This window comes from Neptuniibacter sp. 1_MG-2023 (assembly GCF_030547185.1).
Taxonomy (GTDB): domain Bacteria; phylum Pseudomonadota; class Gammaproteobacteria; order Pseudomonadales; family Balneatricaceae; genus Neptuniibacter.
Genome location: NZ_JAUOQR010000014.1, coordinates 1 through 57,671 on the forward strand (window position 1 = coordinate 1; position 57,671 = coordinate 57,671).

Annotated in this window: 54 protein-coding genes and 1 pseudogene; 27 read left to right on the top strand and 28 right to left on the bottom strand. The window is 43.2% G+C overall.

Features of this window, described 5'->3' with window-relative positions; all coding sequences use genetic code 11:
• A pseudogene (locus Q4492_RS13765) lies at positions 1-393 on the top strand (ribonuclease E/G); the annotation flags it as partial.
• 83 nt (positions 394-476) lie between these two features.
• Here the strand turns inward: Q4492_RS13765 and Q4492_RS13770 are convergent.
• The 4 genes from Q4492_RS13770 to zigA all read right to left on the bottom strand — a co-directional run bounded on the left by Q4492_RS13770 (position 477) and on the right by zigA (position 5,806).
• Positions 477-1,850 carry a dihydroorotase gene (locus Q4492_RS13770; protein WP_303419036.1) on the bottom strand — a complete coding sequence of 458 codons (1,374 nt, stop codon included), beginning with the start codon at positions 1,848-1,850 and terminating at the stop codon, positions 477-479.
• A complete protein-coding gene (gene thrS, locus Q4492_RS13775; protein WP_303419039.1) occupies positions 1,847-3,838 on the bottom strand; it encodes a threonine--tRNA ligase in 1,992 nt (663 codons plus the stop codon). The genes Q4492_RS13770 and thrS overlap by 4 nt, the downstream gene beginning before the upstream one ends.
• A 3-nt stretch (positions 3,839-3,841) precedes the next feature.
• Positions 3,842-4,402 carry a carbonate dehydratase gene (locus tag Q4492_RS13780; RefSeq protein ID WP_303419042.1) on the bottom strand — a complete coding sequence of 187 codons (561 nt, stop codon included), beginning with the start codon at positions 4,400-4,402 and terminating at the stop codon, positions 3,842-3,844.
• A 171-nt stretch (positions 4,403-4,573) separates the two neighbouring features.
• Positions 4,574-5,806 (bottom strand): zinc metallochaperone GTPase ZigA, encoded by a 1,233-nt coding sequence (gene zigA / locus Q4492_RS13785; RefSeq protein ID WP_303419045.1) that lies wholly within the window; start codon positions 5,804-5,806, stop codon positions 4,574-4,576.
• Positions 5,807-5,943: 137 nt separating this feature from the next.
• On the opposite strand from zigA, the gene Q4492_RS13790 reads away from it, so the two are divergent.
• Positions 5,944-6,339, top strand: coding sequence for a Fur family transcriptional regulator (locus Q4492_RS13790; protein ID WP_303419048.1), 396 nt, complete (start codon positions 5,944-5,946; stop codon positions 6,337-6,339).
• Positions 6,340-6,498: 159 nt separating this feature from the next.
• Here the strand turns inward: Q4492_RS13790 and Q4492_RS13795 are convergent, their stop codons facing one another.
• A complete protein-coding gene (locus tag Q4492_RS13795) occupies positions 6,499-6,657 on the bottom strand; it encodes a hypothetical protein (protein ID WP_197468029.1) in 159 nt (52 codons plus the stop codon).
• Between the two features lie 6 nt (positions 6,658-6,663).
• Positions 6,664-6,816, bottom strand: coding sequence for an oxidoreductase-like domain-containing protein (locus Q4492_RS13800; RefSeq protein ID WP_303419050.1), 153 nt, complete (start codon positions 6,814-6,816; stop codon positions 6,664-6,666).
• Positions 6,817-7,245: 429 nt separating this feature from the next.
• Here Q4492_RS13800 and Q4492_RS13805 point away from each other — a divergent pair, with 429 nt between their 5' ends.
• Positions 7,246-9,474, top strand: a complete 2,229-nt coding sequence (locus Q4492_RS13805) for an NADP-dependent isocitrate dehydrogenase (protein WP_303419053.1) — start codon at positions 7,246-7,248, stop codon at positions 9,472-9,474.
• Between the two features lie 109 nt (positions 9,475-9,583).
• Here the strand turns inward: Q4492_RS13805 and sthA are convergent, their stop codons facing one another.
• The 10 genes from sthA to Q4492_RS13855 form a co-directional block, all read right to left on the bottom strand.
• Positions 9,584-10,984, bottom strand: a complete 1,401-nt coding sequence (sthA, locus tag Q4492_RS13810; RefSeq protein ID WP_303419056.1) for a Si-specific NAD(P)(+) transhydrogenase — start codon at positions 10,982-10,984, stop codon at positions 9,584-9,586.
• A gap of 89 nt (positions 10,985-11,073) precedes the next feature.
• Complete coding sequence (gene nqrM / locus Q4492_RS13815) at positions 11,074-11,313, bottom strand: (Na+)-NQR maturation NqrM (protein ID WP_303419058.1); 240 nt, start codon at positions 11,311-11,313, stop codon at positions 11,074-11,076.
• 10 nt (positions 11,314-11,323) lie between these two features.
• Positions 11,324-12,361 carry an FAD:protein FMN transferase gene (locus Q4492_RS13820; RefSeq protein WP_303419060.1) on the bottom strand — a complete coding sequence of 346 codons (1,038 nt, stop codon included), beginning with the start codon at positions 12,359-12,361 and terminating at the stop codon, positions 11,324-11,326.
• A 7-nt stretch (positions 12,362-12,368) separates the two neighbouring features.
• Positions 12,369-13,595, bottom strand: coding sequence for an NADH:ubiquinone reductase (Na(+)-transporting) subunit F (gene nqrF / locus Q4492_RS13825; RefSeq protein WP_303419062.1), 1,227 nt, complete (start codon positions 13,593-13,595; stop codon positions 12,369-12,371).
• A gap of 33 nt (positions 13,596-13,628) precedes the next feature.
• On the bottom strand, positions 13,629-14,237 hold the full coding sequence (nqrE, locus tag Q4492_RS13830) for an NADH:ubiquinone reductase (Na(+)-transporting) subunit E (RefSeq protein ID WP_303419064.1): 609 nt from the start codon (positions 14,235-14,237) through the stop codon (positions 13,629-13,631).
• Complete coding sequence (locus Q4492_RS13835; protein WP_303419067.1) at positions 14,237-14,896, bottom strand: NADH:ubiquinone reductase (Na(+)-transporting) subunit D; 660 nt, start codon at positions 14,894-14,896, stop codon at positions 14,237-14,239. Before Q4492_RS13835 ends, nqrE begins: the two co-directional genes overlap by 1 nt.
• 3 nt (positions 14,897-14,899) lie before the next feature.
• Entirely contained in the window at positions 14,900-15,682 is a 783-nt protein-coding gene (locus Q4492_RS13840) for a Na(+)-translocating NADH-quinone reductase subunit C (RefSeq protein WP_303419070.1), read from the bottom strand.
• Positions 15,672-16,880, bottom strand: a complete 1,209-nt coding sequence (locus tag Q4492_RS13845; RefSeq protein ID WP_303419072.1) for an NADH:ubiquinone reductase (Na(+)-transporting) subunit B — start codon at positions 16,878-16,880, stop codon at positions 15,672-15,674. Before Q4492_RS13845 ends, Q4492_RS13840 begins: the two co-directional genes overlap by 11 nt.
• A gap of 2 nt (positions 16,881-16,882) precedes the next feature.
• Positions 16,883-18,217, bottom strand: coding sequence for a Na(+)-translocating NADH-quinone reductase subunit A (locus Q4492_RS13850; RefSeq protein ID WP_303419075.1), 1,335 nt, complete (start codon positions 18,215-18,217; stop codon positions 16,883-16,885).
• Positions 18,218-18,543: 326 nt separating this feature from the next.
• Positions 18,544-19,977: a glyceraldehyde-3-phosphate dehydrogenase gene (locus Q4492_RS13855; protein WP_303419077.1), complete on the bottom strand. Its 1,434-nt coding sequence runs from the start codon at positions 19,975-19,977 to the stop codon at positions 18,544-18,546.
• A 272-nt stretch (positions 19,978-20,249) separates the two neighbouring features.
• On the opposite strand from Q4492_RS13855, the gene mfd reads away from it, so the two are divergent.
• From mfd to Q4492_RS13870, 3 genes are all read left to right on the top strand, one after another.
• The gene (gene mfd, locus Q4492_RS13860) at positions 20,250-23,696 is read left to right on the top strand and encodes a transcription-repair coupling factor (RefSeq protein ID WP_303419080.1); all 3,447 of its coding nucleotides are present in this window, start codon (positions 20,250-20,252) and stop codon (positions 23,694-23,696) included.
• Positions 23,693-24,397: a CsiV family protein gene (locus Q4492_RS13865; RefSeq protein ID WP_303419083.1), complete on the top strand. Its 705-nt coding sequence runs from the start codon at positions 23,693-23,695 to the stop codon at positions 24,395-24,397. Before mfd ends, Q4492_RS13865 begins: the two co-directional genes overlap by 4 nt.
• A gap of 74 nt (positions 24,398-24,471) precedes the next feature.
• Positions 24,472-25,029: a hypoxanthine-guanine phosphoribosyltransferase gene (locus Q4492_RS13870; protein ID WP_303419086.1), complete on the top strand. Its 558-nt coding sequence runs from the start codon at positions 24,472-24,474 to the stop codon at positions 25,027-25,029.
• A gap of 68 nt (positions 25,030-25,097) precedes the next feature.
• Here Q4492_RS13870 and Q4492_RS13875 read toward each other — a convergent pair whose 3' ends face one another.
• The 5 genes from Q4492_RS13875 to sohB all read right to left on the bottom strand — a co-directional run bounded on the left by Q4492_RS13875 (position 25,098) and on the right by sohB (position 29,592).
• The gene (locus Q4492_RS13875; RefSeq protein WP_303419089.1) at positions 25,098-26,234 is read right to left on the bottom strand and encodes a mechanosensitive ion channel family protein; all 1,137 of its coding nucleotides are present in this window, start codon (positions 26,232-26,234) and stop codon (positions 25,098-25,100) included.
• Positions 26,231-27,238, bottom strand: coding sequence for a beta-N-acetylhexosaminidase (nagZ, locus tag Q4492_RS13880; protein WP_303419093.1), 1,008 nt, complete (start codon positions 27,236-27,238; stop codon positions 26,231-26,233). Before nagZ ends, Q4492_RS13875 begins: the two co-directional genes overlap by 4 nt.
• Before the next feature lie 18 nt (positions 27,239-27,256).
• The gene (locus Q4492_RS13885) at positions 27,257-27,736 is read right to left on the bottom strand and encodes a L,D-transpeptidase (protein WP_303419096.1); all 480 of its coding nucleotides are present in this window, start codon (positions 27,734-27,736) and stop codon (positions 27,257-27,259) included.
• Positions 27,737-27,740: 4 nt separating this feature from the next.
• Positions 27,741-28,400 (bottom strand): TetR/AcrR family transcriptional regulator, encoded by a 660-nt coding sequence (locus Q4492_RS13890; RefSeq protein WP_303419099.1) that lies wholly within the window; start codon positions 28,398-28,400, stop codon positions 27,741-27,743.
• A 130-nt stretch (positions 28,401-28,530) separates the two neighbouring features.
• The gene (sohB, locus tag Q4492_RS13895) at positions 28,531-29,592 is read right to left on the bottom strand and encodes a protease SohB (protein ID WP_303419102.1); all 1,062 of its coding nucleotides are present in this window, start codon (positions 29,590-29,592) and stop codon (positions 28,531-28,533) included.
• Between the two features lie 91 nt (positions 29,593-29,683).
• Here sohB and Q4492_RS13900 point away from each other — a divergent pair, with 91 nt between their 5' ends.
• Positions 29,684-30,019 (top strand): SCP2 sterol-binding domain-containing protein, encoded by a 336-nt coding sequence (locus tag Q4492_RS13900; protein ID WP_303419105.1) that lies wholly within the window; start codon positions 29,684-29,686, stop codon positions 30,017-30,019.
• Here the strand turns inward: Q4492_RS13900 and nudC are convergent.
• A complete protein-coding gene (gene nudC / locus Q4492_RS13905; RefSeq protein ID WP_303419107.1) occupies positions 29,993-30,814 on the bottom strand; it encodes an NAD(+) diphosphatase in 822 nt (273 codons plus the stop codon). The genes Q4492_RS13900 and nudC overlap by 27 nt on opposite strands.
• Before the next feature lie 230 nt (positions 30,815-31,044).
• Between nudC and nhaB the strand changes: the two genes are divergently transcribed.
• On the top strand, positions 31,045-32,550 hold the full coding sequence (gene nhaB, locus Q4492_RS13910) for a sodium/proton antiporter NhaB (RefSeq protein WP_303419110.1): 1,506 nt from the start codon (positions 31,045-31,047) through the stop codon (positions 32,548-32,550).
• An 88-nt stretch (positions 32,551-32,638) separates the two neighbouring features.
• On the opposite strand, the gene dnaQ is transcribed toward nhaB, so the two are convergent.
• From dnaQ to Q4492_RS13925, 3 genes are read right to left on the bottom strand one after another with little or no spacing between them, the layout of a single operon-like run.
• A complete protein-coding gene (gene dnaQ / locus Q4492_RS13915; RefSeq protein ID WP_303419112.1) occupies positions 32,639-33,352 on the bottom strand; it encodes a DNA polymerase III subunit epsilon in 714 nt (237 codons plus the stop codon).
• Positions 33,349-33,789, bottom strand: coding sequence for a ribonuclease HI (rnhA, locus tag Q4492_RS13920; protein WP_303419115.1), 441 nt, complete (start codon positions 33,787-33,789; stop codon positions 33,349-33,351). The genes dnaQ and rnhA overlap by 4 nt, the downstream gene beginning before the upstream one ends.
• On the bottom strand, positions 33,776-34,558 hold the full coding sequence (locus Q4492_RS13925; protein ID WP_303419118.1) for a class I SAM-dependent methyltransferase: 783 nt from the start codon (positions 34,556-34,558) through the stop codon (positions 33,776-33,778). Before Q4492_RS13925 ends, rnhA begins: the two co-directional genes overlap by 14 nt.
• Before the next feature lie 95 nt (positions 34,559-34,653).
• Between Q4492_RS13925 and gloB the strand changes: the two genes are divergently transcribed.
• The 8 genes from gloB (at position 34,654) to Q4492_RS13965 (ending at position 44,679) form a co-directional block, all read left to right on the top strand.
• Entirely contained in the window at positions 34,654-35,427 is a 774-nt protein-coding gene (gene gloB / locus Q4492_RS13930) for a hydroxyacylglutathione hydrolase (protein WP_303419121.1), read from the top strand.
• Positions 35,428-35,521: 94 nt separating this feature from the next.
• Positions 35,522-37,126: a LysM peptidoglycan-binding domain-containing protein gene (locus Q4492_RS13935; RefSeq protein WP_303419124.1), complete on the top strand. Its 1,605-nt coding sequence runs from the start codon at positions 35,522-35,524 to the stop codon at positions 37,124-37,126.
• A 28-nt stretch (positions 37,127-37,154) separates the two neighbouring features.
• The gene (locus Q4492_RS13940; RefSeq protein ID WP_303419126.1) at positions 37,155-37,406 is read left to right on the top strand and encodes a hypothetical protein; all 252 of its coding nucleotides are present in this window, start codon (positions 37,155-37,157) and stop codon (positions 37,404-37,406) included.
• A gap of 127 nt (positions 37,407-37,533) precedes the next feature.
• Positions 37,534-39,375 (top strand): extracellular solute-binding protein, encoded by a 1,842-nt coding sequence (locus Q4492_RS13945; RefSeq protein ID WP_303419128.1) that lies wholly within the window; start codon positions 37,534-37,536, stop codon positions 39,373-39,375.
• Positions 39,375-40,472 (top strand): microcin C ABC transporter permease YejB, encoded by a 1,098-nt coding sequence (locus Q4492_RS13950; protein WP_067865517.1) that lies wholly within the window; start codon positions 39,375-39,377, stop codon positions 40,470-40,472. Before Q4492_RS13945 ends, Q4492_RS13950 begins: the two co-directional genes overlap by 1 nt.
• 38 nt (positions 40,473-40,510) lie before the next feature.
• Positions 40,511-41,533, top strand: a complete 1,023-nt coding sequence (locus Q4492_RS13955; RefSeq protein ID WP_303419182.1) for an ABC transporter permease — start codon at positions 40,511-40,513, stop codon at positions 41,531-41,533.
• Positions 41,530-43,176 (top strand): ABC transporter ATP-binding protein, encoded by a 1,647-nt coding sequence (locus Q4492_RS13960; protein WP_303419133.1) that lies wholly within the window; start codon positions 41,530-41,532, stop codon positions 43,174-43,176. Before Q4492_RS13955 ends, Q4492_RS13960 begins: the two co-directional genes overlap by 4 nt.
• Before the next feature lie 198 nt (positions 43,177-43,374).
• On the top strand, positions 43,375-44,679 hold the full coding sequence (locus Q4492_RS13965) for an NAD(P)/FAD-dependent oxidoreductase (RefSeq protein ID WP_303419136.1): 1,305 nt from the start codon (positions 43,375-43,377) through the stop codon (positions 44,677-44,679).
• A gap of 59 nt (positions 44,680-44,738) precedes the next feature.
• On the opposite strand, the gene Q4492_RS13970 is transcribed toward Q4492_RS13965, so the two are convergent.
• Both Q4492_RS13970 and Q4492_RS13975 read right to left on the bottom strand, forming a co-directional pair.
• On the bottom strand, positions 44,739-45,125 hold the full coding sequence (locus tag Q4492_RS13970) for a hypothetical protein (RefSeq protein WP_303419139.1): 387 nt from the start codon (positions 45,123-45,125) through the stop codon (positions 44,739-44,741).
• Between the two features lie 95 nt (positions 45,126-45,220).
• The gene (locus Q4492_RS13975; RefSeq protein WP_303419142.1) at positions 45,221-45,586 is read right to left on the bottom strand and encodes a hemerythrin family protein; all 366 of its coding nucleotides are present in this window, start codon (positions 45,584-45,586) and stop codon (positions 45,221-45,223) included.
• A gap of 265 nt (positions 45,587-45,851) precedes the next feature.
• On the opposite strand from Q4492_RS13975, the gene Q4492_RS13980 reads away from it, so the two are divergent.
• From Q4492_RS13980 to Q4492_RS13990, 3 genes are all read left to right on the top strand, one after another.
• Complete coding sequence (locus Q4492_RS13980; protein ID WP_303419145.1) at positions 45,852-47,189, top strand: VWA domain-containing protein; 1,338 nt, start codon at positions 45,852-45,854, stop codon at positions 47,187-47,189.
• Positions 47,190-47,271: 82 nt separating this feature from the next.
• Complete coding sequence (locus Q4492_RS13985) at positions 47,272-49,080, top strand: sensor histidine kinase KdpD (RefSeq protein ID WP_303419148.1); 1,809 nt, start codon at positions 47,272-47,274, stop codon at positions 49,078-49,080.
• A complete protein-coding gene (locus Q4492_RS13990) occupies positions 49,077-49,772 on the top strand; it encodes a response regulator transcription factor (protein WP_303419150.1) in 696 nt (231 codons plus the stop codon). Before Q4492_RS13985 ends, Q4492_RS13990 begins: the two co-directional genes overlap by 4 nt.
• A gap of 40 nt (positions 49,773-49,812) precedes the next feature.
• Here the strand turns inward: Q4492_RS13990 and moaE are convergent, their stop codons facing one another.
• Entirely contained in the window at positions 49,813-50,271 is a 459-nt protein-coding gene (gene moaE / locus Q4492_RS13995) for a molybdopterin synthase catalytic subunit MoaE (RefSeq protein WP_303419153.1), read from the bottom strand.
• A gap of 169 nt (positions 50,272-50,440) precedes the next feature.
• Here moaE and Q4492_RS14000 point away from each other — a divergent pair, with 169 nt between their 5' ends.
• The 8 genes from Q4492_RS14000 (at position 50,441) to Q4492_RS14035 (ending at position 57,319) form a co-directional block, all read left to right on the top strand.
• Entirely contained in the window at positions 50,441-50,893 is a 453-nt protein-coding gene (locus Q4492_RS14000; protein WP_368389444.1) for an NUDIX hydrolase, read from the top strand.
• Between the two features lie 12 nt (positions 50,894-50,905).
• Complete coding sequence (mnmA, locus tag Q4492_RS14005; RefSeq protein ID WP_067865544.1) at positions 50,906-52,021, top strand: tRNA 2-thiouridine(34) synthase MnmA; 1,116 nt, start codon at positions 50,906-50,908, stop codon at positions 52,019-52,021.
• Between the two features lie 10 nt (positions 52,022-52,031).
• Complete coding sequence (locus Q4492_RS14010) at positions 52,032-52,727, top strand: lysogenization protein HflD (RefSeq protein ID WP_303419156.1); 696 nt, start codon at positions 52,032-52,034, stop codon at positions 52,725-52,727.
• Positions 52,728-52,857: 130 nt separating this feature from the next.
• Positions 52,858-54,222, top strand: coding sequence for an adenylosuccinate lyase (gene purB / locus Q4492_RS14015; protein ID WP_303419159.1), 1,365 nt, complete (start codon positions 52,858-52,860; stop codon positions 54,220-54,222).
• A gap of 76 nt (positions 54,223-54,298) precedes the next feature.
• Positions 54,299-55,135, top strand: a complete 837-nt coding sequence (locus Q4492_RS14020) for an alpha/beta fold hydrolase (protein ID WP_303419161.1) — start codon at positions 54,299-54,301, stop codon at positions 55,133-55,135.
• 11 nt (positions 55,136-55,146) lie between these two features.
• Positions 55,147-55,872, top strand: coding sequence for a tRNA (cytosine(32)/uridine(32)-2'-O)-methyltransferase TrmJ (trmJ, locus tag Q4492_RS14025; RefSeq protein WP_303419163.1), 726 nt, complete (start codon positions 55,147-55,149; stop codon positions 55,870-55,872).
• Between the two features lie 47 nt (positions 55,873-55,919).
• Positions 55,920-56,168, top strand: coding sequence for a hypothetical protein (locus Q4492_RS14030; protein ID WP_303419165.1), 249 nt, complete (start codon positions 55,920-55,922; stop codon positions 56,166-56,168).
• Positions 56,168-57,319, top strand: a complete 1,152-nt coding sequence (locus tag Q4492_RS14035) for a cupin domain-containing protein (RefSeq protein ID WP_303419167.1) — start codon at positions 56,168-56,170, stop codon at positions 57,317-57,319. The genes Q4492_RS14030 and Q4492_RS14035 overlap by 1 nt, the downstream gene beginning before the upstream one ends.
• Positions 57,320-57,671 lie beyond the last annotated feature (352 nt).

The following is a 57,671-nucleotide window of genomic DNA, read 5'->3' on the forward strand; positions in this document are numbered from 1 at the left end:
GAAGCATCAAGCGACGTTAGCGAAACAGTTGAAGCACCTAGCGAAGCCACTGAAGCATCAAGCGACGTTAGCGAAACTGCTGAAGCACCTAGCGAAGTCACTGAAGCATCAAGCGACGTTAGCGGAGCAACTGAAGCGCCTAGCGAAGCCACTGAAGCATCAAGCGACGTTAGCGAAACAGTTGAAGCACCTAGCGAAGCCACTGAAGCATCAAGCGACGTTAGCGAAACAGCTGAAGCGCCTAGCGAAGTCACTGAAGCACCTAGCGATGTTAGCGAAACGGCTGAAGCGCCTAGTAAAGAAGCGCCTCCTGTTCGTAAACGCAGAACACGCCGAGCACCTAATGACCCTCGCGAACTACGTAAGCGTCAAGAAAGTAATACTGATAGCTAGAAACGCTTAAAGTACAAATAAAAAGCGGGGCTTTTAAGCCCCGCTTTTTTTATCTATGGAATTACTTCGTTCTCTCTACCTGTTTAATCTATCACCTCAATAAACTCCATCGCCTTTCCTTGTGGCTCCCCGACCAACACCTCATCTCTTACGACGATCTGCCCCCTAACAACGGTATGAATAGGCCACCCCGTAATTTTTTTGCCATGATAAGGCGTCCAACCACTACGGCTCGCAATCCACTCATTATCAATAATACGTTGAGCGTTAAGATCAACTAAGGTTAAGTCAGCATCATAACCTAAAGCTATACGCCCCTTCCCCTCAATACCAAAAATACGTGCCGGGCCCGCGCTGGTTAAATCCACCAGCCGCTGAAGTGTTAATCGACCTTCATGCAGATGATTTAACATTAAAGGTAATAAAGTTTGCACCCCTGTCATCCCACTAGGGGATTGAGGATAAGGCCTTAACTTCTCCTCTAATGTATGAGGTGCATGATCACTGCCAATAACATCCACTGTGCCATTTTGAATACCTTCCCATAATGCCTCTTGATGCTCTAATTCGCGTACAGGAGGATTCATTTGCGCCAAACTTCCCAGCATTTCATAACAGTCAGGCGCAACCATAGATAGATGATGTGGGGTCACTTCCACTGTTACACGCCGCTTATGCCTCGCCAGAAATCGCATCTCATCGGCAGTTGATACATGGAGAACATGTAATCGACGCCCACTTTCTGCCGCCAACGCAACAATACGCCGAGTCGCTTTAAAAGCGCTTTCCACATTACGCCACTCATGGTGCTGACATACATCACCACTTTCTTCTACGATCGGTTTACGTGCCTTTAACAACGCCTCATCTTCTGCGTGTACCGCCATACGCCGATGACCGTGAGACAATATGTTACGCAGCACCGCGTCATCATCAGCTAGTAGGTCACCAAAAGAGCTACCCATAAACACTTTCACACCCGCACACCCAGGCAGATTTTCTAGCCTATCTAACTGCTCTGCATTAACAGCGGAACCACCAATATAAAATGCGTAATCGCACCATGCTTTAGCGTCCGCAGCATCTAACTTCGCCTGAAGATCGGCGTCCCAAAGTGTTAGTGGATCAGTATTTGGCATCTCAAAAAAACCGGTAACGCCTCCCAAAACGGCGCCACGAGAGCCACTTTCAATATCTTCTTTATGGGAGAGTCCGGGTTCACGGAAATGCACTTGGCTATCAATTACGCCCGGCAATACATGCAAACCTTGTGCATTTATCACTTGGTCGGCCTGCCACCTCCCCTTTAAATCACCTAAAGCAACAATAACCCCGCCGGAACTTGCTATGTCTATTTGCTCAGCACCATTAGGCGTTATAACCACTCCCCCCAAAACCAATAAGTCAGCATGTAGCTCATCGGCTAAGCTTTGTATTTTTCTAAAAGCCTGCTTCATATTAATGCCTTATCAGGTGATTCAATTTGCAACTTTTCTTGCAGTGATGTTAATAATTTCTCTTGCGATATCTGATAAGGAGGTGCGCATTCTCGGCGCAAAAAATCTAACGCGTCAACAAGCGAGAAAGCACCTAGATCTTGGCCATCACGGCTTCGTATAGAAACGGAACCGGTATCACGTTCTTTCGCCCCAACGATAAGCATGAAAGGGATACGCTGTAGTGTTCTCTCTCGTATCTTATAGCCTATTTTTTCTTTCCGGCTATCCACTTCAGTACGCAACCCTTCAAGGGATAACCACTGACCAACGCTTTGTGCATAATCTACATGCTCATCAGTAATCGATAGAACCACAGCCTGAACCGGTGCTAACCAATAAGGTAATTTACCTTCATGATGCTCTAACAAAATACCGGCAAATCGCTCTAACGAGCCAAATAGTGCACGATGGAGCAAGATCGGATGTTTACGTTGCCCCTCCTCATCAATATATTCCAGAGCAAAGCGCTCAGGCAGATTCATATCCACCTGTAAGGTACCGCACTGCCAATCACGGCCAATAGCATCTCTCAGAACAAACTCCAGTTTTGGACCATAAAATGCTCCCTCACCTTGATTGACTTGAAAACTAAGCTCCATAGCCTCTAAGGTCTGAGTTAATGCACCTTCAAGAAAGTCCCATGTGTCATCTGTGCCTATACGGTTTTCTGGACGTGTTGACAATTTAATGCGCACATCGTTAAAACCAAAATGACTATAGATATCCAGCACAATTCGTACAACAGATCGGCATTCATCTTTAACCTGCTCAGGCGTGCAGTAGATATGGGCATCATCCTGCGTAAAGTGCCTAACCCGCAACAAACCATGGAGTGCACCAGAAGGCTCATAGCGATGCACTTTACCAAACTCCCCCATTCTGATTGGTAGGTCACGATAGCTTTTAAACCCATGTCGATACATCAGAATACTCCCAGGGCAATTCATCGGCTTAAGCGCGAGGACCTTTCCATCTTGAGTCTCTGTTGTATACATATGATCACGATAGTTCTGCCAATGACCCGACTGCTCCCACAAACCTCTATCCATCACATCCGGTGAACTCACCTCAACGTAACCAGCTTGCTGCTGACAGTAACGCATATAATCAATAAGCTGCTGAAAGAGCGTCCATCCTTTAGCGTGCCAAAACACAGCCCCCGGCGCCTCTTCTTGAAAGTGGAATAGATCCAACTCACGACCTAATTTACGATGGTCACGCTTTTCTGCTTCTTCGATACGACGCAAATATGCCGAGAGTGCTTTTTTATTGGCCCATGCCGTACCATAGATACGCTGGAGCTGCTCGTTGTTAGCATCACCGCGCCAATAAGCACCTGACAACTTAGTCAACTTAAAGTGCTTTAAAAAACGCGTATTAGGCACATGTGGCCCACGACACATATCTATATATTCTTCATGAAAATAGAGGCCAAAAGCGTGCTCATCCGGCATATCCTCTATAAGACGTAGCTTGTACAGCTCTTGCCGCTCTGTAAAAATTTTCACAACATCTTCGCGTGGCAAGCTGCGCTTAACAACATCATATTGCTTAGCAATCAGTTCCCCCATACGCTGCTCAATGGCATTAAGATCTTCAGGCGTAAAAGGCCGCTCAAACGCTATATCATAGTAAAAGCCATCATCGATCACAGGCCCAATAACCATTTGGGCTGAAGGGTAAAGCTGCTTAACCGCATGACCTATAAGGTGCGCACAAGAGTGGCGGATAATCTCTACCCCCTCATCATCTCGAGCTGTAATCAGCTGCACTTTTGCATCAACATCAATAAGATCACTTAGATCCATCAGCCTATTATTGACCTTGGCCGCTATGACATTCTCAGCAAGGCCTTGGCTAATCGATAAGGCGACGTCCTTAGAGGTAACGGGGTTATCAAAACATTTTATTGCCCCATCGGGCAGCGTGATATTAACGGACTTCATATATTAAAACTCGTTCTGGATTCGCTTATAACCCATAACCAACTCATTATTGGTACGCGCTACATCTTCGGAAAATTCACTCGCCGCCACGGAAACCTGCGGTAGAGACGTAAGATCGGTTTCTGCACCTATTCGCTCAGTAGAGCGTACATAGAAACCCGCGGGGAGATGACAACCATCGACTACAGCGTTGTGTCGAACCACACAACCGGTTTCCACCGTACAGTTAAATAACACTGAATTAAAACCGATAAACACCCCACTACCTACAGAGCAGGGCCCATGTACAATAGCTCGATGAGCAATAGAGGTTCGCTGCCCTATAGAGACTTTCGCCCCTGATTTGGAGTGAATCACAACCCCATCTTGAATATTAGAATGCGCCCCAATTATGATCGGCTCTATATGATTATTAGCATCAACTTCATCGGCTCTAATCACAGCATAGGGGCCAATAAAAACGTTCTCTTCAACGATAACTAATCCACAGATAATAGCTGTCGGATCAATGAAAGCATCGGGATGAATTTGTGGTATATCGCCACGGGGGTTTTTTCGAATCATGTTTATTCTCTAAAAATGTGCGAATTAGATATGACTTAACAACAACCTTGCTATCGCCATAATAAAAAGAAAGGAAATAAAAAAGAGCTATAGAAGTTATAGGCTGCATCTCAATGCAGCCCACTAAAGCGATCTAAAAATAACAATCGAACTCCAGTTTTAAGGACCCGCTTAGGAGTGAGTCTTTTGTTCACTTTGCGGCCAGCTCATAAAAGGATTATTCCAACTTGACCAAGCATCAGGACCACAGGCCATCTCTTCATCTGTCAGCATGCACTCATCAAAGCCAGCGCAAAGCGCATCCTTATCCATATCCATGCCGATTAACACGATCTCTTGGCGCGCATCACCTACATTCTCATCCCATTTCTGACGAATAAAAACAACGCTTTGAGGGTCATCTGGCCAATTTTCAATTGGAACAGATACCCACCAATGTCCCGCAGGACCATGATGAGCAACAGCCCCAGCTTGCGACCAACTGCCCGCCATTGTCGGATTAGAAGCCAACCAAAAATAGCCTTTAGAACGCACAACGCCCGGCCACTCACTCTCCACCCATTTTTTAAACCTTAAAGGATGGAATGGCCGTCTTCCCTGATATAAAAAAGAGCTAATACCATACTCTTCAGTTTCCGGTACATGTTCACCACGCATCTCTTTCAACCAACCAGGCGCTAATGAAGCTTGCTCAAAATCAAACAGCCCCGTTCCTAAAACATGCTCAAGCGAGACTTTTCCATATTCAGCAACCACAATACGAGCCCGCGTATTCAAACTACGAAGAATGGCATCAAGCTGCTCCCGCTCGTCAGCTGAAATTAAATCGGTTTTATTCAGCACGATCACATCACAGAACTCTACCTGCTCAATCAATAGGTCAACTACCGTTCGTTGATCTTCATCACCCAAGGATTCACCACGCATCTGAAGGCTATCTTGCGAACTGTAATCACGTAAAAAATTAAATGCATCAACCACAGTCACCATAGTATCCAACTGCGCAATGCTATTAAGACTTTGCCCTCCCTCATCCTCAAAGGTAAATGTCTCTGCAACCGGTAGAGGTTCTGATATACCTGTAGATTCAATAACGAGATGATCAAACCTAGCTTCCTTAGCTAAACGGCTGACTTCATCTAATAGATCCTCTCTTAATGTGCAGCAGATACATCCATTGCTCATCTCTACAAGCTTTTCTTCAGTGCGAGAAAGTTCTGCACCACCTTCCCTCACAAGCGCTGCATCAATATTGACCTCCGACATATCATTAACAATGACAGCAACACGGCGCCCTTCACGATTATTAAGAATGTGATTTAGTAAGGTTGTTTTACCAGCCCCTAAAAAGCCGGAAATAACCGTAACTGGAAGGCGCTTTGCTTGACTACTTTCAGAACTCATCTCTACTTATTCCTCACTTTTCTTATTGCTAATGATAATGCATTATCATTAAAGGATTAACAAGAATTTATTCGTGCAGTCAGAATCACACTCTGTTTAAATCCTTTAGTGATTGTTAGCTAGATTTTGAGGAAAAAATGACGATTGAACGTAAAACCCGCCAGTATGAGGCTATTCGTGCAGTGCTGACTGAAGCAAAACGCCCTCTGCTTGCCCAAGAAATTTTGAGTTTAGCCTCCGTTATTGTGCCTAAAATGTCATTAGCCACGGTTTATCGAAACTTAAAAGGACTACAAGCAAACAATCTGATTACAAGCGTTTTACTCCCTGGACAAAATCCAAGATACGAGATCAAAACACATACACACCACCATCATTTCCAATGCCGGTATTGCGAACAAGTATTTGAAGTGAATTTATGCCCAGGCGGCTTCGAAAGCTTTATGCCTGAAGGGTTTACAGTTGAAGACCATGAACTTATTTTATACGGTGAATGCAAGGAATGTAGTGCACAAAAATCGGAAGAGTCTTAACTGCATGAATCCATTAAAACAATGGCGGACGCTAAAAAACTATAAGGAAAAGAGTGAGTTCGGAAAACAGGCCCCTGCACAATCGGTAATTCTCTATGCAAAAATTTCAATGACACTTTGCATATAAGGACGATAGTGATAGAGCGTTTTTTAATAAAACTATTTTTTCTTAAACAAATCTAACAGTTTCTGCTTGGGATCCTGCTCATCAGCAGGCAGCGCCTTTTCAAAGCGCTTTTGCAATAAGGCGAACTTCTCTTCTTTCTTTTTATGCTTTGCCTTCTCCCTAGAAGAACGCATATCTACAACATCACCCATGACTAATCACTCACTGTCATTGTCTTTTTTTATTGGAGCCTGCTGAGCATTCCAAGCAGCTAATGCTTCATAATAGATATCCCACACACAAGGCGAGCAAGCACTCTCACAACACTCACAATCTGCGGGAGGAGTAGGTTTCTCTGTTAATTCAGCCATACTATGCTCTTTTTCCATTATTTTATTCTACCTCGGTCTCCTACTAAATTAAATCTAAGATCATTCCTGTCCCTAAATTGGGTCTGAAAAATTCACTATATTTGCTCAAGGCTTATTAGACCTAAAGTCTTAACTAGCAGCTGTCATTAATTGGCAATAGTTCTTCGATTAAATAAATAATCGGCTCTATTTATAGAACTACATACGGAATTATGCTGCATCGCAGCACAAATATAGGAAAAAAAGTTGTAAAAACACAACAACATTAGCCATAAGTACATAGGCCAGACGTATGACTATTGCGCTGAATTCAGTATAATTCTGTTACTAAATTACAACCATCGGGTTTGAAATAGTGGAGAAAGGTAGCCACAAGCCGCCTTTGTTCAAACCCTTGGCTGCACTGCCATAAAACCTTTGGGGAATACAATGACTACAACGAACCAAACCATCTATTACACTCTAACCGACGAAGCACCATCATTAGCTACATGCTCGCTTCTACCTATTGTTCGTACATTTACTTCTGCTGCTGGCATCGATGTTAAAATTACAGACATCTCTCTAGCAAGCCGTGTTCTCTCGACCTTCCCCGAAAAGCTTACAGAGGAACAGCGCGTAGAAGATGGCCTTAAGTTCTTAGGTGCTCTGACACAAGATCCTAATGCAAACATTATTAAATTACCTAACATCAGTGCTTCCATCCCTCAGCTAAAAGCATGCATTGCCGAGCTACAAGCACAGGGCTATGACATTCCTAACTTCCCTGAAGATGCGCAAACTGATGAAGAGAAAGAGATTCTTGCTCGCTACTCTAAAATTCTAGGTAGTGCTGTAAACCCAGTACTCCGTGAAGGTAACTCTGACCGTCGCGCCCCAGGTGCAGTAAAAGCCTTTGCCCGCAAATTCCCACACTCTATGGGTAAATGGAGCAAAGCATCTCGCACACACGCTGATTACATGACAGACGGTGATTTCTTCTCAAGCGAACAGTCAATTACAATGAAAGACGCTGGCGATGTGCGTATTGAATTTGTAGATCCAGCTGGCAAGGTTGAACTTAAAAAAGAGCTAAGCCTAGAAAAAGGTGAAATCCTTGATGGCATGCGAATGAGCTGCAAAGCCCTTCGCGAATTCTTTGAAGAAACGATGAATGACGCTAAAGAAACTGGCGTTATGTGGTCACTTCACGTTAAGGCAACAATGATGAAGGTATCCCACCCTATCGTATTCGGCCACGCCGTTACTGTTTTCTACAAAGAAGTTTTTGACAAGCATGGCGAACTATTCAAAGAGCTTGGCGTTAACCCAAACAATGGTATTAGCAGCGTTTACGATAAAATCGCTTCTCTACCTCGCTCACAGCGCGAAATTATTGAAGAAGATATCCATCAGTGTCTAGCACACCGTCCAGAAATGGCGATGGTAGACTCGGTTAAAGGTATCACTAACCTTCACGTACCTTCCGACGTAATTGTAGATGCTTCAATGCCTGCAATGATCCGTAACGGCGGTAAAATGTGGGGCCCTGATGGCAAGCCAAAAGATACTAAAGCGGTTATGCCTGAAAGCACTTACGCACGTATCTACCAGGATATGATCAACTTCTGTAAAACTAATGGCGCTTTTGATCCTACAACAATGGGTTCAGTTCCAAACGTTGGTTTAATGGCGAAAAAAGCAGAAGAATATGGCTCGCACGATAAAACATTCGAAACTGAAACAGGCGTTATGCGTGTAGTTAGCGCCGATGGTACAGTTCTAATGCAGCACGATGTCGAAAAAGGTGATATTTGGCGCGCTTGTCAAACTAAAGATGAGCCTGTTCGTGATTGGGTTAAACTAGCGGTAAACCGTGCACGCCTATCAAATACTCCTGCTATTTTCTGGCTAGACCAAGAACGTGCACATGATCTTGAATTAACTAAAAAAGTTAAAGAATATCTTAAAGATTATGACACTGAAGGCTTAGATATCTCTATCAAGTCCTACAGCCAAGCAATCCGCTTTACCATGGATCGCTTAATTCGCGGCCAAGATACCATCTCTGTTACTGGTAACGTGCTACGTGATTACCTAACTGACCTATTCCCAATTATGGAACTAGGTACATCCGCTAAGATGCTTTCTATTGTACCTATGCTAAAAGGCGGCGGTATGTACGAAACAGGTGCTGGCGGTTCAGCTCCTAAACACGTACAGCAAGTACAAGAGGAAAACCACCTTCGCTGGGATTCCCTAGGTGAATTCCTAGCACTTGCCGTTTCCCTTGAAGATATGGGAATGAAAAACAATAACCAGCGTGCAGCGATCCTGTCTAAAACATTAGATGCTGCAACAGGTAAACTACTTGAAGAGAACAAATCTCCTTCACGTAAAACTGGTGAGCTAGATAACCGCGGTAGCCACTTTTACCTAGGCTTGTACTGGGCTCAAGAGGTCGCTAATCAGACTGAAGATCCTGAGCTTGCTGCACAGTTCAAAGACCTTGCTAAGACACTATCTGACAATGAAGATAAAATCATTGCCGAACTAGCTGCTTGCCAAGGCTCTCCAGCGCCTCTAGATGGTTACTACCATGCGGACCGTGAAGCTGTGAAAAAGGTAATGCGCCCTAGTGAGACATTGAATAAAGCATTAGCGTTAGCAACTAAATAACGAAGAAGTAAATCTAAAAAGCTCGGCTTAAGTCCGAGCTTTTTTTTTCTTTCATTTAGATACAAAAAAACACGCATGATGCGTGTTTTTTTATATCTCTACTAAACGACTAAAGATTCGCTACTCGATTCAAGCCAGCAATTGCAGCAACACGATAAGCCTCTGCCATTGTCGGATAGTTGAATGTCGTATTCACGAAGTATTTAAGGGTATTAGCTTCACCCTCTTGCGCCATAATAGCTTGGCCTATATGTACGATCTCAGAAGCATGCTCACCAAAACAGTGGATACCAAGAATCTGGAACGTATCACGGTTAAACAAGATCTTAAGCATACCGACAGGCTGCCCATAAATCTGTGCACGGGCGGTATCTTTAAAGAAGGCCTGACCTACTTCATAAGGTACACACTCCTCAGTCAACTCCTCTTCCGTTTTACCAATAGAGCTAATTTCAGGAATAGTATAAATCCCTGTTGGTACTTCATTGATATAACGGAAATCTTCAGCTGATAGCATATCCGCGGCCGCAGCTCGACCCTGGTCTAGCGCAGCAGAAGCCAAACTTGGCCAGCCAACCACATCACCCGCAGCGTAGATACCCTCACAAGCCGTTCTATAATGATCATCAACTTCGAGCTGTCCTCGACTATTTGCTTCTAAACCTATGCGTTCTAAATGTAAGGTTTCAGTATTACCACTACGACCATTACACCATAAGAAAGCATCCGCTCGAATCCGCTTACCGGATTTAAGCGCAAGCACTACACCACGATCATCAGCTTCAACACTCTCATAAACTTCATTATGGCGAATTTTTACAGCATTATTTCGTAAGTGATAACTTAATGAATCTGAGATCTCTTCATCCAAAAATGAGAGTAAACGACTTTGATTATCAACTAGATCAACTTTTACGCCGAGACCGCTGAATATAGACGCATACTCAGAACCAATAACACCGGCACCGTAGATAATTAACGTACGAGGCGTATGGCTTAATTTAAGAACAGTATCTGAATTATAAATACGTGGGTGGTTGAAATCGATGTCTACTGGTTTATAAGGTCGAGAACCTGTAGCGATAACAATATTTTTTGCCCTTAAGGTCTCATCACCTTTGACAGTACCCCGCACAAGAACCGTATTCTTATCTTCAAATTCAGCCGTACCAAAAAACACATCAATACGATTGCGAGCATAGAAATTTGTGCGTAAAACAACCTGGCTTGAAATAACTTTCTCAGCACGTTTCAGTACTTTAGGAAATGAAAACCAGCGAGGCTCTCCGATATCTCGGAACATCGGGTTAGTGTTAAACTCAATAATCTGTTTAACAGAATGACGTAGTGCTTTTGAAGGGATAGTACCTTTATGGGTACAGTTACCACCAACCGCTTCCTGCTCTTCGATAACTGCAACTCGACGCCCTTTCTTAGCAGCATTCATTGCAGCACCTTCACCGGCAGGCCCAGAACCAATCACAATGACATCATAGTCATAAACCGCCATCACTTTCCCCTATCTGTTATCGTTATCTTATTGTTTTGCTGGTATTTTTATTACCCACAACAGCTTACGCTTAGTGGCGCACAACTCAATTATTCTTTAGATTTAACTTCATAAGAAAGATTCAGCTGAGATCCTTCACTCTCTAACCGTTCTTGCTCTTCATCACATTTTTTCGGGTCACCGCCACAAATATCGCACGCGGTATCCATGCCTAAATTAGCCATACCACCACATGAACCGGCAATCGGCTTGCGCCCCATCAGTACACCCACCGACATCGCTACCACAACAGCAATTAACACTACAAACGTAAGTATCATCGTATCCATAATTTTAACCTCACTGCACCAGGAACTCATTAAATCCAGGTGTCATTTTTTCTTCAAAACCTGTATCGGTTTTGACAATCAAAAACACATTTAGTTTATGCGCTTGAGCAAACTGAAATGCTTTATCCGGCCCCATGACCATCATGGCCGTTGCCAACGCATCAGCTTCCGCACAAGTTGGCATTAACACAGTAACCGATACCAATTTATGGTTAATCGGCTTACCGGTAACAGGGTCGATAGTATGGGAAAACCTAACACCCTCCTCTTCAAAATAGTTTCGGTAGTCACCAGAGGTAGCAATGCCCACATTTTTAACCGCTATAATACGTTGAATAGTTCGCTCTGCTGCATTAGTCGGCGACTCGATAGCTATACGCCACTCATGACCATCAGGCTTTAAACCCCGCGCACGTAGCTCACCACCAATTTCCACTAAATAGCTTTCTATACCATGGGATTCAAGAAGCTCAGCAAGTACATCAACACCATAACCTTTAGCAATGGCTGATAGATCAACATAACTTTGACGTTGTTTTACGACCTGAGTCCCTTCGATTTTAACATAGTCATAGCCAACACGGTCGCGAACTCCATCAAGCTCAGACTGCAGGGGTGCCTTAACAACGCGACCATCAGGACCAAACCCCCAAAGGTTTACTAATGGACCGACCGTATTATCAAATGCCCCTTCAGTCTCTACGCTAATTTCTTTAGACAATACTAATACATGAGCAAGCGGCTCAGATACAGACAAGGGTTCGCCGGGAGGCGTTCGATTTAAAATCGATAATTCAGAATCGGGAATATAGGTAGACATACTTTGATTGATATCAACGAGCGCATTATCAATCAAATTATTTAATTCAGTATCAGATTGAGAGGACACCCACTTAACGGTAAATGTAGTCCCCATCGTCATGCCTTGATGGCTAACGATTTTCGGTTGCTCTGACTCGCAACCTGACAAGAGTAGACAAACAAAAATAGAAGTGGCCAGCAGCAAAGCTGCAGGCCACTTTTTAGCTTGTCGAGTTATGACAAACATAGACGTATTAGCCACCAAAATCATCAAGGAAGATGTTTTCGCGCTCTACACCCAGATCTTCAAGCATCTGAATAACGGCAGAGTTCATCATAGGTGGTCCACACATATAGTATTCACAATCTTCAGGCGCTTCATGATCCTTAAGATAGTTTTCATACAATACATTATGGATAAAGCCTGTCATACCATCCCAGTTATCTTCTGGCTGAGGGTCCGACAATGCTAAGTGCCATTTAAAGTTTTCATTCTCTTCTTGAAGCTTATCGTACTCTTCGTTATAGAATGATTCACGCATAGAACGTGCACCATACCAGAAAGAGATCTTACGCTTAGAATGAAGGCGTTTAAGCTGGTCAAAAATATGTGACCGCATCGGTGCCATACCTGCACCACCACCGATAAAGACCATCTCATTATCTGTATCTTTGGCAAAGAACTCACCAAATGGTCCATAAACCGTAATCTTATCCCCTTCTTTAAGGTTAAAGACGTAGGATGACATGATACCTGGTGGGTGATCAGTTCCTGGTGGTGGAGAAGCGATACGGATATTGAATTTAACAACACCACGCTCCTCTGGGTAGTTCGCCATAGAATATGCACGGATGGTAGGTTCAGTTACTGTAGAAACAAACTTCCACATATTAAACTGATCCCAATCACCGCGATATTCTTCTTGAATGTCAAAATCCTTGTAGTTAACTACGTGAGGAGGACATTCAAGCTGAACATAACCACCGGCACGGAAATCAACATTTTCGCCTTCAGGTAGGCGAAGCGTTAACTCCTTGATGAATGTCGCTACGTTAGGATTGGATTCAACAGTACATTCCCACTTCTGAACGCCGAAGATCTCTTCTTCAAGTTCAAGCTCCATGTCCTGTTTAACCGCCACCTGACAAGATAAGCGCCAGCCTTCTTTGCCTTCACGCATAGTGAAGTGGGATTCCTCAGTAGGCAGCATAGAACCGCCCCCCTCTAGAACCTGACACTTACACTGCGCACAAGTACCGCCACCACCACAAGCAGAAGGAATAAAGATCCCTTTATCTGCAAGCGTCTGCAGCAACTTGCCACCAGCAGGTACTGTAATAGATTTAGCCGGGTCGTGATTGATATGAATCGTAACGTCACCGGAACTTACTAATTTAGAACGAGCTGCCAAAATTACTGCGACAAGTGCAAGCACTACCGCAGTAAACATGACAACACCTAGAACGATTTCAGCATTCATTGGCTAATCCTTCCTTTGTTGACCATGTAGGCATTAAAGCTGCACACCAGAAAAAGACATGAAACCTAGAGACATCAAACCAACAGTAATGAAGGTAATGCCTAGACCACGTAATCCTTCTGGTACGTCGCTGTATTTAAGTTTCTCACGGATACCCGCTAGTGCAGTGATAGCTAACGCCCAACCTACACCTGCACCGGCACCATAAACCACTGATTCACTAAATGTATAATCACGTTCTACCATAAATAACGCAGCACCCATGATCGCACAGTTAACTGTGATCAACGGTAGGAATACACCCAATGCGTTATATAAAGCAGGTACGAACTTATCTAGGAACATCTCAAGGATCTGAACGATCGCGGCAATTACGCCAATATAAGAGATATAGCCCAAGAAGCTAAGATCAACATCTGGATAACCTGCCCAAGCTAATGCGCCTTCACGCAATAGTAGGTTATAAATCAGGTTATTAACCGGTGTGGTGATAGCTAACACAACGATTACAGCGATACCTAAACCTAGAGCTGTTTGTACTTTCTTAGAAATAGCCAAGAAAGTACACATACCTAGGAAGAACGCCAACGCCATGTTTTCAACGAAAATCGCCTTAACGGCAAGGCTGATATATTGTTCCATTATACAGCCTCCTTCTTAGAGTTCTTAGCAAGAACAAATTCTGGTGCTTCAACTTGTTTTTTATCAAAGCTACGTACAATCCAGATAAATATACCAATGATAAAGAATGCACTTGGCGGAAGTAACATTAAGCCATTCGCTAAATACCAACCACCATCATTCACAAGAGGCAGTACTTCTATACCAAATAGTTTACCCGCACCAAAAAGCTCGCGTAGAAAGCCTACGAAAATCAGCACTACACCATAACCTAGGCCGTTACCAATACCGTCCAAGAAAGAGATTCCCGGAGGATTCTTCATCGCGAACGCTTCAGCACGACCCATTACGATACAGTTAGTGATAATCAAACCGACAAAGACCGATAACTGCTTAGAAACATCATAAGCATAAGCTTTCAGAATCTGGTCAACTACGATTACCAATGAAGCAATGATGGTCATCTGACAGATGATTCGAACACTGCTTGGTATCTGATTACGAATCAAAGATACAAACATGTTAGAGAAAGCAGTAACTACGGTTACCGCCAACGTCATAACCAACGCTGTATTTAGGTTTGAAGTTACAGCTAGCGCAGAACAAACACCTAAGATCTGAAGACCGATAGGATTGTTTTTGAACAGCGGAGTAACTAGAACGTCTTTAGTTGCAGACATGATTTATGCTCCCCCTGCTTTTAAGTTAGCTAGGAATGGCGCATAACCATTCGAACCCATCCAAAAATGAACTAGATTGGTTACACCATTACTTGTCAGAGTGGCACCCGATAGGCCGTCGATCTGGTGCTTAGCCTTAGCTGATGCAGAGTCAACTGACCCTTTAATCAAGCCAAGCGCAGGCTCCATAGAACCTTCAGGGTAAACTTTCTTACCAGGCCACAACGCTTTCCAGTTAGGGTTATCAACCTCACCACCTAAACCAGGCGTTTCTGCATGAGAATAGAAACCTAAACCAACAACCGTGTTTAAATCGCCTTCAAGTGCAATAAAGCCGTAAAGCGTAGACCAAAGACCGTAACCATGAATAGGTAAGATAACCTTCTCTATCTGGCCATTATCTTCAACCAAATAAACCGGCATTACCTTAGCTTGATACTTGATTGAAGCAAGATCTTTTGCTTTATCAAGCTGAATACCAAGCTCAGGATCTTTAGCGGCTTTTTTAGCATCGTAACGTGCAGGATCAGCCACTTCAGTATATTTGCCTGTTGCAAGATCAACATATTTCTTAGTGATCGTGCTTTCAAACAGCTCAGGAATACTCTTACCCTGATAATCAACACCGGCCGCAGCCAAAATATTGGTCTGGCGATCTAGATTTTTGTTAGCAATTTGTTGCGGTTTAAGTAGTACCGCCGCAGCAGATACAATAACCGAGCAAACTACACACAAAAGAACGGTAACGGTAATCGTTTTACCGATAGAGTCGTTATTAGCTGACATCGCGCGCCATCCTCCGTTTAATGTTCGCCTGAACAACAAAGTTATCGATTAATGGCGCAAACAAGTTGGCAAACAGAATGGCAAGCATCATCCCTTCAGGGAATGCTGGGTTAACCACACGGATTAACACAACCATTAGACCAATCAACGCCCCAAAATACCATTTGCCTTTGTTCGTCATAGAAGCTGACACAGGATCAGTTGCCATAAAGAACATACCAAAAGCAAAACCACCTAAGACCAGATGCCAATAGAAAGGCAATGCGAACATAGGATTAGTATCAGAACCAATAACATTGAATAGCGTAGCAGTAGCCGTCATCCCTAAGAAAACACCAGCGACGATACGCCATGCAGCAATCCTAGCAATGAGCAAGACTAAACCACCGGCAGCAATGGCAAGCGTAGAAACCTCACCTACAGAACCTTGAACTTGACCAACAAAAGCATCAAACCAAGTAATATTCTGAGCTAAGATAGCATCAACACCACCCGCCGCAGCCAGACTTAGTGGCGTAGCACCGGAGAACCCATCAACTGCAGTCCAAATTGCATCACCTGACATCTGAGCTGGATAAGCAAAGAAAAGGAATGCACGACCCGTCAATGCAGGGTTCAAGAAGTTTTTACCTGTACCACCAAAAACTTCCTTACCGATCACAACACCAAAGCTTATGCCTAGTGCAACTTCCCAAAGCGGGATAGTCGGAGGAAGAATAAGTGAAAACAGGATAGAAGTTACGAAGAAACCTTCATTGACTTCATGTCCACGTTTCATCGCGAACAAAACTTCCCAGAAACCACCCACAACGAAAGTAACAATATAGATAGGCAACCAATAGGCGGCACCATGAATAATATTGTCGAAGATACTTTCAGGATTGAAGCTAGTTAATGCACCAGCAATCGCACCCTGCCAAGATGAAGCTTCAGTAAGCCCCATCTGAGCCATAGCAGTATTTGCTTGTAGGCCGACGTTGTACATACCAAAGAAAACAGCGGGGAATGTACACATCCACACCAAAATCATCATACGCTTCAGATCGACTGCGTCACGTACATGAGCTGCTGTTTTAGTTACATGGCCTGGTGTATAAAAAATAGTATCTGCTGCTTCATAAAGAGCATACCAATTTTCATACTTACCGCCTTTATGGAAATGCGGCTCCATTTTATCAAGAATATTTCTTAAGCTCATGATTAGGCCTCTCTCTCGATACGCGTCAAGTTATCGCGAAGAATAGGGCCGTACTCGTACTTGCCGGGACAAGCAAACGTGCACAGTGCGAGGTCTTCTTCATCTAATTCTAGACAACCAAGCTCCATCGCATGAACAATATCACCCGTAACAAGCGCACGCAGAAGTTGAGTAGGCAAGATATCCAATGGCATCAGCTTTTCAAACTGCCCAACAGGTACCATTGCACGCTCAGAGCCATTTGTCGTCGTTGTAAAATCAAATTTCTTAGAACGATTCAAGCAAGAAGCAAATAGATTCAACACAGAGAACTTATTCGTACCAGGAACGACCCAGCCCATAAATTCACGTTGATTGCCTTCTTCAAGAATAGTCACTTGATTCGCATAACGACTTAAAAATGCAGTAGGCCCGTCAGTGGTACGACCGCTCCAGACAGAACCACTAATCACTCGATTATTTGTGCCGACTTGAGCGCCTTCAAGTAAAGCATCTAATGAAGCACCAAGACGTGTACGCAACAAACTAGGTGAAGCTGCACGAGGGCCAGCAACAGAAACAACACGGTCAGTAAATAGTTTACCTTCAGTAAACAACTTGCCCACAGCGATCACATCCTGATAGCCAATAGTCCAAACCGTTTTCTTTTGAGACACAGGATCTAGAAAATGAATATGAGTCCCTGCATTCCCAGCTGGATGACACCCTTCAAACTCTTCGACAGTAACACCGTCGGCTGTAGGGATATCGGCACCAGATGCTTTACACAAGTAGACTGTAGCAGCAAGGCTAGTCAGTACTTCAAGACCTTGTGAAAATGCCTCTTTCTGCTCTGCAATAACAACTGAAGGATCAGCAGCAAGAGGATTGGTATCCATTGCTGTTACAAAGATAGAATTTGGCGTTGAGCCCGGTTGTGGTACACGGCTAAATGGTCGCGTGCGAAACGCTGTCCATAAACCAGAAGCGATTAGGTTTTCTTCAACCTGCTCTCGCGTCAAACCAGTCAATTCGCTAGCACTGTATTTATTAAATTCAACCGCATCATCACCATCCAACTCAATCTCTACAGATTGAAGAACACGACGATCACCACGATTGATTGCCTTAACTACACCCGCACCTGGCGCTGTGAAGTTAACACCTTCTGTTTTCTTATCGGAAAAGATCACTTGACCGAGTTTTACTCGATCACCTACCTTGACAGCCATGGTAGGTTTCATACCTACATAATCAAAGCCAACAATAGCAACGGAGTTCACTGCTGGGCCATCTTTAATAGATTGCTCAGGAGCGCCCGTGATCGGTAGATCCAGACCTTGCTTGATCTTGATCATACGCCTCACCCAATTACGTTAAACTCTTCAGGATTCAATTTTCGTTTCTTTAATTCTTAGCGTCCTGTCCCCGAGCGCAAAGAATAACTTTATATAGTTATTACGAAAATTAAATTACCCCACCCAAAAATCCGACTAAGTATACCTGAGCAATGCCCTATTTTTCTACAAACACCCGCCTATATCATGACGTTACACAAACTAAAGTAGGTAGCCAACCATAGAATGGTTATCTATATAGATATATCTTTTTAGAATATAGAGCAATAAATATACAAAAAGCCACCCGTAGGTGGCTTTTTAGTCAATAGTAATAAACTAAATGCTTACTTCTGCTTTGGAAAAGCTGGAAGCGTACACTGAGCCATTTTCTGCATTAAGCGAATAACCTGACAGCTATAGCCAAATTCATTGTCGTACCAAACATAAAGTACGCAACGCTTACCGCCAGCAATGGTTGCAAGCGCATCAACAACACCCGCAGCACGAGAACCGACAAAGTCAGTTGAAACCGCTTCTGGAGAATTGCTGTAATCGATCTGCTTCTGCATTGGGCCATGAACCGCAGCTTCACGAAGATACGCGTTAAGCGACTCTTTATCTGCTTCAGCTTCAAGGTTCAAGTTAAGAATAGCCATGGATACGTTAGGCGTAGGCACACGAATAGCATTACCTGTTAGCTTACCTTCCATCTCCGGAAGTGCTTTAGATACCGCTTTTGCTGCACCCGTCTCAGTAATAACCATATTAAGACCCGCAGCACGGCCGCGACGATCACCTTTATGGTAATTATCAATCAAGTTCTGATCGTTTGTATAAGCATGCACGGTCTCAACATGACCATTCTCAATGCCATATTTATCGCAAATAGACTTAAGAATCGGTGTAATTGCGTTTGTAGTACAAGACGCTGCCGATAGGATCTCATCTTCAGGTGAGATATCCCCATCATTAACACCCATTACAATATTTTTAACGCCTTTACCTGGTGCAGTCAGTACAACGCGAGACGCGCCTTTAGATTGCAAATGAAGAGATAGACCCTCTTTATCGCGCCATTTACCCGTGTTATCAATAACCATCGCATTATTGATACCGTAAGCGGTGTAATCAACTTCATCTGGAGAGTTAGCGAAAATAACCTGAATTACATTGCCGTTGGCTGTAATTGTATTATTCTCTTCATCTACAGTGATAGTGCCACGGAAGGAACCATGTACCGAATCACGACGCAATAAGCTTGCGCGCTTTTCAAGATCATTAGCCGCTGAACCTTTACGCACAACCATCGCTCTTAAACGTAGCGCTTGACCACCGCCCGTACGTTCAATTAATAGACGCGCCAATAAACGACCAATACGACCAAAACCATAAAGCACTACATCTGTAGATTCACGCTCATCAGAGTCGATAGCTTCAGCTAGCTCAGATTCAACAAAAGCCTCTAGCGCTTGACCATTAGCCTCATCACGAAACTTAACAGCCAATTTGCCCAAATCAACGTGCGCATTGCGAACGTTAAGACGGCTTACTGCTTCAAGAACCGGCAGTGTTTCAGATACAGTCAGCTCTTGCTCTTCAACCTGACGCACATAACGATGTGCTTTCAGAATATCAACAACAGAACGTTTAATAATCAAACGACCGAACACTGAACATTCGATATTCCGATCACGGTACAAACCACCTACCAGTGGTACCATCGCTTCAGCTATCGCTTCGCGTTCTTTCCAATCAGTAAATACTTGATCTTGGCTCACAATGAGACTCCAAAAAGCTGTGTCAACTCGTTGGCAACCACTAATAAGACCATATATAAAGCCTTACTAGTAGACCCGCTAAAAATTTGGTGCGCATTATCCTCTTTTAAGGCCCATTGAGCAAATTCATCTAGATATACTTTCGAACCATACAAGCAACACCACAGATTAGTATATAAAAAGCGTTCATTGCCCCCTAAACTCTATCAATTCTGTTTCTAGCCGCTAAACTACCCTGCCTGAATAAACTTCATGCGAACAGGAGCATCGCAGTGCTGCAGCTGAAATACCCCTTACCATCAGGTCCCGGCGACCGAAAACATATCGGCCAAGTTCTTGGGGCCGCCGCTGGTTATCTTATCACCGATGCGGCAGAGCGCTATGAAGGGGTCACGCTTGTTATCACCAATGACACCAACCAAGCTAATCGCCTATACAATGAAGTTTGTTTTTTCAAAAAGAACAAACAGGAAATTCTCTCATTCCCAGATTGGGAGACACTGCCTTATGACACATTTTCACCACATCAAGATATAATTTCAGAACGAATATCTACACTCAATCGCCTCCCAAGCCTCAAGCAAGGCATTTTGATCATCCCCCTCAGCACACTAATGCACCGTACAGCTCCAGCTGAGTTTGTAGCAGGCAACTGCTTTGATCTAAAAGTGGGCGACACTATTAATGTCGAAGACCTCCGCAAACAACTATCGGACGCAGGCTACCATGCTGTAGATGCGGTATTGGAACACGGGGAGTTTACCATTCGCGGTTCAATCATCGACCTATTCCCTACCGGCAGCGAACTCCCTTTTCGAATAGAATTATTTGATGATGAGATTGAGACTCTACGTACATTTAATACAGAAACGCAGATTTCCATTGAGCAAATAGACTCAATCAATCTACTACCTGCCAAAGAGTTCCCATTTGATAAACGCGCCATCAGCGGATTTAAGTCTCGCTGGCGTGAGCAGTTTGATGTTGATTACAAACAGTGCCCTATCTACACAAATATTAATGATGGGCTTGCATCACCAGGTATTGAATATTACTTGCCTCTCTTCTTTGAAGAGTGCAGCTCCATATTCTCCTCATTACCCGAAAACACTCAAATACTGGTTAATGATGGATTAGAGGCAGCAGCCAAGCTATTTGCAGATGAAGTTAATGAACGTTACGAACAACGTAGACACGACATCACCAATCCAGTTCTCCCGCCGCAGTCCCTCTTCCTCTCAACAGATGAGCTATTTGCTGAACTAAAAAGCTACGGCCGCCTCACATTACATACTGACCTTATCGAAGATAAAGCAGGCAGAACGAACCTCGACTGTATACAGCCACCGGAACTCCCCGTTCAGTCACAGCAGAAAGAACCTCTAGCTGCACTGCAGTCATTTTTAATACAACGGGATGGCGCGGTTCTATTTTGTGCTGAATCAGCAGGTCGAAGAGAAGCTCTACTTGAACTGCTTTCTCGTATAAATATCAAACCAACGCAAACTAAAGACTGGTCATCATTTGTTGATTCAGCCGTAGATTTAGCCATAACAGAGTTTCCTTTAGAGCAAGGATTATCAGTTCCTGGAGAGTTTCATTTAATTACCGAAACTCAGCTCTTTGGCCGACAAGTATTTCAACGCAGACGGCGCTCCCGAGAGCAGGAACAAAACGATCAGGTTATAAAAAACCTATCGGAGCTAAACACTGGCTCACCCGTTGTTCACTTAGACCATGGCGTAGGACGCTATTTAGGCTTACAGATTATAGAACTTGAGGGACAAGCTAATGAGTTTCTCACCCTTGAGTATGCAGAAGAAGCAAAACTCTATGTACCCGTTTCATCTCTGCACTTAATTAGCCGCTACACCGGTGCGGGAGACGACAATGCACCCTTACATCGCTTAGGCACAGAACAATGGAGTAAAGCTAAACGCAAAGCCGCTGAGAAAGCCCATGACGCAGCAGCAGAACTCCTCGATATTTATGCACGACGTGCGGCACGAAAAGGCTTTAAGTTTCATGACCCTGATGAGCAGTATCTACAATTTGCAGCGTCTTTCCCTTTTGAAGAGACGCCTGACCAAGCCGCCGCTATCGGCAATGTGATACGCGACATGACAGCCCCACAGCCTATGGATCGCCTAATTTGCGGGGATGTAGGTTTTGGTAAAACAGAAGTTGCCATGCGTGCCGCCTTCGTGGCAGTACAAAGCGGAAAGCAGGTTGTAATTTTAGTCCCAACCACCCTACTCGCTTCGCAGCACTTCCAAAACTTTCAGGATAGATTCGCCGACTGGCCGATTAACATTGAACTTATCTCCCGCTTCCGCTCAGGAAAACAACAAGACAGTGCAATAGAAAAACTCGAAGCAGGCAGTGTCGATATAGTGATAGGCACCCACAAATTACTTAACGGGGGCATTAACTTTAAAGACCTTGGTTTAGTCATTATTGATGAAGAACATCGCTTTGGCGTTCAACAAAAAGAACGCCTCAAGTCTCTTCGAGCTGAGGTTGATATTTTAACGCTGACAGCTACGCCGATTCCACGAACCCTCAACATGGCCATGTCAGGTATACGTGATCTATCAATTATTGCTACACCACCCGCTAAACGATTATCTGTTAAAACCTTTGTGCGTTATAGCGACCCAACGGTGATCAAGGAAGCCATTCTCCGAGAACTACTTCGTGGCGGGCAGATTTACTACCTACATAACGAAGTTAAAAGCATAGAAAAAACAGCAGAAGAGCTTCGCGAACTAGTTCCCGAAGCACGTATAGGTGTAGGCCACGGGCAGATGCGCGAACGCGAACTGGAACAGGTCATGTCCGACTTTTACCATAAGCGTTTTAATATCTTACTGTGCACCACCATTATTGAAACGGGTATTGATGTACCTAACGCTAACACCATCATTATTGACCGAGCAGATAAGTTTGGCCTCGCACAGCTACATCAGCTCAGAGGACGTGTAGGCCGCTCGCACCATCAAGCTTATGCTTACTTACTAACGCCGCATAAAAAGTCGATGACTAAAGATGCCGTCAAGCGTTTAGAAGCGATCGAAACAACCAACGATCTTGGCGCTGGCTTTACACTGGCCACCCACGATTTAGAAATTCGTGGCGCCGGTGAGCTTTTAGGTGAAGAACAGAGCGGGCAGATGCAAACTGTAGGCTTCTCTCTCTTTATGGAGATGCTCGAACAAGCTGTTGAATCGATCAGAGAAGGTAAAACGCCGAATATGGATCAACCATTACGGCACGGCGCAGAAGTCAATTTACACTTATCAGCGCTTATTCCTGATGATTACCTTCCTGATGTTCACAGCCGCTTAATCATGTACAAGCGCATTGCCAACGCGAGCTCATCAAAAGAGCTGAAAGAGCTACAAATAGAGATGATCGATCGCTTTGGTCTATTACCTGAGCAAGTAAAGAATCTATTTAAAGTAACAGAACTGAAATTACGTGCAGAAGCCATGAACATTGTTAAAATCGATGCAGGTACAACAAATGGGCGCATCGAATTTGCGACCGATGCTAAAGTTGATCCTTTGACACTAGTAAAAATGGTTCAAAAGCACCCACAAAAGTATAAACTTGAAGGCGCAGACAAATTACGTTTTAGCCTAAATATGGAGAAGAGCGACGTTCGCTTCTGCGCTATCGAAAGCCTTTTAAGCGACTTGGCAGTTAAAACATCATGAAAAAATTGTATAGCGCCCTAATTTTTAGTGCTTTAAGCCTCACAGCCAATGCAGCTGACTGGTATAAAGTTGAAGTGGTTGTTTTTGCAAATCAGGACAGCGCGCCTATCGCCGATGAGTATTGGCCTGATATAGAAGAGATCCCCGCGCCCAGCAATGCGATCAACTTAAAGTCATCCAATGCCGAAGGAAGTGCTTATAAGCGCCTACCCGGAAGCTCCTTGACCCTTCACGATGAAAAAAACCGGCTGCGAAACTCAGGGCCCTACAAAGTCCTCTTTCATGCAGGATGGATGCAACCTGTTTACCGCACCCAAACACCGCGCCCAATTCATATCACCGGCGGCGAGATATTAGATAATGGCATGCATGAACTAGATGGATATATCGCCGTAGGCAGAGGCACTTATCTACACTTTCGCCCTGACCTCTACCTAAGCCGTAGATTAAGTGCTGATGAAGCAAAGCTACTTAAAGACGATCCTACAGCAACCAACAACGCCGTGGACGAAAACGCAGCATCAATACTTACAATGCAAGCATCCAGCAGCGCCAGCAGTTCATTGGCCAGCGAATTGTTTACCATTCCAAATATCTTAACGGCAAACCTGAATCAAGCACGGCGCATGAAATCAAAAGAGTTACACTATATAGATCACCCATTAATGGGTATCTTAGTTGAAATTCGGCCCGTAAATTAACAACTTAACCTATCATCAACTAAGCCCAGAGTAACTGGGCTTTTTTATATACGATCAAAGAGTAGAAAACCCTCATGTCTAAAATAGATGACGAAGAGATTAAGCGCGTTTATATCCAAGCAGACTTACTCTACGGAGAAGCTGAAGTCGAACACGCTATCAACAAATTAGCCGCGCTAATCACCGAAGATATGATGGACAAGACCCCTGTGGTATTTCCCGTATTAAATGGCGGTTTAGTCATTGGAGGTAAGCTGCTCACTAAATTGAACTTCCCTCTTGAGGCTGGCTATTTGCATGCAACTCGTTATCGCAATACAACATCAGGCCATCAGCTCGAATGGATAGTTAAACCTCAGATTGATTTTAAGGGGCGCGCGGTGCTTATTATCGATGACATCTTAGATGAGGGACATACCCTAGCTGAGGTTGTTAGTTATTGTCGATCGGAAGGCGCTAGCGAGGTAAAGGTTGCGGTACTTGTACATAAAAACCATGACCGTAAGCCTAACCCTGAATTAAAAGCTGACTTTGTCGGCCTAGAAATTGAAGACCGCTATATTTTTGGCTACGGCATGGACTACAAAGGCTATTGGCGAAATGCCCCTGGGATCTTTGCCGTAAAGGAATAAAAAATAAAACGTTATATACTCAAAACTCACATAAGGCCCGAAGACTCGAGCCTTATGTGCAACAAATATTAACGTGGCTCCGAAAACTCTCCAGTCATAACCGGCTCATCCATAGCGAAAGGCGGCTGACTTGCTAAATGAACAGTTGTTGTTGGGAAGGCAATCGAAGCCCCTCTCTGCTCAATAATATCCATAACCTTAACCATTACATCCTGCTTAATTTCATGGAAGTGAATCCAATTGGTTGTTTTGGTAAAGGTATAGATAAAGAAGTCTAAAGATGAAGGCCCAAAACGATCAAAATTGACAATCAATGTTTGCCTTGTATCGATCTCAGGATGCTCCAACAACATAGCTTTAACGGCCGATACAATATCCGTTAGTTGGGCGGCATCATCATAACGTACACCCACGTATTCATAGATACGGCGATTAGTCATACGGGATGGGTTTTCCACCGATATATTGGCAAAGGTCGCATTAGGTACGTAGAGCGGTCTTTTATCAAAAGTACGAATACGGGTCTGGCGCCAACCTATATCTTCTACTGTACCCTCTATCTGCTTATCTGGTGAACGGATCCAATCACCCACTTTAAACGGACGATCTAGATAGATCATCAAACCACCAAAGAAGTTCGCTAAAATATCCTTAGCCGCAAAACCAACGGCAATACCACCAATACCACCAAAGGCGAGAATCCCTGAGATACTGTAACCGTAGTTCTGCATCACAATCATGATGATAATGACTAACAGGATCAAACGAACTAAACGGCCCAGTGCGCCTACCGTTGTCGGGTCCATAGGCTTAACCATGCGATCAGGCATCACCAAGACTTCTTCGATTCCATTAAGGAAACGGAAAAACGACCACGCAATAATAACAATCAGCACGGAACGAGGCAGAGGGCTATCATCATCTAATACTTGGATTGATAGATGGGCCTGGAAAATCTGTACAAGCCAATAACCTGCACTCAGCCAAATAAGAAACAACAGTGGACGACTAAAGGCATTAAGGATCACATCATCCCATAGCATCTGCGTCTTTTCTGCTTGCCCCATAAGCTGGCCAAGCAAAACACGCGTCACAATATCGGCGACAACAGCGGCTACGCAGATAGCGACCGACAAAATCATCCACGCGGATGCGTCATACGAAGGTAAATATTCAGTCAATAACTGATTCAGTAGTTCTATCATTTTCCGTTATCCATCAATTTTTTTACTAACAAGCGCGCAGATACTAATCTTTCATCATCTAGAGCCCAATCCGAGCCTTTCAGCTCAAGAAGCTCAGGTAATGCTTTATAACCTGAAGCGTCCAAATAGGACAATATCTCTATTGTACCCGCTCTATCATTACAACAAAGTATCGCCTGACAGCCTGCCTGCAGCGCTTTTTCCGCTCGTTGTCCATAGCCACCTACACTATGGGCTGCTTTCATACTAAGGTCATCACTAAAAATAATGCCCTTAAAGCCTAGCCGCTCTCGTAATATTTTTTGCATCCAAAAAGTAGAGTAGCCCGCCGGTGCTGAATCACACTCAGGATAGAGCACATGAGCAAACATCATTGCCTGCATACCCTTCTTAATTGCTCGCCGAAATGGCAGCATATCTGTATCCCAGAGCTGGGCAAAAGAGCGATCATCAATTGCGTCAGCATGGTGTGTATCGGCATTAGCCCAGCCATGACCTGGAAAGTGTTTTCCAGTGGCTGCCATACCCGCATCTGCCATACCGGATATGTACGCTTCAGATAACTGAGTAACCGCCTTAGAGTCTGTAGCAAAGGCACGATTCCCAATAACCGAATTACGCCCATAATCCACATCTAGCACGGGAGCAAAGCTAAGATCTACATCCAATAAGCGCATTTCTGCCGCCATTAAATAACCTAACTGAGATGCTGCCTGCAACCCCTGAGCATGGTCCAAACAGAATAACGCATGAACACTTTTTACCGGAGGTAGCAGAGTAACGCCCTCTTTTAAGCGCTGAACCCGCCCACCCTCTTGATCAATACTAATAATTAACTCTGGACGTATCTCACGAATCTGTTTGATTAACGTCTTAACTTGGTCGGCGGATTTTGTGTTTCGCCCAAAAAGAATAACACCCCCAATAAGCGGATGTTTTAATAAAACAGATTCAGCCTGAGTTAGCTCAGTGCCATCTAGATCGAGAAACAGAGAAGCATGCATATAGATAAGCCTAATTACTTATTCTTGAATAAAAACCGGAGCGCCATAAGAAACCCTTTCAAACAGCTCAAGCATGTCAGAATTGCGCATACGTATACAACCATGGGAGCGAGCAATACCCATAGGCTCTGAATCGGGAGTGCCATGAATATAAATATACCGCTGCATACTATCCTTATCCCCTAAGCGATTAAAGCCATGCTCACACCCTGATAACCATAAAATACGGGTCAGTATCCAATCCCGTTGAGGAAACTTCGCTGCCAAGTCAGAGGAGTAAATCTCCCCCGTAAAACGACGGCCAACAAATACAGCATTGACAGGTAAACCCGAGCCAATTTTTGCTCGAATATAATGCTTACCCCGAGGGGTACATCCACTATTTTTGAGTTCACCGACCCCATTCAATGCGGTAGAAATCGAATAAATCGCAAGAGTCTGCTCCCCATCAACTAATGATAGTTGCTGGTTAGCAATAGAGATAACGAGCTGTAGCATAGGATTAAACGCGACAGAAATAGGTTTTATCCGCTCGAGCCTGCAAACCTGCAGAGAGTACAGGAATCATACGGTGTAGGATCTTCTCAACCTCTGCACCACTATCAAACTCACGTTTTTCTATGCCGTGAAGCGTTTGGAAGTTAGAGAGAGTGAAAGTGATAGAGCCTAAGCAGAAATGAAGTCGCCAGAAAAACTCATCATCTTCCATAGGCGCAGCATCGGCACGAAGTAACTGAATAAAAGGCTGTAAGGTATCTTGATAGCGACTAATCAGAAAATCACGTAGCTCTTCTTGGTTTTGCATATAGGAGAGTTCAAGCAAACGCATAAATACGGCTAGGGCATTCACATTGTCATGATTAACGACTAAGAGTGTTCGCATCAGAATTTCGAGTAACTCATCCAAAGTCACCTGACCGGCATCAGTGGATAGATTACGATGCTCTAACATTGAGGTCAATTCAGTACACAGCGGGGTCAAAAACTTCTCTGCCACCGCTTGAATCAACCCCTTTTTAGAACCAAAATGGTAGTTGATCGCCGCTAAATTGACATCAGCCTTGCTGGTAATTTGGCGCACGGTTGTCTCAGCAAATCCCTGCTCCGCAAATAGAATTTCTGCTGCCTTAATAATACTCGCAGATGTTCCTTTATGATTCATCCAAGCTCCAAACTGGCGTTTAAAACAGATAGTGACAAATTATAAGGAAAAAATCCATTCACTTATTCAGCTACGACTGACAAAAAACATCAGCCATAGCTAAAATTGTAATCAAGCACTAGCAGTCAGACTAACGACTCCAGATTTTTGACTGCGTCAAACGTCCCCACCATCTCAGCAGCACTTTATCACTTGAGGAAACGGCTAATTCAGAGATTTTTTCCTGTAACGATTTTTTCTGCTCATAACGAACAATATAGATATCTGCCTTATCAGCAGCATCCATCATATATTGATCCGAAGTCATCAATTCATCAACTAAGTGAACATCCAGCGCCTGCTTACCAAACCAAATTTCGCCGGTGGCAACTTTGTCTATATCAACTTCAGTGCGGTACTCATGAACAAAGTTTTTGAACAGCTCATGAGTTTCTTCTAACTCTTCAACAAATTTTTCACGACCTTTATCTGTATTTTCACCAAACACAGTCAAAGTGCGCTTGTACTCTCCCGCCGTTAATACTTCATAGTCGATATCGTTCTTTTTCAGCAAACGATGGAAGTTAGGTAGTTGAGCAATAACACCAATAGATCCAACAATAGCGAAAGGCGCGGCGAGCAATTTATCAGCTAAACATGCCATCATATAACCACCACTGGCAGCAACTCGATCCACACAGATTGTTAACGGAATCTCTTTACGTTTAATTCGCTCAATTTGTGATGAAGCTAAACCATACTCATGCACCATACCACCAGGGCTTTCAAGGCGAATTAGTACTTCATCTTGCTTCTCCGCCATCAATAAGACAGCTGAAATTTCTTGGCGTAAAGGCTCAACTTCGCTGGCTTTAACATCACCATCAAAATCAAGTACAAAAATACGTTTGCGACGCGGCTGATCATCTGCAGGCGGTGCTTTTTTCTGGGCTTTTTTATCCGCCTTCGCTTTTTTCTTCTCCTCTTTGAGCATAGCTTTTAGCTCACACTCATCAAGAATTGATCCTTCCAACGCTTCTTTCATCTCAGCAAGTTCATCATTAAAATGAATCACCTCGATGTCACCCTGTTTAGCATCTTTACGTGAACGTGTTGACACTATAGCAATACCAGCCACAACAGCGAGTACGGCAAAGACAATAGTTACTGATTTTGCAAGGAAAAGACTGTAATCACTCAGAAACTCAATCACCGAGAAAACTCCGAAATAAACTAGTAAGTTTGAAGAGCGCTAATGTATCATATTTCTATCCGTTACCCACCCAGTTTGAGACTTCTCTTTCATGAGCCAGAACATCTCCGTTGCAAACGTTATTGAAAAGCTACCAAGTCGCTTTATTAAGGAAAATGCACAAGATTTTTCCGCGACCTTTCAATTTACTCTTGATGACGATCAAGATTTCCACATAACCATATCGGATGAGAGATGCAGCATAAACTTAGGGGAGCATCCTGATCCAAACGTCACCCTTATTATGGACTCCGAAACAATGGTTGAAGTTATTACGGGCCAAAAAGATGGTATGAGCGCATTTATGTCAGGTAAGTTAAGAGCAGAGGGTAACGTCTTACTTGCCACAAAACTGAGTAAATTATTCAGCCGTGAAAAACAAAGTTGAATCCTCAGGCAAGCTCTCACCTATCTCAATTAAGAAACGATCAATAAGTCTACGCGCTATTGTGAATTTGGGAGGAAGTACGGGTAAGTTGCTCGCGGAGAACCAGCCTGCATCGAGTATTTCCTCTCCATCCGGTGTAATTTCACCGCTGTCATATTCAGCCATATAACCCAGCATAAAAGAGTGTGGGAACGGCCAAGATTGACTAAAACAATATGTAAGATTTTTTACACGAATACCCACCTCCTCTTCCACCTCCCGCACCACTGCATTCTCAGCACTTTCTCCAGCCTCAATAAAGCCAGCTAAAGCACTATAACGCCCTGGTGCAAACTTACTCGCATGCGCTAATAAGCATTGATCCCCTTTTCGAACCAAAACAATAATACAAGGCGAGATTCTGGGGTATTGACGATGCAAACAAGAACCGCATACTTTAGCTAGTTCATCTTGATGCGCTTCCAAAGGAGTAGCACAGCGAGGGCAGTATTTAAACGATTCATGCCAAGTAACAATCTGCGCTGCAGACGAAAGCAAAGTGTAAGTACTCTCATCCTCAACAGCAGCAAGCATAGTTCTTAAACCACATAAAGCGTCACGATCGACACTGGTAGGTAGATCACCCTCTGCAACTATAGCAACGCGATAATCAGCATTTTCAATCAATCCTAAAGGGTAACTCGCAATAATAGGAGTATTCACTAAATCGGACTCACTAAATGTCGTCACCCCCGACGCAGTACCGATTAAATGTCCATTAGTCGCTAATAAATATACACAATGAGAATCAGACAATGAGCGCCTCCCCTGAAATTAACTGGCCAATAAAATACGCATATGGAATCAAAACCAAGCCTTTATTATGCCCTAAAAAATCAAAAACATGCGCTGAGACAGTACATTAGTCTTCTGCTTTAAGGGCTCAACTGTTAATCTTAGCCACATTATAAAAAACAAACGCAGTGATAATTTCAACTATTATAACTATTAAATACTGGCTGTTCTGGCATAGGGAAGAACAATCAATGACAAATACGCTACCACAAGCATTAGTTAAAAACTTTCTGGGTAACTCCCCCGTCTGGTACAAACAAGCAATTATAGGGTTTCTCATACTAAACCCTATTGTCCTGTTCACTATGGGGCCTGTGATAACAGGTTGGTTGCTTATATTTGAATTCATCTTCACTTTAGCGCTTGCTCTAAAGTGTTATCCACTTCAGCCCGGTGGCTTACTAGCCATTGAAGCTATAGTTATTGGTCTTGCTAGCCCAGAATCCGTATCTCATGAGGTAGAAGCTAATCTAGAAGTCATACTTCTATTGATGTTTATGGTGGCGGGCATCTATTTTATGAAGAGTATGCTCCTTTGGGTCTTCACCAAAATATTACTTAAAGTTCGATCTAAAATTGCGATCTCTCTTTTATTCTCCTTTTCCGCAGCCTTACTATCAGCCTTCCTTGATGCACTTACAGTAACAGCTGTACTTATTAGCGTCGGTGTTGGTTTTTACGCGGTTTACCATAAGGTTGCATCAGGTAAAACCTATCATCATCCTGATCATGATCATGCCGATGACCACGCGGTTCAACAAAACCATGAACAAGATCTTGAGCAATTCCGAGAGTTTCTTCGTAGCTTGCTTATGCATGGTGCAGTGGGTACAGCACTGGGTGGTGTCTGTACGCTTGTTGGTGAGCCTCAAAACTTACTTATCGCCGAAAAAGCAGGTTGGGACTTTATCCAGTTCTTTGTTTTAATGGCGCCCATTACAATGCCTGTACTTGTAGCAGGGCTGATCACTTGTGCTTTGCTCGAAAAATTCAAAGTATTAGGTTATGGCACATTGCTACCTGAAAATGTCCGTAACGTCTTGCTGGATTATGCTGGCGAAGAAGATGCTAAACGCACAATGCGCGATAAAGCCACACTCCTAATCCAAGCAGTTGTTGCCCTATTTCTCGTTGTGGCACTAGCTTTACATTTAGCCGCAGTAGGTATTATCGGTCTTACAGTTATTATCTTACTTACAGCCTTCAACGGTATTATAGAAGAGCATCAAATTGGTAAAGCCTTTGAGGAAGCCCTTCCCTTTACCGCGCTACTGGTCGTTTTCTTCTCGATTGTATCGGTCATTCATGATCAGCATTTGTTCCAACCGATCATTCAAACCGTGTTAGATATGGACCCAGACTCTCAACCCGGTGTTTTCTTTATTGCTAACGGCGTTTTATCAGCCATTAGTGATAACGTATTTGTTGCGACGGTTTATATAAATGAAGTGGTTGATGCCTATAACGCAGGCAATATTAGCCGTGAACATTTTGATGTTTTAGCGATCGCAATCAATACAGGTACTAACATACCAAGCGTTGCAACACCGAATGGGCAAGCAGCATTCCTATTCTTACTTACCTCTGCCATTGCCCCGCTTATCCGCCTATCCTACGGACGCATGGTACTGATGGCACTGCCTTATACTATAGTGATGAGTATCACCGCCTACACTGCGCTGATGATTTCACACTAAAATGTAAGCCCAACTAAAAAGTTAGCGACAAATAAAAAAGCTCCGTATCTACGGAGCTTTTTTATTTACTTAGAATATCTACTGATCGTTAACTTTCCGCCACTTCGTCACTATGTAACCACTGACACTCCCCGCCTGTTTTCTTCTCTAACATTTGCAGAAAATCAGTATGAAGTTTCAATTCTTGTTCCGATAGATGAATCACAGGCAGATCATCCGCCCCTGAGATTCGGGTTATTCCTCCCTCTTCTCCACCATCAAGCTCAGACCCTAGAGATAAATTGGTTTGCCCACCGGTTAACGCTAGATAAACATCTGCGAGAATCTCTGAGTCGAGTAAAGCACCATGAAGTTCACGGTGAGCATTATTGATACCGTAACGGTTACATAACGCATCCAGATTGTTTTTTTGCCCCGGATGTCTTTTCCTAGCTAATAATAAAGAATCAGTTACGGGACAAAAGTGCTCAACCCTTTCAGGGAAATTATTACGCTCAAATTCAGTGTCGATAAACCCAATATCAAACGCTGCATTATGGATAATAAGTTCGGCCCCTCGAATAAACTCTACAAATTCATCCATAACCTCATGAAACTTGGGCTTATCGGCCAAAAACTCATTGGTAATACCATGAACTTGCATAGCCCCAGCATCAATCGCATGATCAGGCTTTATATATTGATGATAAGTACGTCCAGTCAATCGGCGGTTAAACATCTCAACACAGCCAATCTCAATAATATTATGGCCTTCCGATGGTTCTAAGCCTGTAGTTTCCGTATCAAGAACAACCTGTCTCATACTTTGTTCAGCGCCTCCACACCTTTGTTTGCCAATTGATCAGCCAGTTCATTCTCTGGGTGGCCACTGTGTCCTTTAACCCAACGCCAGTCAATTTTATGTGACTGCGTGGCAAGATCTAAACGCTTCCAAAGATCAGCATTTTTTACTGGTTTATTTTGCGAATTTTTCCAACCTTTTCGTTTCCAACCAGCTAACCACTCAGTAATACCTTGCCTAACGTATTGTGAGTCGGTTGTAAGAATAACCTCACAAGGGCGGTTTAAGGTTTCAAGTGCCATAATGGCAGCCATCAACTCCATACGATTGTTAGTCGTATCTGGCTCACCACCAAACAACTGTTTCTCAGCATCCGCATAGCGCATAACGGCGCCCCAGCCTCCAGGGCCTGGATTACCTTTACAGGCACCATCAGTATATATCTCAACGATGTTCACGAGTTTCCCTTAATGTTCCCCTAGTAGATGGTTCTACCACAGGAATTGAAATCAAACGACGAAGTCCCCAACCAGAACGTAAAGGCGTCATACCTGCTATATCTTTTCGGGCCAATAAAACCGAAAAAGCACCATGATGACCTGGGAAACAATTCGCCAGCCCATCAAAGAACCTAAAACGCTTACGCCATTTTAACATTTCAAATGGCAGCTGATGATAACCCGAAAGGTGTTGTAGTTCAGTCAATTCTAACAGTTGTAGCCAATCAGATAACCTTCCGTGACTGATAAAGTGACCGCACCATGGCGCGGTGTGCTTACTACACCCAAACAGGTGTTTAATCCCCCAATAACTATTCGGATTAAACCCTATAATAACAACGTGCCCACCAGGCCTTAACACCCTAGATGCCTCACGCAATACCTGATGGGGAGAATCAGTAAAATCCAACGCATGATGTAGAATAACGACATCAACACTTTCATGGGCAAGTGGGATTTCATCATTTTTTGCTACTATATTATTGTCAGACAAACCTAATTCAGTTGCCGGAACCACAGAAAAGCAATGGGAAACGGGGCTTTCTTCAAATAGCTTAACCCGCGAATCCACAGAGAATTGCGCCAAATGCATGCCAAACAAGGTTGAAGTGATGCGGTCCACTACAGCCCTCTCTGCATTTAAAAATTCGGCGCCAAGCTCAGAATCGAACCATTCTTTCAATTGAGGCACTAATAGATCAATAGATGGTTGTTTTCGAAAGCTCATGAGTTTTCCCAAATAAATACTGGTTCAACATAATATAAGCAGTATTATATCTCTTTTACGCTACTGCAAATCACAATTTTGTTTGAGGTACTAAAATGTTTACCGTAACCCCTATTCCTGCCTTTTCTGACAATTACATCTGGGCCATCTCGGTGGATGGGGACGATAAAATCATTGTTGTTGATCCAGGAGATGCGCAAGCAGTAGAGCAATATCTAACAAGAAACAACTTAACCTTATCCGCCATATTAATTACACACCACCATAATGATCATACTGGCGGCGTAGCTGAATTAACGGCCCATCGTGATATTTCTATTTACGGTCCAGCGAACTCTCCCTTCAAAGGTATAACAACAGCACTTAGTAACGGCGATGAGATTGAGCTGCTAGGCAGTACCTTTAAAGTACGTGAGATTCCAGGGCATACGCTCGACCATATCAGTTATTTAGTAGAAAGCGAGCCTGCTCAGATTTTTTGTGGTGATACTTTATTTCTAGCAGGATGTGGCCGTTTGTTTGAAGGAACAGCAAAACAGATGCTACAAGCGATGCATTATTTTTCCCAATTAGCAGATGATACTGAGGTCTATTGCACTCACGAGTACTCATTAGCAAATTTGAGTTTTGCCGCAGCGGTAGAACCCAATAACAACGAGATTCAGCTCGCTATAAAAGACTGCACTCTCCTTCGCGAGCAAAATCAACCGACCCTCCCAACAAGCATCGGCCAAGAGAAAAAGATCAACCCATTTATGCGCACAGAGCAAAACGCAGTTATCAACGCCGCCAGCGCTTTTAGTGCAAAAAACCTACACTCAGAAGTAGAAGTTTTTGCTTCTATCCGAGAATGGAAGAATCAATTCTAAATAACATTTAGCAACAAAAAGCATCGTCCTATTGACCGCCCGTAGGCCACTGTTAGAATGGATCAATTTTCATCTCCAGCGTACTCGGAGCAATATGCACATATCCAACAAAGCGGTCTTCTCCTTTATCCTGTCAAGTATAGTACTTACAGGTTGTCAAACGGTTACAGAGAAGCCCATATCGTTAAGCAGTAACGATATTAAATTTACTGAAGCGTCCGATAGTAGCTATTCAAATACTGTGACGGCTAAAGAGACAAAACCATCACAAGTGGACGCCACTCAACCGTCGGATCTTTGGCAAATCACCCGAGAGAATATGGCGTTGGACCTCAGCATCGATAAGCAGCGGGTTCAATCGCAGATAAAATGGTATAGCAAACACCCTAAATATATCGACAGGGTCGTTAAACGTGCAGAACCTTATTACTACCACATTCTGACCCAAGCCTTAGAGCGGGGTCTGCCCACTGAATTAGCGTTATTACCTATAGTGGAAAGTGCATTTGATCCTTTCGCATACTCCCACGGTCGCGCAGCTGGTGCATGGCAGTTTATACCTTCGACAGGAAAGCATTTCGGTTTAGAGCAAAACTGGTGGTATGACGGTCGTCGAGATATTATCAGTTCAACTGACGCCGCCTACACCTATTTAGCACAACTAAACAAACGATTTGATGGTGACTGGCTGCTCGCGTTAGCCGCTTATAATGCAGGTGGAGGCAATGTCTCTCGTGCAATAAAGCGAAATAAACGCCAAGGTAAACCAACCGACTTTTGGTCACTGAATCTACCTAAAGAAACAATGGCTTATGTACCAAAACTGCTTGCGATCGCTGAATTAATTAAACACCCTGAGCAATATGACCTTGCTATACAACCAATCAGTAACCAACCCTATTTCACAGCCATTGATACTCAAAGCCAGATAGATCTTGCCCAAGCGGCATCGATGGCAGGCATCACCACAAAAGAGCTGTACCTGTTGAACCCTGGTTTTAACCGGTGGGCAACAGCCCCTGAGGGCCCACATCGCTTATTAATCCCTATAGAAAACGCTGTACAGTTTAATGAAGCCTTAGCTCAACTTCCTGCTTCTGAGCGGGTAAAATGGACACGATATAAAATCAAATCAGGTGATTCCCTAATCGCCATTGCGAAAAAATTTGAAACAACCACCAGCCTCATCCGTAAAACAAATAATATTCAAGGAAACAACATTCGCGCGGGTAAAACCATCTTAGTTCCAACAGCCACGCAACAAGCAAGTGAATATGCACTTAGTCAGCATCAACGCCATATTCAAAAGCAAAAAACCATTTCAAGAAGCACCGACAGAAAAGATACCTACTACACTGTCAAATCAGGTGATAGTTTTTGGAGCATTGCTCAAAAAAATCAAGTGGGCGTACGCCAATTAGCTAGCTGGAATAGCATGGCACCTAATGATGCTCTGCCTATAGGTAAACGACTGGTTATTTGGAGCAAACCAACTCAATCCGTATTAAGCAGCGCAGATAGGCAAATCATCCGTAAAGTTGGCTATAAAGTTCGCAGCGGTGATTCTCTTGCAAGGATTGCCGAAAAGTTTAATGTGCGTATCGCCGATATTTTACATTGGAATAATTTAGATAAAGCAAAATACCTAAAACCGGGACAAAGCTTAACCTTATATGTCGATGTTACACGCTCAAACTAGATTTTGATTGCTCAAAATAGGATAGATCATGGACACAACAGCCTATATCATCATTGTTGTTAGTACCGGACTTGCTATTGTTTTTAAGCTAGTGTTGTTTAAACGTATTCAAAAATGGATGGATCAAGATCTCATTAAAGGCTTGGCCGGTGAAAACAAGGAGAAACATGCTTTTCTCACAGATAAGCATGCAGAGTTAGTTAAACAAAAGATAAAGCGCAAGCATTTTCACCAGCAACTAACTGATTTTGCAGAACAGTTTGAACAAAACAACACTTAACGAGTCTTATTATTTTAGTGTTGTAATAGATCAACAAGGTTTTGCATAAGAAACAATTGAAGGACGCAATCCACCTAGCTGGATTAGCATAAGCAAGTCCAAGTAGCATATTGAAAAGGAAACCCTATTGTTAAACTTACCTGTTGCGACTTTACGTTTTAGTACAAAACTAATTACAGCCGTCGGGTTTACCATAGGCATTTTATCAACCCCCGTATTATCCCATGCCGATGCAGTCCAAGTTAGCCATGGCATCTCTATGCATGGCGACCTTAAGTATCCTAAAGGCTTTAGTCACTTTGATTACGTCAACCCCAAGGCACCTAAAGGCGGTAAAGTAACCCAGTCCGCCATCGGTACATTTGATAGTTTCAATCAATTTATCGTTAAAGGTAACTCTGCAGATGGCCTAGGACTAATTTACGATACGCTGCTAGGTCGCGCCTTAGATGAGCCTTTCTCACTCTATGGTTTGATTGCAGAAAATATTGAAGTACCTAAGGATCGCAGTTGGATTATTTTCAATCTACGTAAGTCCGCAACGTTTAGTGATAACCACCCTCTAACCGCTGAGGATGTTGTTTTTAGTTTTGAGAAGCTCCGCAGTGAAGGTGCGCCCTTTTATAAAGCTTACTACGCAGACATTGATAAGATTGAAGCGCTCAATCCGCACCGCGTTAAGTTTACCTTTAAAAATGCGCTTAACCGTGAGCTTGCACTCATTGTTGGTGAAGTCCCAATCCTTGCCAAACATTATTGGCAGGGAAAAGATTTTCAAAAGCCCTCCTTAGATATTCCTATAGGATCAGGCCCCTACATCATTGATTCTTACGATGCGGGTCGCAGCATTACCTATAAGCGTAATCCAAACTACTGGGCAAAAGATCTTCCAGTGAAGGTTGGCTATGACAACTTTGACATCCAAATTTTTGACTACTATCGAGATGGTACAGTCGCGATGGAGGCATTCAAAGCGGGTGAATATGACTTCCGCCAAGAAAACTCTTCGAAACGCTGGGCGACAAGTTATACCGGACAATCTTTCGACGATGGCCGAATTAAAATTGCAGAGCTAGAACATCAAAACCCTACAGGTATGCAAGCCTTTGTCATCAACAATCGCCGCGAACAGTTTTCTGATCCACGTGTAAGACAAGCACTCGCTTTAGCGTTCGACTTTGAGTGGACCAATAAGAATATATTCTTCAATGCTTACACCCGTACACATAGCTTCTTCTCGAACTCAGAAATGGCGGCAACGAAACTGCCAACTAAAGAAGAGATTGAGATTCTTGAACCTGTACGTGACCAAGTGCCTCCACAAGTATTTACTCAAGTGTATAAAGCACCTGAAACCAATGGCGATGGTAAAATCTACACTCAACTTCGCCAAGCAAAACGGTTATTACAAGAAGCAGGCTGGACCTTCAAATCAGGGAAGTTGATCAATGCAGAATCAGGTAAACCTCTAAAAATAGAGATGCTACTTTACTCGCCTGCATTTGAGCGTGTTGTTTCACCTTTTATACGTAATTTAGAACGTTTAGGCATAGAAGCTAATATTCGCTTAGTCGATGTATCCCAGTATATAGCCCGCTTACGAAGCTATGATTTTGACATAGTCGTTAGCGGCTTTGGACAATCATCATCACCGGGCAATGAACAACGAGATTACTGGCATTCATCTAGCGCCAACAAAGAGGGCAGCCGAAATCTCATAGGCATTCAAAACCCGGCCATTGATTATTTGGTAGAGCAACTTATTCAATCACCAGACCGCGAACAGCTGGTTTTAAGAACAAGAGCATTGGATCGTGTGCTGCAATGGAATCATTATGTTATTCCTCAATACCATATCAATAAGTACCGTGTGGCTTATTGGGATAAATTTGCCATGCCAGAAACACGTCCCAAATATGCGCTAGGTTTCAATACGTGGTGGATAAAGCCCGATAAGGACGCTAAATAATGGCCGCTTATATTTTGCGGCGCCTGCTGCTGATTATTCCAACCTTACTCGGCATATTGACCATTAACTTCTTAATTATTCAAGCGGCGCCAGGCGGCCCTGTTGAACAGACAATTGCTGAGTTACAAGGTATTAATATAGGCGCAACGGCCAGAATCAGCGGCGCACAAAGCGACCTATCGACTAACCAGCCAAAAGCCAATAGCAGTGAAAGCTCCTACCGTGGCGCCAGTGGATTAGATCCGGAATTGGTTAAAGAGATTGAAGCCCTATACGGCTTTGATAAACCAGCCCATGAGCGTTTCTGGCTAATGTTAAAAAGCTATGCCGTTTTTGATTTTGGTAAAAGCCTATTTAGTGATAAATCAGTTATCGATCTAATTATCGAAAAACTGCCGGTATCAATATCATTAGGGCTTTGGGCAACCTTAATCACCTATTTGGTTTCTATTCCTTTAGGCATTCGCAAAGCTGTACGTGATGGCACTCCTTTCGATATATGGACCAGCAGTGCAATTATTGTCGGTTACGCTATACCAAACTTTCTATTCGCTATTCTTTTAATCGTAATTTTTGCCGGCGGAACTTGGTTAGATTGGTTCCCCTTAAGAGGATTAACCTCCTCTAATTTCGATGAATTAAGCTTATGGGGTCAGGTAAAAGATTACTTCTGGCATATAACCTTACCCGTGATCGCATCAGTGATTGGTAGCTTTGCCACATTGACAATGCTAACTAAAAACTCGTTTTTAGATGAGATCAACAAACAATATGTACTCACCGCGCGGGCAAAAGGCCTGAAAGAAAACCAAGTGCTTTATGGCCATGTGTTCCGTAATGCTATGTTGATTATTATTGCAGGTATGCCAGCGGCTCTGATCTCAATATTCTTTACCGGCTCTATGCTGATAGAGGTTATATTCTCCCTAGATGGCATAGGTCTACTCGGTTACGAAGCCGTCATCAATAGAGATTACCCAGTTATCTTTGGCACCCTTTTTATCTTCACCCTTCTTGGTCTTATTCTAAAATTGATCAGCGATATTACTTATGTATTAGTTGACCCTAGAATTGATTTCGAAAGCAGGGAGCTGTAATCATGGCTCGAATATCAAACCCATTTTCCTTTAGTAAGATGAGCCCATTAAATCAACGGCGCATAGAGAACTTCAAGCATAACCGCCGAGGCTATTGGTCCTTATGGTTATTTATTGCGCTGTTTTTACTGTCTCTCTTTGCTGAATTAATTGCCAATGACGACCCTTTAATCGTCTCCTATCAAGGTAGTCTCTATTTTCCTGTTGCAACTGAGTATACAGAGCTCACCTTTGGTGGTGACTTTGAAAGCCCCGCTGATTTCAAAGATCCCTACATTCAAAGTTTAATTGAAGAAAAAGGGAATGGCTGGATCCTATGGCCACCTATTCGTTATAGCTACAATACGATCAATTATGATCTACCTGTACCTGCCCCCTCACCTCCTAGCCTAGAAAACCTACTGGGCACAGATGATCAAGCCCGCGATGTTTTAGCCCGTGTTATCTATGGTTTTAGGATCTCGATTCTATTTGCCTTAATACTCACTATTGCTAGCTCAATTATCGGTGTGATCGCCGGTGCAATCCAAGGCTACTACGGTGGTAAAGTTGATCTATTTTTCCAACGTTTTATCGAAATATGGTCAGGTCTTCCCGTACTTTTTCTGTTAATTATTCTAGCGAGTATAGTTGAGCCTAACTTCTGGTGGTTACTGGGCATTATGCTGCTATTTTCTTGGATGCAGCTTGTTGACGTAGTACGAGCTGAGTTTTTACGTGGACGTAACCTTGAGTATGTTAGAGCCGCAAGAGCACTGGGCTTAAACAACCGAATGATTATGTTCCGACATATTCTTCCCAATGCGATGGTTGCTACGCTTACTTTTATGCCTTTTGTATTTAACGGCTCCGTTGTTACCTTAACGGCACTCGACTTTTTAGGTTTTGGTTTACCCCCTGGGAGCCCCTCTTTAGGTGAACTTGTGTCTCAAGGTAAAACTAACCTTCACGCACCCTGGCTAGGTATCACCGCTTTTATGACACTATCCATAATGCTGACCCTTCTAATATTTATTGGTGAAGCCGTACGCGATGCCTTCGACCCAAGGAAAGTTTCATGATGGAAGCAAATACCGACATGAAAAATGGTGATACGCAATTATCTCAGTCTGAGGTACTTCTCAGCGTTCAAGACCTATCCGTTCGTTTTGAACAAGATAATCAGCAAGCTGTCGATGCAGTAAAGCAGATTAATTTTGATATACCTAAAGGAAAAACTGTTGCGCTTGTAGGAGAGTCAGGTTCAGGAAAATCAGTTTCAGCTATGTCTATACTGAAACTACTTCCCTACCCTAAAGCGAATCACCCTTCAGGTAAAATACTCTATAAAGGTGAAGACCTTCTCCAACTAAACGAACGCCAAATGTGCAAAATGCGTGGGGATAAGATCAGTGTCATCTTCCAAGAACCAATGACATCGTTAAACCCACTACATACAATTGAAAAACAGATTGGTGAAACCCTGTTACTCCACAGGGGCATGACCGGCAAACAAGCACAAATACGTATATTAGAACTGCTTGATCTAGTCGGCATAAAAGATGCTAAAAAACGTCTGACAAGCTATCCCCATGAACTCTCCGGTGGTCAACGTCAGCGCGTCATGATTGCTATGGCGCTTGCCAATGATCCCGAGCTACTGATTGCGGATGAACCAACGACAGCACTCGACGTTACCATTCAAGAACAGATTCTACAGTTACTCCAAGAGCTGCAAAATAAACTAGGTATGGCAATACTATTGATCACCCATGATCTAAATATTGTTAAGCGCTACGCCCATCACGTATGCGTCCTTTATCAGGGCAAGCAGGTCGAAAGCTCAGACACTGACTCATTGTTCGCCAACCCACAACACCCATACACCAAAATGCTCTTAGATGCAGAGCCTTCAGGTCAGCCTGCGCAACAGTCATTAACAGATCAACCCTTGCTCAGCACTGATAAATTAAGAATATGGTTCCCGGTGAAACAGGGGTTTCTAAAACGCACTGTTGATCATATCAAAGCAGTGAACGATGTAAGTTTCACTCTTAATAAAGGTGAGACCTTAGGTATTGTAGGCGAGTCAGGTTCAGGCAAAACGACGCTTGGGCTGGCGATCATTAAGCTCATTCGTAGTATAGGCGGAATTAACTTTGCGGGGCAGGAACTCGAACTGCTCGATCAAAAGCAAATGAAGCCGCTACGCAGTCGTATCCAGATCGTCTTCCAAGATCCTTTTGGTAGCCTAAGTCCACGTATGTCTATCTCTGAAATCATCGCTGAAGGGTTACAGATCCACCAGCCTAACAGTAAAGATCAACATGAAGCGCAAATAATAGAGGCACTCAACGAAGTAGGTTTAGATCCTGATAGCCGTCACCGTTACCCCCATGAATTTTCTGGTGGTCAACGACAACGTATCGCTATAGCACGTGCTCTAGTACTAAAACCTGAGCTTATTATTCTGGATGAACCCACCTCTGCTCTTGACCGTACAGTGCAAAAGCAGATTGTAGAGCTACTTCGCAACCTACAAGAGAAATATGCCTTAAGCTATCTATTCATTAGCCATGACCTAGCCGTAGTTAAAGCCTTAAGCCACCGCTTAATTGTTATGCATCATGGTGATATTGTTGAACAAGGCAAAGCTTCTGATATATTTAATAACCCTCAAGCAGAATATACACGTACGTTATTAAAGGCCGCCTTTAATCTGTAAGTAGCACAGAGATCTCATACCTTCTAACAGGCGGCTTCATTCTTTAGAGTTAAATAGTAAGCTTACTGATTTACTTTCTATTAAAATCATACCAAAGTCATCAAGTTCAAAAAAAAACGACGAATGAATATGGGATTAGTTATAGTGACGAAGAACGCCCTTCTGTGACTAATCCCATATTTTTTGAGGATTTAAACCATGACACTATCGACAGAACCGCATCGGATCTTAGTGATTGGCGGCGGTGCCGGCGGATTAGAGCTTGTTACCCAGCTTGGCCACCGTTACCGGAAAAAACCAAATATCACTGTCACCCTAGTTGATCAAAAACGTTCCCATATTTGGAAACCACTACTCCATGAAGTAGCTACAGGCTCCCTTGACCCTAGCACTGATGCAGTGACTTACCATGCCCATGCAGTAAAACATCATTACGAATTTCAACTCGGTTGTTTCTCTGACTTAGATACTGAGTCTCAAACCGTGACACTTAGTGAGAAAGTAGACGAAAATGGACGTGTAATTTTACCTGAACGCTACCTAAAATATGACACCCTTGTTTTAGGTATCGGCAGTGTTAGTAACGATTTCAAAACACCTGGCGTAGCTGAACATTGCTATTTTTTAGATACAGCAAAGCAAGCAGAGCGATTCCACAATAGCCTGATCAATAACTTTATGCGCATCAATCAACAAGATCATGGTGTACTCAATATCGCTATTGTTGGTGGGGGTGCCACAGGGGTAGAGCTGTCAGCTGAATTACATAACGTCACGGATATGCTGCGCTCTTATGGTTTACCTAATATGACCGCTCAGCAGTTAAAAGTCACCTTGATTGAAGCGGGACCACGCATACTACCTGCCCTACCTGAGCGTATATCAAACTCAGCCCGCCAAGAGCTTTCAGATATAGGTGTACAGGTCGCAGAAAACACAATGATCAAATCAGCAAGTCCCGAAGGCTTCACGACTTCCGAGGGCGACCTGATTGAAGCCGATATGATGATCTGGGCTGCCGGTGTGAAAGCACCTGATTTCATTGCTGACCTTTATAAATTTGAGCTCACTCGAACCAATCAGATTCTGGTTAAGCCCACATTACAAAGCAGCCTACACGACAATATTTTTGTTATTGGTGATTGCTGTGCCTGCGAGCAAGAGGATGGCAGCTGGGTACCACCGAGAGCACAATCAGCCCATCAAATGGCTTCCCTTGTTAAAGAGAATATTAAGCTAAAACTGCAAGGCAAACCGTTAAAATCATTTATCTATAAAGACCATGGCTCACTAGTCAATCTCAGCCGATATAGTACTGTAGGTAGCCTTATGGGGAACCTAACAAAAAACTCGATGTTCATCGAAGGTAAAATAGCCCGCGTTGTCTATATCTCACTTTACCGCATGCATCAGATAGCTATACATGGTTTCTTTAAAGCCATGCTGGTATATATCGCAGAAAAAGTCAGTAAAGTCGTTCGGCCTAAAATGAAGCTGCACTAATCGGCTTTAAATAAAAAAGAGGCTAAACGCCTCTTTTTTTTAAAAACACTAATCTAAACCTACTTCCAGCGCATTACGTTTCCGTGATCAAACACATGGCCTGAACTTATTTTACGGTAATTGATAAAAATATTACTGTATGCAACACGGCTTCGCTTAGAGATAGAAAAGGCAATGCACTCCATCATCGCCTCAACACTACTAATATTGTGAAAGCTCGGCACATGCAGGTCCACAAGAATAGGATGGCTCCCACTCTGAGGCTGAGTACTCGGCATTAATCCAGCCACTGCATACTGCCTTGACGGTATAAACTCCCAAGTAACCGTTATATGTTCAATACTAATATCCGTCCCTCTTGATAAATCTTCAGTAATGCTTTTAATCATTGCCGGCACCTCAACATCCTCTTCAAAGGGCAATGATTTAATACAGATAAGCGCCATCCACAATCTCACTATAATTTGGTGTAGAGGGAACTTAGAGCAACTGCACTATAAACTCAATCCCATTTAAGAAAAATTGCGGACAGCGAAAAAAATTACTTACGTTCCGATTCAAGAATATAGAGCTCTAAGCGCTTATCAATGCCAAATATATGCCGCTTTAGCCACTCCGATAGAAAACTAGCTAACATCTCTCTAAGCTCTGGCGTGTACTCTTGATGACCATCAAGCATCTTAACCAATTCATTCCGAAACTTATTGTGAGCCTGCCGATGGGTCTCATAATCAGGATAATTGAGTGCTTGCATATAACACTCTTCTAAAGAGAAATGATGTTCCGCATAATCAATTAGACGAGTGAACGTTGATACATCAACCTGTTCAGCCTTAATCTCATCAATCAATTGAAACAACGTTTGATGTTGTTGATCCTGCCAAATCAACTCGCTTGTAATAGCCATCTAATGTTCCTTTTCTTTAGCCGCCGTCAGCATAGTGCTGCTTTAAGCATCGTTTGTCACTGATATAAATCAGTAACAAACTCCTTCCAAGCCCGTACTTAACTCAACATAGCATCTCTACCTTATGTTAAATCAGTTATCCTAGTACTTCGAAACTTGAACTCTTTTTACAAATCTTTTACAAGATTTATATATCTATCTGACTTTTACCCCGCGGTATTGCCCTACATTATCGGTAACAAAGGGATCAATAGAGGACACCCCCATGAACAGATACCGCTTAACGAATATTAAACACCTATTACTTGCTCTATGCTTTAGCGCAACGCTTGCGCCACTAACTCAAGCTAAACAGATTGACCTCCAAGTCAATCTTGCTACCCCTGTTATGGAGGCTGAGCGTACACACAATGCTTTTATTAAAATCTCCTTAGAAGCCTTCAAACAAGATCAACCACAAAAACGTATTCCTGCCAATATTGCTATCGTTCTGGACAAATCAGGTTCCATGCAGGGAGACAAGCTCTACCATGCAAAGAAAGCAGCCATCATGGCCATCAATCGATTAAGTCCTAACGATATTGTTTCAGTGGTCAGTTACGACAGTCGCGTTAATGTTGTCGTACCCGCAACAAAAGCGAGCGATACCGAACTTATCGCTCACTCAATTCAGCAGATCAACGCCAGTGGAAATACAGCCCTCTTTGCCGGTGTAAGCAAAGGATCGCAAGAACTTCGAAAGTTTTTAGATATGAACAAAGTCAACCGAGTCATCCTTCTCTCCGACGGCTTAGCTAATGTAGGGCCTAGCACCCCTAATGAACTTGGAAAACTAGGCTTATCCCTTGCGAAAGAAGGGATTAGTGTTACAACGATTGGTCTTGGCTTAGGTTATAACGAGGACTTAATGACCCAACTTGCAGGTTTCAGTGATGGTAACCATGCCTTTGTAGAGAAGGCAGAAGATCTAGCCAAGGTTTTTCAGTATGAGTTTGGTGATGTTCTCTCTGTTGTCGCACAAAGCGTTGAAATACGCATAAAATGTAAAAACGGCGTACGCCCATTACGTGTTTTAGGACGTGAGGCTGATATCAGCGGGAATATGGTTAGCACACGAATGAACCAGCTTTATAGTGAACAAGAGAAGTTTATCATCCTAGAGGTAGAGGTCCCCGCCCAAGAAGATCGCTCAAACTTAGAACTTGTCGATGTTGATATCCGTTATAATGATCTATTTAATCAACGTAACGAGCAATTATCGAGTAACGTTGTTGCACAATTTAGTCGCTCTCAAGAGCAGATTGATGAGGCGGTAGATACTGAAACTTATGAAGCCGCTGCAGAACAAGTCGCTAATGAGTTCAATCGTGAGGCGGTAGAAAAAAGAGATCAAGGTGATATTCAAGGAGCACAAAGTATCTTGCAAAAAAGCGCTGACTACTTAGATAATTTAGGCCAAGCGTTAGCTTCACCCAAATTGATCGAGCAGAAAGAAGAAGCGCTTAAAGATGCAGACGAACTTGATGATGAGCAAGAGTGGAGTAAAAAACGTAAAGAGCTAAAAGAACGTCAGTTCAAACGCTCTAAACAGCAAAGCTACTAAGCTAATTTGACCACATAAAGGTTTAATCACCGATAAATCAGCCCTCAGATCTTGGGGGCTGAATCAGCAAAGCGAGAATGATTTGAAAAAAACAGCCTTGTTACTCTGTGGATTGATTTTGATACCTATCCTTATTCTTGGCTGGTTATCTGTGCGTCTAGAACAAAACCAACAGCAGCTGATTCAGCATCAATTCCAAGCCTTAGTGGAAGTTAAACTAAAATCTGTTGATGGCTTATTCCAAGGCCACTTTCAACGTTTAGAGGCGGTTTTAAAATCAGAGGCGTCTGAACTCAAGCAAAACGCTTCATCTCAAGCACTTAGAGAGCTCAGTAAATCAAGTCCTTATATAGAGCAAGTTTTCATTCTTGATCCAACAAGAAAGCCCATCTACCCCACCCCAACGAATGCTACTGCTCAGGAAATCCAATTTCTTCAGCAAACAAAAACCTTATTGGAAACACCTTCTCTCTTTACCCACTCGCAAGAAAGTAATACCACAATACAAAAAGCTAATGGGCCCGCGCAGCTAGTAGCCCAAGCGCCTTACAGCGCACAATTGAAATCAGTGCCACAAACACAACGGTTAACACGCTCAACAGAAAAAAGCATTAATGCTGAGACTGAAATAGCTCCCCTTATCAGTCGTCGTTCCCAAGCAACATCATCAATAGCTGCTGATAGCCCTATAGCCTCTTCCAATATTAACGACACGCAAGTAGAACAGGTAGAGCCTACAGATTCCGGTTGGATCGCTTGGTATAACAACACCCAACTTCAGCATATCTACTGGCAAACAACAGCCGATAATCGTGTTATGGGATTTGCCATTAGCCGTGCCCGCTTACTCTCTGATTTAATTAATTTACTCCCTGATCAGTCAGAGATAACAGCAGAGCACCCTCTGAACAACTCAATTATCACCCTCAAAAACAGTCGTGGTGAAGTCAGTTATGAATGGGGCAACGCAAAGGAAAGCTCCGATCACCTAACGCCGATCAAAACATTAAACCTTAGCCACCCTTTAGGTAGTTGGCGATTAGAATACACGACGACTAGTCTTAACAAACCCCAGCAAAACTGGTTAGAAAAACTGCTCATTATAGTAATAACCTTAAGTGCTTTATCGGTACTTGGCTGGCTCGTATACAGAGAGCAAACCCGCGAGTCACGTTTAGCTCTCCAACGGGTAAATTTTGTTAATCAGGTCTCCCATGAATTAAAAACACCACTGACCAATGTACGCATGTATACCGAGATGTTGGAAAACCAACTTGATGATGAACAGGTTAAACAAAAGCGTTACTTAAATATTATTAATAACGAAAGCAAGCGCCTCACACGCTTAATCGATAACGTACTCAGCTTTTCAAAGTTAGAACGTGACAGCCTTGACCTAAATCTGCAGATGGGTACTGTTCAAGAATGTATTAATAACACATTAGAGGCATTTGCCCCGGCCTTTGCTCAGCGAGGATTAGACCCTAAGCTTACCAGCCACTGCGACACAAACGTTTTATTAGATCCTCACTGTACTGAACAGATTTTAAATAACTTATTCAGTAACGCTGAGAAATACGCAGCTGATAGCGGTGTTCTACAGATAGAGTGCTGGCAGGAAGGTGACTACAGTTTTATTCGCATCCATGACAACGGCCCCGGTATAGATGAGTACTCATCAAGATCTATTTTTGAACAATTTTATCGCGCCAGTAACAAACTTACTGATGGTATTAGCGGTACCGGCATAGGTTTGAGCATTGCGCGCGAACTGGCACGCAAGCATGGCGGTGATCTGATTTTAGAATCAACGACTCAAGGCGCCAGTTTCCTACTTAGCCTCTACACACCCGTAAGCCTAAGCCATTCACCCGCTAAAGGTAGTTTATGAAAATTCTTATTGCAGAAGATGATCTTAATATTAGGATGGGACTTTTCGATCTACTTGATAATGAAGGTTACACTTGTATAGAAGCCGATGATGGCGAGAGCGCCCTTCACTTATATATTGAACATCAACCCGACCTGATCTTACTCGATATTATGATGCCCAAAATGGATGGTTACACCCTGTGTAGGAAAATTCGCCAGCTTAACGAAACCGTTCCAGTGATCTTTATTACGGCAAAATCAGAAGAGATCGACCAAGTTCTAGGACTCGAGCTCGGTGCTGATGACTATATCAAAAAACCATTTGGCACCCGAGAAGTCATCGCACGTATAAAAGCAGTCACACGCCGCTGCCTACAAACGCAGCAGCCGAGTGATCAACAAGAAGCGGAAACATTCTGGATGGATGATCTACACGTTTTTCCAGCTCAACTACGAGCACAGCGTGAAGGGATGACATTTGAATTAAGCTTGCGAGATCTTAAAATCCTCCAACTCCTCCACCGCGAACAGGGAAAAGTTGTTGATCGGGACATGCTATTCAACGAATGTTGGGGAAGAGACTATTTACCAAGCAGTCGCACACTCGATCAGCATATTTCTAAATTACGAAAAGTTATTGAAGTCGATGCTAAAGCGCCTAAAGTCATTCAGACGGTGCACGGTATAGGTTACCGATTTAATCAGCATTAACAGGCTAACTTTTTAGGCAAAGCCATTATAGGTGTCTCGCCTACCATCTTTTTGCCGCATCTAAGTCACTCTGTTTCTGCTCAACCCAGCTTTCTCCTCCAGAAGAGATCTCTTTCTTCCAAAAAGGCGCACTCTTTTTTAGATAATCCATGATAAATTGAGCGGCTTCAAAAGCGTCGATTCGATGCGCACTACCCACCCCGACAAAGACGATATTTTCATTAAGCCTAAGCCGCCCTACACGATGACTAATCACTATATTACCTAGATTCCAGCGCTCCCGTGCTTGCTCAGAAATTTTCTCTAAAGCCCGCTCAGTCATGCCTGGATAATGCTCTAAAAACAGTGCATCTAATGTATTATTTGTAGTCGCCAATTCTCGTACTATACCGGTGAATGTAACAATGGCACCGCTAGTCGCGTCATTTGCTCTCACACGCTCAGAAAGATCTCCTATATCAAAGTCATCCGTTTGGACATATACCTGAGTCGTTGCCATATCACTTTGCCTCTTAAACTAATAACACCGATCATAGCACTAAGGCGCATAGAGATGCGTCACCATAGACGAGTGTTTTTATCTATCAAACAACAGCATTTGATGCTATTGTGTGGCGCTTATTTTATACGTATAAATTCGAATAATTACGATCAAATTTCTGAGGAATATGATGGATTGGTATCCTCATGCCACTGTTGCTGTCGTCGTTGAAAAAGACGGAAAATTTCTACTCATAGAAGAACAATCTTCCGGTGAAATTGTATTCAATCAGCCAGCCGGCCATATTGAGGAAGGGGAAACCTTTGTTCAAGCGGCTTGTAGAGAAACACTAGAAGAATCCGCTTGGCATGTAAAACCCCGCTACCTTATCGGTTTTTATGTTTATAGATCGAGCACAAACAACAAAACTTATCATCGCGCCTGTTTCTACGCAGAAGCTATCAAACACGATGCGGATAGAACCTTAGATGAAGGTATTATTCAAACCGTTTGGATGACCCGTGATGAAGTTGAAAGTAATATGCATAAGCTACGTAGCCCTATGGTCTTACAGTGCATTGATGACTATATTGCAGGCAAACAATACCCGTTAGAACTCATTCACGAATACAGTAACTAATCGAAAAAACCCATGACTGATCATAGCCAGACTAAAGTGATCGTCGGCATGTCCGGCGGCGTTGACTCATCCGTATCAGCCCTACTCCTTATACAGCAAGGATATGAGGTTGAAGGCCTGTTTATGAAAAACTGGGATGAGGATGATGGTACTGAATACTGTACAGCTAAAGACGATTTAGCTGATGCGCAAGCCGTCTGCGATAAGCTAGGTATTAAATTACATACCGCCAACTTTGCAGCAGAGTACTGGGACAATGTATTTGAACACTTCCTTGAAGAGTACAAAGCAGGTCGCACCCCCAATCCCGATATCCTTTGTAACCGTGAAATCAAATTTAAAGCCTTTCTTGAGTACGCTATAGAGTTGGGCGCGGATATGATCGCTACCGGTCATTACGTTCGCCGAGGTCTACGTGAGGGAAAAACCCGCTTACTTAAAGGGCTTGATAACAATAAAGATCAAAGTTACTTCCTACATCAAGTAGGCCAACCAGAGATAGAGAAAACCCTTTTCCCAGTAGGAGAATTGGAAAAACCAGAGGTCAGAAAGCTCGCAGAAGCTCATGATCTGGTTACGCATAATAAAAAAGACAGCACCGGCATCTGCTTTATTGGCGAACGTCGCTTTAGTGATTTTCTGAAACAGTATCTACCAGCTCAACCCGGTAAGATAAAAACACCGACAGGCGACCAGATAGGCGAACACGCGGGCTTAATGTATTACACCATAGGGCAGCGCCAAGGCCTGCATATTGGTGGGCTTAAAGATTACCCAGAAGAACCTTGGTTTGTCGCGGGCAAAGATCTAGAGCACAATGTGCTTATCGCCGTACAAGGTAAGCAGCACGATCTACTGTTTACCGATTGGTTAACCGCCGATGAGATTTTTTGGATAAATGACGAAGAGCCACCACTACCTTATCGTTGCAAAGCTAAAGTACGTTATCGTCAATCTGATCAAGAGTGTATTATTGAACGCCACGGTGATTCCGGTTACCTCATCCGTTTTAATGAACCCCAACGAGCAGTCACACCCGGCCAATCCGTTGTTATTTATAGTGATGATGTATGCTTGGGTGGTGGCGTAATAGAAAACACTGGCAAGAATGAATCGTTAGATAGCTGAGAGGTTTAAGGTGTCACGTCAACATGATGAACAAACATTAGGCCTGGCCGGAATTTTCCAAGCAGCAGCCTTAGTCGAGCAGATAGCTACACGCGGAATGGTTGCCCAAAACAGCCTTGAAACCTCTATCTACAGTATTATGCAGCTCGATCCCGCCTGTTCTGAAGATATTTATGGTGGCGTGGATGACCTCCCCTACAATTTACACTTAGGCCTGCAAAATCTTAAAGATATCGTTGATAAGCCGCGGGCTGAACATAATAAAGATGTTATTCGCTACGTACTTAGCATGGTGCATTTGGAGCGTAAGTTAAGCTCAAATCCCGAAATGCTTCAAACCATTGCCCATCGTTTGAAGCAAGTCACAGAACAAGCAAAATACTTTAATTCCGAAAACCAGTACTCCGAAGCAAATTTAGCGCCAGAGCAAGAGCTTGCTTTGACGCCATCAACATACTGCCACCCGAACGTTGTCGCAAATCTTGCAAGCCTTTATCAAGACACCATTAGCTCATTCAGCTTTCGTATCCAAGTAACAGGTGATCCAAGGCATCTACAGAACAGTGAAAATGCGGCAAAGATTCGCGCCCTGCTCCTTGCAGGTATTCGTAGTGCGATGTTGTGGCGGCAAAAAGGCGGAAAACGTTGGCACCTACTCTTTTTTAAATCACGCCTTCGTCCTTCATTAAAAAAAATAATGGGTTAAGTTGCTCCTTATAACGCTCTCTACCCCTGCATTAGTTTATTGTCTGGATTTGTCGGCACTAACCCTACGAAAGTGACGCCTACTCAGGTATAATGCGCGCCTTCTTTTTAATCAAGATAGAGATCGTTTCATGGAGCTTTCCGCACTGACGGCCGTTTCGCCGATTGATGGGCGCTATGGCAGCAAAACAGCTGACCTACGTGATGTATTTAGTGAATATGGCCTAATACGCTTTCGCGTAGAAGTAGAGGTACGTTGGTTACAGAAACTAGCGGCTCACGCCCAGATTAGTGAAGTTCCAGCATTAAGCGCTGAAGCTAATTCTGTTTTAAACGCTATAGTGACTGATTTTGGTCCTGATGATGCAGAAGCTGTTAAACACATCGAACGTACAACAAATCACGATGTAAAAGCAGTTGAATACTTCATCAAAGACAAATTCAAAGATAACGCCGAATTAATGGCAATTAATGAATTTGTTCACTTTGCATGCACCTCTGAAGATATTAACAACCTATCCCATGGTTTAATGCTTAAACATGGTTTAGATGTTGTTTTACCACAGATGCAACAAGTCGCTGATGAGATAGCAACCCTTGGCCGCGAATTCGCAGAACAACCAATGCTATCCCGTACCCACGGTCAAACAGCATCACCTACAACAGTAGGTAAAGAGTTTGCAAATGTTGCATACCGCATGCAACGCCAGATTAAACAGTTAAAAGCTGTTGAGATCTTAGGCAAGATCAACGGTGCTGTAGGTAACTACAACGCTCACCTATCCGCTTATAGCGATATAGATTGGGCACAAAATGCACAAGAGTTTGTTGAAAGCTTAGGTTTAACTTTCAACCCATACACAACTCAAATCGAGCCTCACGACTACATTGCAGAGCTCTTTGATACTGTTGCGCGTTTCAACACGATTCTGATCGATTTCGATCGTGACATCTGGGGTTACATCTCTCAGGGTTACTTCAAACAAAGAACAATCGCCGGCGAAGTTGGATCATCCACTATGCCGCATAAAGTTAACCCTATCGACTTCGAGAACTCCGAAGGTAACTTAGGTATAGCGAATGCGATCATGGGTCACTTAGCACAAAAACTACCCGTTTCCCGCTGGCAGCGCGATCTAACAGATTCCACAGTGCTGCGTAACATGGGTGTCGGCTTTGGTTATAGCCTAATTGCTTATCAATCTAGTTTAAAAGGGATCAGCAAACTTGAGCTAAACCCTGCTAAGCTAAATGAAGACTTAGAAAATGCTTGGGAAGTCCTTGCTGAACCAATCCAGACCGTTATGCGCCGTTACGCTATCGAAGAACCTTACGAGAAGCTGAAAGCACTAACCCGTGGTCAGGATATGAATAAAGAAACCATTCTAGCCTTCGTGGATACGCTTGATATGCCAGAAGAAGCTAAACAGTCTCTTAAGGCATTAACACCACACACTTATATTGGTAATGCGGTAGATCAGGCGAAGAAAATCTAAAAATGGTGCTTTGGGCTCAATTTAGATTTTAAAAACGGGGCTATGGCCCCGTTTTTATTATTATGGATTAAGCCTTATGGAATACCTTACTCGCCCCGACTTAACTAAGATTCATTTCGTCTCACTTGGTGAAGGAAACAAGACCTTAATATTCCTTCATGGCTGGACCGCCTGTGTACGTGAATGGCTACCCTTTGCCTCAGAGCTAGCCCAGCAGCACCGAGTCGTCTGTTGGGATGCGCGAGGACACGGAGAGCACCCCTATTCCGAAGGCACGAATATGACACTCCCCGAAATGGCTGACGATCTTCATACACTACTTAATTATTTAGATATTCAAGAAGCTGTCATTATTGGCCACTCTCTGGGCGCTTTAACGACTTGGGAATATATTCGTAAATATGGCCAAGACCGTATTGCAGGATTATGTATGGTTGATCACTCGCCGAAACTACTTACCGACGATGAATGGAATCATGGTGTTTATGGTGAATTTAGCAGCAAAAACAATGAAACCTTTATCCAACTACTAAAACAAGACTTCACTCAAAGTGTTTTAGAACTCATAGCCTATGGTATGCACTATCAATCGTTACAAAACTTCCAACAAAACTCCCACAGTTTTCAAAAAATGCGCGATTATTTACAAAAGCAAAATGCGCCATTACTTATCGCGTGTTGGGAAAACATTACACAGCAGGATTATCGTGATGTTCTACCTACAATAAATACACCGACCTTGCTAATTTATGGTGAAGAAAGCCAATTTTATTGCGCAAAGTTACAAAACTGGGTTCATCAACATATTGAAAATTCCGAATTGCTTGTCTACCCTAGCGCGGACCACTCACCCCATTTGTGGCATAGACAAAAATTTATCTATGACCTTAACCGCTTTGTTGATGCTTTGTGAGATCTCCTGAAATGCTATCAAACATTAGAGTTGTACTAATCAACACCTTCCACCCAGGTAATATTGGCGCCGCAGCCCGCGCTATGAAAAACATGGGTCTAAACAATTTATACCTTGTGGAGCCGAGAGAGTTTCCAAGCAGTGAAGCGGATTCCCGAGCTGCGGGTGCCAAAGATCTGTTAGACAATGCGGTAATCGTCAGTTCACTGGAAGAAGCTATTTCAGACTGCCAGTTAGTGATAGGTACCAGCGCACGAACCAAACGCACCTTCGACCTTCCTCTCCTCAATGCGAGAAAAGGCGCTGAGCGGATCGTAGCAGAATCAGAACAAGGCAATGTAGCACTGGTTTTTGGCCGAGAAACCATGGGACTACATAACGATGAACTACAGCAATGCAATGTTCATATTTACATTCCGGCCAATCCTGAGTATCCCGTACTCAATGTATCCCAAGCGATCCAACTGCTTTGCTATGAAGTCTATGTGGCAGCAGAAGAAAAAACGTATACCCCTATTGAAGAAGAATACCCTCGCCAAAAAGAGATGACTCTGTTTTATAGCCATCTAGAAAAAGTGTTACGCACAACGGAATTTATAATTCCTCAACATGAGGGTAAAGTACTAGATAAGTTACGTCGTTTTTTCAATCGCTCTCGTCCAGAGCGTACAGAGCTTAATATGCTTCGAGGTATATTAACTTCGATTGAAGAGACCGTAGAAAAGCTAAAAAAGTAACTATTAAACCAGTTTCATCACTGAACGATTACTTGAGACCAAATACGATGGAAGACACTCTACAATCTTTATTAAAACAAACGGATGAACTTCGTGCTGGCATCAAACAGATGCAGGACGAATCAAAAATGATGGGCTACAACGCTGTAGGTATACGCCAAAGCGCCGAAACAATTCAAAAGTGCCTTAAAAAAGTAGGGAATAATAAGATTGCAGCTTTAGCCAATCGTGATAAACGTAAAGTGTATGACGAAATGGAGAAAGCCGTTGAAGAGTTAATGGAGTTTATAAAGTAGTGAACTCCCCATTTGGCGATATCAGTGTAGAAACCTTTCTACGCGAGTACTGGCAGAAAAAGCCGTTGCTCATACGTAATGCTTTTCCTAACTTTGAAGCCCCAGTAAGCCCTGACGAGCTAGCAGGCATGGCCTTAGAAGAGGAAGTAGAATCACGTTTAATTATCCAGTCCCCAGATGGCAAAGACTGGAAACTTGAACATGGTCCTCTGAGCGAAAGTACTTTTACAGATCTACCGGATAGCCATTGGACACTCTTAGTGCAATCGGTCGATCATTGGATTCCCGAGGCTAATGAGCTATTAGAATATTTCCGCTTTGTACCGAACTGGCGACTTGATGACCTTATGGTAAGTTACGCTACTGATGGTGGCGGGGTTGGCCCTCATTACGACAATTACGATGTATTTTTAATCCAAGCATCGGGGACTCGACGCTGGGAAGTTGGTGGTACTTATGGCGAAGACTCACCCCGCCGTAACGATGTCCCCGTTATGATTCTCCCTGAATGGATCCCCGAACAAAGCTGGGATTTAAATCCAGGTGACATGCTCTACGTCCCGCCTCGGCTTGGCCATAATGGTTACGCCATTGGGGATGACTGTATGACCTACTCCGTAGGCTTCAGAGCGCCCTCCCATCAAGAGATGATGGCAGACTTCACTGACTATCTAGACAATATAACTACCGCTGAAGACCGCTACAGTGATGCTGATCTGAAACAGCAAGATAATCCAGGTGAAATCACCCGCGAAGCGCTAGATCGCGTAAAAGCGATTATGCACGAATATATCGACAGCCCTGAACTCCTCGCCCACTGGTTTGGTCAATTTATGACAGAGCCCAAAAACCAGGAACAAGGTGCAGATCAAAGTTGCGAGCTAGATGAAGCTGAAATTAAACAATTGCTAGATGACGAGACTCCTTTATGCCGAAGCGAAGGCTCTCGCTTTGCTTTTAATAGAGTAGATAATCACTTTATCCTTTTCGTCGACGGTAAAGGCTGCGCCTGTAGCCAAGGTCAGATTCAATTAGCGGAAAGTTTATGTGCAAATTTATACCAAGAAAAAATAGATCCTAGTGAAGAAAATATTGAACTACTCAAGGCATTACTTCTACAAGGCTCTGTCTACTTCTTAGAAGATGAATAGATAGCCCAACCTGAGCTAAAGACAAACACTGCTAGCCTGCTTGTCTTTAGCTCTCTCCCTCTCTGAGCTATAAAAAAACCGCTCGAACATTCAATAAATCATCATTTTTAAACTAGCTTTTAAACACAACATCAGCTAGCTTAGAGTTGAGTAAGATTAAAAGAATAATCCTCTGATATTCACAAAAACCTCTGTAAAACGAAAACAAAGATGAGAATAAAATTTCATTAAAAACATATAGTTAAATCTAACACATAATGTAAACATTATACCTTTAGCCTTACCGATTCTTAGATTAACCTGATAGCTATTCCATAATTATTTTTTGAACAGCAGATATCAAACCAATACT

What these genes read in the sequence shown, in the direction of transcription:
- Q4492_RS13840 (WP_303419070.1), bottom strand. Translation starts at nt 15,682, where the DNA reads ATGTCAGCTAATAACGACTCTATCGGTAAAACGATTACCGTTACCGTT.
- Q4492_RS13955 (WP_303419182.1), top strand. Translation starts at nt 40,511, where the DNA reads ATGAGCCCATTAAATCAACGGCGCATAGAGAACTTCAAGCATAACCGC.
- Q4492_RS13875 (WP_303419089.1), bottom strand. Translation starts at nt 26,234, where the DNA reads ATGATAGAACTACTGAATCAGTTATTGACTGAATATTTACCTTCGTAT.
- Q4492_RS13805 (WP_303419053.1), top strand. Translation starts at nt 7,246, where the DNA reads ATGACTACAACGAACCAAACCATCTATTACACTCTAACCGACGAAGCA.
- Q4492_RS13850 (WP_303419075.1), bottom strand. Translation starts at nt 18,217, where the DNA reads ATGATCAAGATCAAGCAAGGTCTGGATCTACCGATCACGGGCGCTCCT.
- sthA (WP_303419056.1), bottom strand. Translation starts at nt 10,984, where the DNA reads ATGGCGGTTTATGACTATGATGTCATTGTGATTGGTTCTGGGCCTGCC.
- Q4492_RS13780 (WP_303419042.1), bottom strand. Translation starts at nt 4,402, where the DNA reads ATGATTCGAAAAAACCCCCGTGGCGATATACCACAAATTCATCCCGAT.
- Q4492_RS13990 (WP_303419150.1), top strand. Translation starts at nt 49,077, where the DNA reads ATGAAAATTCTTATTGCAGAAGATGATCTTAATATTAGGATGGGACTT.
- Q4492_RS13925 (WP_303419118.1), bottom strand. Translation starts at nt 34,558, where the DNA reads ATGAGCTTTCGAAAACAACCATCTATTGATCTATTAGTGCCTCAATTG.
- Q4492_RS13820 (WP_303419060.1), bottom strand. Translation starts at nt 12,361, where the DNA reads ATGTTTGTCATAACTCGACAAGCTAAAAAGTGGCCTGCAGCTTTGCTG.
- Q4492_RS13960 (WP_303419133.1), top strand. Translation starts at nt 41,530, where the DNA reads ATGATGGAAGCAAATACCGACATGAAAAATGGTGATACGCAATTATCT.
- nqrE (WP_303419064.1), bottom strand. Translation starts at nt 14,237, where the DNA reads ATGGAACAATATATCAGCCTTGCCGTTAAGGCGATTTTCGTTGAAAAC.
- moaE (WP_303419153.1), bottom strand. Translation starts at nt 50,271, where the DNA reads ATGGCAACGACTCAGGTATATGTCCAAACGGATGACTTTGATATAGGA.
- Q4492_RS14000 (WP_368389444.1), top strand. Translation starts at nt 50,441, where the DNA reads ATGATGGATTGGTATCCTCATGCCACTGTTGCTGTCGTCGTTGAAAAA.
- Q4492_RS14020 (WP_303419161.1), top strand. Translation starts at nt 54,299, where the DNA reads ATGGAATACCTTACTCGCCCCGACTTAACTAAGATTCATTTCGTCTCA.
- Q4492_RS13845 (WP_303419072.1), bottom strand. Translation starts at nt 16,880, where the DNA reads ATGAGCTTAAGAAATATTCTTGATAAAATGGAGCCGCATTTCCATAAA.
- Q4492_RS13890 (WP_303419099.1), bottom strand. Translation starts at nt 28,400, where the DNA reads ATGAATCATAAAGGAACATCTGCGAGTATTATTAAGGCAGCAGAAATT.
- Q4492_RS13900 (WP_303419105.1), top strand. Translation starts at nt 29,684, where the DNA reads ATGAGCCAGAACATCTCCGTTGCAAACGTTATTGAAAAGCTACCAAGT.
- Q4492_RS13940 (WP_303419126.1), top strand. Translation starts at nt 37,155, where the DNA reads ATGGACACAACAGCCTATATCATCATTGTTGTTAGTACCGGACTTGCT.
- gloB (WP_303419121.1), top strand. Translation starts at nt 34,654, where the DNA reads ATGTTTACCGTAACCCCTATTCCTGCCTTTTCTGACAATTACATCTGG.
- Q4492_RS13865 (WP_303419083.1), top strand. Translation starts at nt 23,693, where the DNA reads ATGAAAAAATTGTATAGCGCCCTAATTTTTAGTGCTTTAAGCCTCACA.
- Q4492_RS13965 (WP_303419136.1), top strand. Translation starts at nt 43,375, where the DNA reads ATGACACTATCGACAGAACCGCATCGGATCTTAGTGATTGGCGGCGGT.
- Q4492_RS13835 (WP_303419067.1), bottom strand. Translation starts at nt 14,896, where the DNA reads ATGTCTGCAACTAAAGACGTTCTAGTTACTCCGCTGTTCAAAAACAAT.
- Q4492_RS13770 (WP_303419036.1), bottom strand. Translation starts at nt 1,850, where the DNA reads ATGAAGCAGGCTTTTAGAAAAATACAAAGCTTAGCCGATGAGCTACAT.
- Q4492_RS13870 (WP_303419086.1), top strand. Translation starts at nt 24,472, where the DNA reads ATGTCTAAAATAGATGACGAAGAGATTAAGCGCGTTTATATCCAAGCA.
- Q4492_RS13800 (WP_303419050.1), bottom strand. Translation starts at nt 6,816, where the DNA reads ATGGCTGAATTAACAGAGAAACCTACTCCTCCCGCAGATTGTGAGTGT.
- nagZ (WP_303419093.1), bottom strand. Translation starts at nt 27,238, where the DNA reads ATGCATGCTTCTCTGTTTCTCGATCTAGATGGCACTGAGCTAACTCAG.
- trmJ (WP_303419163.1), top strand. Translation starts at nt 55,147, where the DNA reads ATGCTATCAAACATTAGAGTTGTACTAATCAACACCTTCCACCCAGGT.
- Q4492_RS13885 (WP_303419096.1), bottom strand. Translation starts at nt 27,736, where the DNA reads ATGCTACAGCTCGTTATCTCTATTGCTAACCAGCAACTATCATTAGTT.
- Q4492_RS13980 (WP_303419145.1), top strand. Translation starts at nt 45,852, where the DNA reads ATGAACAGATACCGCTTAACGAATATTAAACACCTATTACTTGCTCTA.
- mnmA (WP_067865544.1), top strand. Translation starts at nt 50,906, where the DNA reads ATGACTGATCATAGCCAGACTAAAGTGATCGTCGGCATGTCCGGCGGC.
- Q4492_RS13935 (WP_303419124.1), top strand. Translation starts at nt 35,522, where the DNA reads ATGCACATATCCAACAAAGCGGTCTTCTCCTTTATCCTGTCAAGTATA.
- zigA (WP_303419045.1), bottom strand. Translation starts at nt 5,806, where the DNA reads ATGAGTTCTGAAAGTAGTCAAGCAAAGCGCCTTCCAGTTACGGTTATT.
- dnaQ (WP_303419112.1), bottom strand. Translation starts at nt 33,352, where the DNA reads ATGAGACAGGTTGTTCTTGATACGGAAACTACAGGCTTAGAACCATCG.
- purB (WP_303419159.1), top strand. Translation starts at nt 52,858, where the DNA reads ATGGAGCTTTCCGCACTGACGGCCGTTTCGCCGATTGATGGGCGCTAT.
- thrS (WP_303419039.1), bottom strand. Translation starts at nt 3,838, where the DNA reads ATGAAGTCCGTTAATATCACGCTGCCCGATGGGGCAATAAAATGTTTT.
- Q4492_RS13950 (WP_067865517.1), top strand. Translation starts at nt 39,375, where the DNA reads ATGGCCGCTTATATTTTGCGGCGCCTGCTGCTGATTATTCCAACCTTA.
- Q4492_RS14030 (WP_303419165.1), top strand. Translation starts at nt 55,920, where the DNA reads ATGGAAGACACTCTACAATCTTTATTAAAACAAACGGATGAACTTCGT.
- Q4492_RS13795 (WP_197468029.1), bottom strand. Translation starts at nt 6,657, where the DNA reads ATGGGTGATGTTGTAGATATGCGTTCTTCTAGGGAGAAGGCAAAGCAT.
- nhaB (WP_303419110.1), top strand. Translation starts at nt 31,045, where the DNA reads ATGACAAATACGCTACCACAAGCATTAGTTAAAAACTTTCTGGGTAAC.
- nqrM (WP_303419058.1), bottom strand. Translation starts at nt 11,313, where the DNA reads ATGGATACGATGATACTTACGTTTGTAGTGTTAATTGCTGTTGTGGTA.
- Q4492_RS13975 (WP_303419142.1), bottom strand. Translation starts at nt 45,586, where the DNA reads ATGGCTATTACAAGCGAGTTGATTTGGCAGGATCAACAACATCAAACG.
- Q4492_RS13790 (WP_303419048.1), top strand. Translation starts at nt 5,944, where the DNA reads ATGACGATTGAACGTAAAACCCGCCAGTATGAGGCTATTCGTGCAGTG.
- Q4492_RS13970 (WP_303419139.1), bottom strand. Translation starts at nt 45,125, where the DNA reads ATGGCGCTTATCTGTATTAAATCATTGCCCTTTGAAGAGGATGTTGAG.
- nqrF (WP_303419062.1), bottom strand. Translation starts at nt 13,595, where the DNA reads ATGAATGCTGAAATCGTTCTAGGTGTTGTCATGTTTACTGCGGTAGTG.